39 protein-coding genes and 1 pseudogene (1 of these 40 only partly in view) are annotated in these 43766 nt (G+C 73.1%); 21 read left to right on the top strand and 19 right to left on the bottom strand.

Annotated features, from left to right (window positions below; translation table 11 throughout):
• The coding region (locus Asi03nite_RS04235) for a tetratricopeptide repeat protein (RefSeq protein WP_507762556.1) at positions 1-1779 on the top strand (1779 nt) is incomplete at its 5' end.
• 30 nt (positions 1780-1809) lie between these two features.
• On the opposite strand, the gene Asi03nite_RS04230 is transcribed toward Asi03nite_RS04235, so the two are convergent.
• From Asi03nite_RS04230 to Asi03nite_RS04205, 6 genes and pseudogenes are all read right to left on the bottom strand, one after another.
• Positions 1810-2670: an EamA family transporter gene (locus tag Asi03nite_RS04230; RefSeq protein WP_203677059.1), complete on the bottom strand. Its 861-nt coding sequence runs from the start codon at positions 2668-2670 to the stop codon at positions 1810-1812.
• A gap of 3 nt (positions 2671-2673) precedes the next feature.
• The gene (locus Asi03nite_RS04225) at positions 2674-3858 is read right to left on the bottom strand and encodes an ABC transporter permease (protein WP_203677058.1); all 1185 of its coding nucleotides are present in this window, start codon (positions 3856-3858) and stop codon (positions 2674-2676) included.
• A pseudogene (locus tag Asi03nite_RS04220) lies at positions 3858-4517 on the bottom strand (ABC transporter ATP-binding protein); the annotation flags it as partial. The gene Asi03nite_RS04225 and the pseudogene Asi03nite_RS04220, both read right to left, overlap by 1 nt.
• The gene (locus tag Asi03nite_RS04215; protein WP_203677056.1) at positions 4514-5812 is read right to left on the bottom strand and encodes an efflux RND transporter periplasmic adaptor subunit; all 1299 of its coding nucleotides are present in this window, start codon (positions 5810-5812) and stop codon (positions 4514-4516) included. The pseudogene Asi03nite_RS04220 and the gene Asi03nite_RS04215, both read right to left, overlap by 4 nt.
• Positions 5813-5890: 78 nt before the next feature.
• Entirely contained in the window at positions 5891-6637 is a 747-nt protein-coding gene (locus Asi03nite_RS04210) for a L,D-transpeptidase family protein (protein WP_239102370.1), read from the bottom strand.
• A 150-nt stretch (positions 6638-6787) separates the two neighbouring features.
• Positions 6788-7609 carry a CAP domain-containing protein gene (locus tag Asi03nite_RS04205; protein ID WP_203677054.1) on the bottom strand — a complete coding sequence of 274 codons (822 nt, stop codon included), beginning with the start codon at positions 7607-7609 and terminating at the stop codon, positions 6788-6790.
• Positions 7610-7910: 301 nt separating this feature from the next.
• Here Asi03nite_RS04205 and Asi03nite_RS04200 point away from each other — a divergent pair, with 301 nt between their 5' ends.
• The 8 genes from Asi03nite_RS04200 (at position 7911) to Asi03nite_RS04165 (ending at position 18607) form a co-directional block, all read left to right on the top strand.
• On the top strand, positions 7911-9293 hold the full coding sequence (locus tag Asi03nite_RS04200) for an acyltransferase family protein (RefSeq protein WP_203677053.1): 1383 nt from the start codon (positions 7911-7913) through the stop codon (positions 9291-9293).
• Between the two features lie 393 nt (positions 9294-9686).
• Positions 9687-10160, top strand: coding sequence for a chemotaxis protein CheW (locus Asi03nite_RS04195; protein WP_203677052.1), 474 nt, complete (start codon positions 9687-9689; stop codon positions 10158-10160).
• Positions 10157-11524 carry a CheR family methyltransferase gene (locus tag Asi03nite_RS04190; protein ID WP_203677051.1) on the top strand — a complete coding sequence of 456 codons (1368 nt, stop codon included), beginning with the start codon at positions 10157-10159 and terminating at the stop codon, positions 11522-11524. The genes Asi03nite_RS04195 and Asi03nite_RS04190 overlap by 4 nt, the downstream gene beginning before the upstream one ends.
• Positions 11521-12057 carry a chemotaxis protein CheW gene (locus Asi03nite_RS04185; protein ID WP_203677050.1) on the top strand — a complete coding sequence of 179 codons (537 nt, stop codon included), beginning with the start codon at positions 11521-11523 and terminating at the stop codon, positions 12055-12057. Before Asi03nite_RS04190 ends, Asi03nite_RS04185 begins: the two co-directional genes overlap by 4 nt.
• Positions 12054-13520 (top strand): methyl-accepting chemotaxis protein, encoded by a 1467-nt coding sequence (locus tag Asi03nite_RS04180; protein ID WP_203677049.1) that lies wholly within the window; start codon positions 12054-12056, stop codon positions 13518-13520. Before Asi03nite_RS04185 ends, Asi03nite_RS04180 begins: the two co-directional genes overlap by 4 nt.
• Position 13521: 1 nt before the next feature.
• The gene (locus tag Asi03nite_RS38415; protein ID WP_203677048.1) at positions 13522-15549 is read left to right on the top strand and encodes a hybrid sensor histidine kinase/response regulator; all 2028 of its coding nucleotides are present in this window, start codon (positions 13522-13524) and stop codon (positions 15547-15549) included.
• A complete protein-coding gene (gene cheB, locus Asi03nite_RS04170) occupies positions 15546-16613 on the top strand; it encodes a chemotaxis-specific protein-glutamate methyltransferase CheB (RefSeq protein WP_203677047.1) in 1068 nt (355 codons plus the stop codon). The genes Asi03nite_RS38415 and cheB overlap by 4 nt, the downstream gene beginning before the upstream one ends.
• A gap of 8 nt (positions 16614-16621) precedes the next feature.
• The gene (locus tag Asi03nite_RS04165; protein ID WP_239102369.1) at positions 16622-18607 is read left to right on the top strand and encodes a response regulator; all 1986 of its coding nucleotides are present in this window, start codon (positions 16622-16624) and stop codon (positions 18605-18607) included.
• A gap of 4 nt (positions 18608-18611) precedes the next feature.
• On the opposite strand, the gene Asi03nite_RS04160 is transcribed toward Asi03nite_RS04165, so the two are convergent.
• Entirely contained in the window at positions 18612-21119 is a 2508-nt protein-coding gene (locus Asi03nite_RS04160) for an FtsX-like permease family protein (RefSeq protein ID WP_203677045.1), read from the bottom strand.
• Entirely contained in the window at positions 21116-21883 is a 768-nt protein-coding gene (locus tag Asi03nite_RS04155) for an ABC transporter ATP-binding protein (protein WP_203677044.1), read from the bottom strand. Before Asi03nite_RS04155 ends, Asi03nite_RS04160 begins: the two co-directional genes overlap by 4 nt.
• A 150-nt stretch (positions 21884-22033) precedes the next feature.
• Between Asi03nite_RS04155 and Asi03nite_RS04150 the strand changes: the two genes are divergently transcribed.
• Positions 22034-23167 (top strand): sensor histidine kinase, encoded by a 1134-nt coding sequence (locus Asi03nite_RS04150; RefSeq protein ID WP_203677043.1) that lies wholly within the window; start codon positions 22034-22036, stop codon positions 23165-23167.
• Between the two features lie 15 nt (positions 23168-23182).
• Positions 23183-23821, top strand: a complete 639-nt coding sequence (locus tag Asi03nite_RS04145; protein ID WP_203677042.1) for a response regulator — start codon at positions 23183-23185, stop codon at positions 23819-23821.
• A gap of 284 nt (positions 23822-24105) precedes the next feature.
• Here the strand turns inward: Asi03nite_RS04145 and Asi03nite_RS04140 are convergent, their stop codons facing one another.
• Entirely contained in the window at positions 24106-24990 is an 885-nt protein-coding gene (locus tag Asi03nite_RS04140; protein ID WP_203677041.1) for a DMT family transporter, read from the bottom strand.
• 70 nt (positions 24991-25060) lie between these two features.
• Between Asi03nite_RS04140 and Asi03nite_RS04135 the strand changes: the two genes are divergently transcribed.
• On the top strand, positions 25061-26041 hold the full coding sequence (locus Asi03nite_RS04135; RefSeq protein ID WP_203677040.1) for a LysR family transcriptional regulator: 981 nt from the start codon (positions 25061-25063) through the stop codon (positions 26039-26041).
• On the opposite strand, the gene Asi03nite_RS04130 is transcribed toward Asi03nite_RS04135, so the two are convergent.
• From Asi03nite_RS04130 to Asi03nite_RS04120, 3 genes are all read right to left on the bottom strand, one after another.
• Positions 26038-26628, bottom strand: coding sequence for a DUF305 domain-containing protein (locus tag Asi03nite_RS04130; protein WP_203677039.1), 591 nt, complete (start codon positions 26626-26628; stop codon positions 26038-26040). The two genes, Asi03nite_RS04135 and Asi03nite_RS04130, sit on opposite strands and share 4 nt — an antisense overlap.
• Positions 26629-26630: 2 nt before the next feature.
• Positions 26631-27374 (bottom strand): lytic polysaccharide monooxygenase, encoded by a 744-nt coding sequence (locus Asi03nite_RS04125; RefSeq protein WP_203677038.1) that lies wholly within the window; start codon positions 27372-27374, stop codon positions 26631-26633.
• 243 nt (positions 27375-27617) lie between these two features.
• A complete protein-coding gene (locus Asi03nite_RS04120; RefSeq protein ID WP_203677037.1) occupies positions 27618-29063 on the bottom strand; it encodes a helix-turn-helix domain-containing protein in 1446 nt (481 codons plus the stop codon).
• A 137-nt stretch (positions 29064-29200) separates the two neighbouring features.
• Here Asi03nite_RS04120 and aceA point away from each other — a divergent pair, with 137 nt between their 5' ends.
• Together aceA and aceB are read left to right on the top strand one after the other, a co-directional pair.
• On the top strand, positions 29201-30484 hold the full coding sequence (aceA, locus tag Asi03nite_RS04115; RefSeq protein ID WP_203677036.1) for an isocitrate lyase: 1284 nt from the start codon (positions 29201-29203) through the stop codon (positions 30482-30484).
• Positions 30484-32106: a malate synthase A gene (gene aceB, locus Asi03nite_RS04110; protein ID WP_203677035.1), complete on the top strand. Its 1623-nt coding sequence runs from the start codon at positions 30484-30486 to the stop codon at positions 32104-32106. The genes aceA and aceB overlap by 1 nt, the downstream gene beginning before the upstream one ends.
• A 143-nt stretch (positions 32107-32249) precedes the next feature.
• Here the strand turns inward: aceB and Asi03nite_RS04105 are convergent, their stop codons facing one another.
• The 4 genes from Asi03nite_RS04105 to Asi03nite_RS04090 form a co-directional block, all read right to left on the bottom strand.
• Complete coding sequence (locus Asi03nite_RS04105) at positions 32250-32630, bottom strand: RidA family protein (RefSeq protein WP_203677034.1); 381 nt, start codon at positions 32628-32630, stop codon at positions 32250-32252.
• A complete protein-coding gene (locus Asi03nite_RS04100) occupies positions 32573-33301 on the bottom strand; it encodes a phosphatase PAP2 family protein (RefSeq protein WP_203677033.1) in 729 nt (242 codons plus the stop codon). The genes Asi03nite_RS04105 and Asi03nite_RS04100 overlap by 58 nt, the downstream gene beginning before the upstream one ends.
• Positions 33285-33974 (bottom strand): phosphatase PAP2 family protein, encoded by a 690-nt coding sequence (locus Asi03nite_RS04095; RefSeq protein ID WP_203677032.1) that lies wholly within the window; start codon positions 33972-33974, stop codon positions 33285-33287. The genes Asi03nite_RS04100 and Asi03nite_RS04095 overlap by 17 nt, the downstream gene beginning before the upstream one ends.
• A 67-nt stretch (positions 33975-34041) precedes the next feature.
• Positions 34042-34674 (bottom strand): FMN-dependent NADH-azoreductase, encoded by a 633-nt coding sequence (locus Asi03nite_RS04090; protein ID WP_203677031.1) that lies wholly within the window; start codon positions 34672-34674, stop codon positions 34042-34044.
• 142 nt (positions 34675-34816) lie between these two features.
• Between Asi03nite_RS04090 and Asi03nite_RS04085 the strand changes: the two genes are divergently transcribed.
• Positions 34817-35311, top strand: a complete 495-nt coding sequence (locus Asi03nite_RS04085) for a MarR family winged helix-turn-helix transcriptional regulator (protein ID WP_203677030.1) — start codon at positions 34817-34819, stop codon at positions 35309-35311.
• 74 nt (positions 35312-35385) lie between these two features.
• The gene (locus Asi03nite_RS04080; protein WP_203677029.1) at positions 35386-36996 is read left to right on the top strand and encodes an isovaleryl-CoA dehydrogenase; all 1611 of its coding nucleotides are present in this window, start codon (positions 35386-35388) and stop codon (positions 36994-36996) included.
• Here Asi03nite_RS04080 and Asi03nite_RS04075 read toward each other — a convergent pair.
• Positions 36993-38438 carry an ATP-binding protein gene (locus Asi03nite_RS04075; RefSeq protein WP_203677028.1) on the bottom strand — a complete coding sequence of 482 codons (1446 nt, stop codon included), beginning with the start codon at positions 38436-38438 and terminating at the stop codon, positions 36993-36995. The two genes, Asi03nite_RS04080 and Asi03nite_RS04075, sit on opposite strands and share 4 nt — an antisense overlap.
• A gap of 169 nt (positions 38439-38607) precedes the next feature.
• Between Asi03nite_RS04075 and Asi03nite_RS04070 the strand changes: the two genes are divergently transcribed.
• Entirely contained in the window at positions 38608-40134 is a 1527-nt protein-coding gene (locus Asi03nite_RS04070; RefSeq protein ID WP_203677027.1) for a M28 family metallopeptidase, read from the top strand.
• Positions 40135-40154: 20 nt separating this feature from the next.
• Here the strand turns inward: Asi03nite_RS04070 and Asi03nite_RS04065 are convergent, their stop codons facing one another.
• Both Asi03nite_RS04065 and Asi03nite_RS04060 read right to left on the bottom strand, forming a co-directional pair.
• Complete coding sequence (locus Asi03nite_RS04065; protein ID WP_203677026.1) at positions 40155-41204, bottom strand: FUSC family protein; 1050 nt, start codon at positions 41202-41204, stop codon at positions 40155-40157.
• 216 nt (positions 41205-41420) lie between these two features.
• Complete coding sequence (locus Asi03nite_RS04060) at positions 41421-41954, bottom strand: GNAT family N-acetyltransferase (protein ID WP_203677025.1); 534 nt, start codon at positions 41952-41954, stop codon at positions 41421-41423.
• Positions 41955-42255: 301 nt separating this feature from the next.
• On the opposite strand from Asi03nite_RS04060, the gene Asi03nite_RS04055 reads away from it, so the two are divergent.
• The 4 genes from Asi03nite_RS04055 to Asi03nite_RS04040 form a co-directional block, all read left to right on the top strand.
• Positions 42256-42702, top strand: coding sequence for a hypothetical protein (locus Asi03nite_RS04055; RefSeq protein WP_203677024.1), 447 nt, complete (start codon positions 42256-42258; stop codon positions 42700-42702).
• Positions 42703-42799: 97 nt separating this feature from the next.
• Positions 42800-42976 carry a hypothetical protein gene (locus tag Asi03nite_RS04050; RefSeq protein ID WP_203677023.1) on the top strand — a complete coding sequence of 59 codons (177 nt, stop codon included), beginning with the start codon at positions 42800-42802 and terminating at the stop codon, positions 42974-42976.
• Positions 42977-43105: 129 nt separating this feature from the next.
• On the top strand, positions 43106-43465 hold the full coding sequence (locus tag Asi03nite_RS04045) for an ArsR/SmtB family transcription factor (RefSeq protein ID WP_203677022.1): 360 nt from the start codon (positions 43106-43108) through the stop codon (positions 43463-43465).
• Positions 43462-43766: the start of an SRPBCC family protein gene (locus Asi03nite_RS04040; RefSeq protein WP_203677021.1), read on the top strand. It continues 328 nt past the right edge of the window; the window shows 305 of its 633 coding nt (coding positions 1-305); the start codon lies at positions 43462-43464; its stop codon lies off the right edge, out of view. The genes Asi03nite_RS04045 and Asi03nite_RS04040 overlap by 4 nt, the downstream gene beginning before the upstream one ends.

Below are 43766 nucleotides of genomic sequence, written 5' to 3'. Positions count from 1 at the left end.
CACGCGGTTCCCGGGCCCGCCGTGCCCGGACAGGCGATTCCGGGCAACGCCGTTCCGGGGGATGTGGTTCCGGGCTGGGCGGTGTCCGGGCAGGCGCACGAGGCGGCGCATTCGGTGTCGCCCGCGACGCAGTGGACACCGGGTCAGCCGGGTCCGGCGCGGCCGGTCTCGCTTGCCGGATGGGCCACGGCGGAGCAGCCCGCGGCGACCCCGGTCAGCGGCTTCAGCCACCCCGCGGCGCATCCGGTGAGCGGCTTCGGCCACCCCGCCGCGGATCCGGTCAGCGGGCCGGCCAATCCGGCCGGCGGATCCGGTTTCGCGGCGGAGGTCCCGGTCGGCGGCCCCGGCCAGCTGGCGCCCGGCGCGCCCTACGGCCCGGACCGGACGCCGGACGGCGGCCATGTCGCCGCCGACGAGCCCACCGGCGAGTTGCCCCTGGTGCCGGCGCCCGAGGAGGACGCCTGGGGGCCGCGTGCCGGGCAGCGGCCCGTGTCCCCCGCCCCGGGTAAGGCCTGGCTGCCGGCCCCACGGCCCGACAACGACCCGGCATCCGACGGGAATGCTCCTGCGGCCGGTGGCGGCCGGCCGCAGGACGACAACCAGTCGCCACCGGCGGCCCGGGCCGTCCCGCAGCCGGTGACCCCGGCCGTGGCGTCGCCCGCCCCGACCCCTGCCGGAGCACCCCCCGCTCCGGCATCCGCACCGCCCGACGCCGCCCCCGGCAACCCGCCGCAGGGCGCAGGGGCACCCGCACCCCAGGCCGCCCCCACCGGCGGACCGGCCCGGCAACAGCCGCCCACCGCGCCCGGCCACGGGCAACCGGTCAGCACACCCGGCCAAGAGCAGCCGGGCGCCGAGCCCGCGCCGTACATGGACCCGGACGGCACCCTGCACAACCTCAAGCCGATAGCCCGCCTCGCCGTCTCCGGCCCGGATCAGGAACCGCGCCGGTACGCGGAGGACGCGTTCGGCAGCGGCTGGTTCGTCACCAAGAACCCGGTGCCCGAGGTGGACGAGCCGGGCGGCGACGACAGCCCGGGGGCGGCGCCGGACAGCGCCGGGGCGGCCGACGGCCGTACCGGTAAGGAGTCGGGCGACCTCGGGAAACACCTCCCGCTCTCGGCGGCGGACCTGGACGCCATCCGCTGGCGGCTGGACGGCGGCACCCTACGGGAGGTCGTCGACGACCGGGAGGCGCTGCGCGAGCTGGGTGAACGCCTGGACGGGCCGCTCACCGACGAGGCCGACAACATCGTCAAGGCGGGACTGCTGAGCGTACGCGCGGAGGTCTACCGCCTGCTCGGCGAGCTGGGCATGGCCGCGGCCGCGAGCCGGCTGGCGCTGGCGCACGCCGAGTCCGCGCAGGACGAGCAGTCGATGGTGATCGCACAGGCGGAGCTGGCGCACGTGTTGCGGCTGCGCGGGGACTGGATGGAGGCGGACCGGCTCTTCCAGCGGGCGGTGGACTCCGAGGTCTCCGCGGCGGTGCGGAGCGTGGTGCACGAGAACGCCGGGCGCAGCGCGTTCGACCAGGGCCGGCTGATGGAGGCGCTGGACCACTTCGCGCGGGCGGTCCGGCTGGGCGCGGCGGACGACAACGATCTCGTGGAGCGGATCGGGGTCTGCCTGGAGGCGGTCTACATCCACGTGTTGCGGGACGGCTGGGGTCCGTACCCCCGCAGCCCGGAGGAGATCCTGGCGCCGCTGAGCGGCCGCAGGGACGAGGAGACGGCCGGGGATGTCACAACGGAGCAGCCGGCGGTCGGGAAGCGGACGTGACGACGACCCGGCCCGGCCGCGGCCGGCCGCTCAGACCGGCACGACCTCGCGCTCCACGGCGGCCCGGCGGCCCAGCGTGACGCCGACGCTGGCCAGCGTGACCAGGACCAGCGCGACCACCTCGACCCGACCGAGCCGCTGGCCGAGGACGAGCAGCCCGGCGAGCGCGGCGGCGGCCGGTTCCAGGCTCATCAGGATGCCGAAGACCCGGGTGGGGACGCGGCGCAGGGCGTTCAGCTCCAGGCCGTACGAGATCACCGAGGAGAGCAGGGCCACCGCCGTCCCGCCGAGTAGCAGGTGCGGGTGGCCCAGGACGGCGCTCGCCCCGCCCAGGCCGAACGGGGCGACCAGCAGCGCGCCGACGGCCAGCGACACGGCCAGGCCGCCGGTGCCCGGGATCAGCGCGCCGACCCGCGCGCTGAACACGATGTACCCGGCCCAGCAGAGTCCGGCGACCAGCGCCAGCACCAGGCCGCCGAGCGGGGCGGAGCCTCCGGAGTGCAGGCCCAGCAGCACCACTCCGGCGCCGGCCAGCAGCGCCCAGACCAGGTCGGGCAGCCGGCGGGTCTGCACCAGCGCGAGCAGCAGCGGGCCGAGGAACTCGACGGTCACCGCGGTGCCCAGCGGGACGGTCTGGATGGCCAGGTAGAAGACCAGGTTCATGCTGCCCATGGCGATGCCGAGCAGGGCGGCGGCCCGCCACTGCGCGAGCGACCAGGACCGCACGTCCGGCCGGGTGAGCACGCCGAGGAGGACGGCGGCGACGGCCAGCCGCAGGAACGTGACGCCGGACGCGCCGAGGTCGTCGAAGAGGGTCCGGGCCACCGCGCTGCCGAGCTGGACCGAGGCGATCGCGGCCAGGACCAGCAGCGGCGCGGGTACCCGTTTCATCTGTTACTCCGTTCGTAGGGCCACCACCGGATCGAGCCGGCCGGCCCGCTGTGCCGGGACGACGCCGAAGATGATGCCAACGCCCGCGGACACGGAGAACGCCAGGGCCATGGACCACCAGGTCAGCGCGGCCGGCACCGGGCTGAGCGCGTCGACCAGCACGGCGGCGGCCGCGCCGAGCAACATGCCGAGCACTCCCCCGGTGGTGGTCAGCAGGACCGCTTCCAGGAGGAACTGGACACCGATGTCGCGCGGGTGCGCGCCGACCGCCTTGCGCAGCCCGATCTCCCTGGTCCGCTCGCGTACCGAGACCAGCATGATGTTCGACACGCCGACGCCGCCGACCAGCAGGCTGATCCCGGCGATCGCGGCGAGCACCCCGGTCAGCACGCCGAGGATGTCGCCGAGCACGCCGAGGATCTGCTCCTGGGTGACAGTGCTGAACCTGGTGTCCGGGTGCCGGCTCACCAGGGCCGCGACCACGTCCCGGCCGAGCCGGCCGACGCGTTCCCGGTCGGGGGCCCGGATGGCGAGGCCGTCGACGCGGTCGGTGCCGAGGAGCCGCTGCGCGGCGGTCACCGGTACGTGCACCTCGTTGTCCCGGTCCACGCCGAGGCTCTGCCCGAGCGGCCGGAACGTGCCGATCACCCGGAACCGCACGCCGCCGATGGTGATCTGCCGCCCGACCGGGTCCCGTTCGCCGAACAGCGTCCGGGCCACCCCCGCGCCGAGCACCGCCACCCGCCGGCCGGTGCTGACGTCGGTGCGGGTCAGGTAGGCGCCCCGGTCCAGGCCGCGGGCGAAGACCGCCGGTGTGGTCTCCAGGACGCCCTGCATGCTGGCGAACCGGGAGCGCCGCCCGGCGCGGACGGTCTCCCCGGACGCGATGGTCACGGCGACGCGCCAGCGGTCGCCGACCACCCGGGTGACCGTTTCCACGTCGTCCAGGGTCAGCGGCGAGCTGGCCGGGGCGCTGCCGGCGTCGAGCCGGCCCGGCACGACGATCAGCAGGTTGCTGCCCAGTCCTTCGACCTGGCGTTCGATCTGCTGTTTGGTCCCGGTGCCGATGGCGACGAGCGCGACGACCGCCGCCACGCCGATGACCACGCCGAGCATGGTGAGCAGGCTCCGTAGGCGGTTGGCCCGCAGCGCGTCCAGCGCCACCCGCCAGGCCTCGGCGAGCCTCATAAGATCCGGCCGTCACGCATCAGGATCTGCCGGCGGGCCCGGGCCGCCACGTCCCGGTCATGGGTGACCAGGACGACGGCGACACCTTCGGCGTTGAGCGACTCCAGCAGCGTCAGGATGGCCTGCCCGGTCGCCGAGTCCAGGTTTCCGGTGGGCTCGTCGGCCAGCAACAGGGACGGGCCGGTGACCAGCGCCCGCGCGATCGCGACCCGCTGCTGCTCGCCGCCGGAGAGCTGGCTGGGCCGGTGCGTCATGCGGTGGGCCAGCCCGACGCGGTCCAGCATCGCGGCGGCTCGGGCCCGGCGTTCCCGGCGGCCGGCGCCGCGGTAGACCAGTGGCAGCGCCACATTGTCCTGGGCGGTGGTGCGGGGCAGCAGGTGGAACGACTGGAAGACGAAGCCGATGGTGGTGTTGCGCAGCTCGGCGAGCTCGTTCGGGGTGAGCCCGGCGACGTCCCGGCCGCCGATCAGCAGGGTGCCGCCGGTCGGCCGGTCCAGCCCGCCGATCAGGTGCATCAGGGTGGATTTGCCGGAGCCGGAGGCGCCGACGACGGCCAGGTAGTCGCCGGCCTCGACGGTGAGCGACACCCCGCGCAGCGCCGGGACGGAGACGCCGTCCAGGTGGTAGACGCGGCTCACGTCGGTGGCGACGACGCTCACGGGGCCTCGCCGCCCGGCTTCACCCGGTCGGCGCCGGCCACGACGATCTTCTGGCCGGCGACGACACCGGAGATTATCTGTACGGACTCCTCGCCCTCGATCCCGATCCGGACGGGCACCCGCTGGTAGTGGCCGTCCCGCACCGCCCAGACGGTGTCCCGCCCGTCGGCGCTGACCACCGCCGAGGCCGGCACGGTGACCGCGTCGTCGACCCGGCGGACCCGCAGGCGCACGACCGCGCTCATCCCGGGGCGGGGCGCCGGCGCCGCTCCCCGGCCGTCGGTGTACCTGCCCTCGCCCAGGTCGAGCCGGACCCGGTAGGAGACGCCACCCGCGGTGGAGGCGGTCGGCAGCAGGTCGACCGAGCGGACCGTCGCCGGGTAGGTGGCGCCGGTCGCCGCGTCGAGTTCGGCGTCCGCCGCCACGCCGGGTTGGACCAGCAGGACGTCTGTCTCGTCGACCTCCGCGGCGAGTCCGGGGCGTCCCGCGTCCACCACTGTCGCCACCGGCGTGCCGGGGGCCACGTACGCGCCTTCGGAGATCGGCGGGTCGGCGCCTTCGCCGCCGTTCGCCACCAGGGCCGGCAGATTGCCCGAGCGTGGCGACGGCCGGCCGCCGAGCTGCACCAGTCCGGCTATCGGAGCTCTCAGGGTCAGCGCGTCGACGGCGGCGTCGGCCAGGTCGTACGCCTGCCGGGCCTGCAGCTGTTGCGCCGCGGACAGTGCGGAGACCGCCTCCCCGAGCGCGGCGACCCCGCGCTGGACCGCGCGGAAGGCGGCGTCAACGGCGGCCGACGCCGACCGGTACTGCGCCCGCGCCGCATCGACCTGCTGCCGCAACGCTTCCCGGAGAGCCGGGTCGGCGATCCGGTCAGCGGCCGCGAAGGCCTGCTCGAACGCCAACCCGGCCCGCTCGTCGGTGCGTCTGCGGACCTCGGTGAAGTCGCCCACGGGCCCGCCTGCGCGGGGCGGGAGCCGGTCCAGCGTCGTGAGCGCGGCGTCGCGCCGCTGCCGCAGTTCCGGCGAGTCGATCACGGCCAGCACGTCCCCTTCGGCCACCCGGTCGCCGGGCTCCACCCGCAGGTCGCCGACGGTCCCGGCGGCCGGCGCGGTGACGGTCGCCGTGGCCCGCGCGGTCACCGATCCCGGCGCCTCCACGACCTCTTCCACGGTGCCCACGATGGCGGCGCCGACGCGTACCCCCGGATCGCCTTCTTCGCAGCTGGCAGCGGTCAGCAGTAGCAGCACCAGGGTTCCGCCGGCGAGGAGCGCGCCCCGGGAGTGGGTGCCAGACACAAGAGGCCACTCTATGCCAGGGAAAGCGGAACGGGCCGCCCCTTTGGTGTTGGGGCGGCCCGAGCTCGCGCGATCGGATCAGGTGCCGGGACGGCGCCCGAACACCTTCACCACCGAGCCGATCTTGCCGATGCCGTAGTACTGCTTGGCGTCCTGCGGCAGCAGGTTGACGCAACCGTGCGAACCACGCCACTTGTCGTGGATGTACGTGGTGGTCTGGTGGAACCCGCGCCCGCCGATGAAGCGCTGCCAGTAGGGCAGCCAGACGTGGTACGGGTCGGACCACTCCTTCTTCGTCCGCTTGTTGATCTTGAAGGTGCCGGCCGGTGTCCGGTAGCCCTTCATACCGGTGCGCGTGACGGTGGGCTTGACGTAGACCTTCGCGTCCTTCATCACCCACGTCGTCTGGTGGGTGAGATCGATGCAGAAGGTGATGCCCTTCTTGTTGGCTTTGCAGGCCGACGTCTTCGTCGACGCCAGGCGCTTGGCGACGTCGAAGGTGGTCGGGCCGGCCAGGCCCGCGGCCGGCTGGATGCCGAACCGCTTCTGGAACTTGACGATCGCGGCGCAGTCCGCCTTCGACTGCTTGCCGTCGACCGTGATCGTGCCGTACCCACCCAGCTTCTTCAGGTAGGTCTCGACCTGCTTCTGGTACTTGCCGGTGGCGCACGAGGAGGCGGCCGCCCTGGTGACCACCGTGGTGGCCACCGGCGCGGTCCGCACCGCGGCCCCGGCGCCGGCCGGGGTCAGGGCGAACGCGCCGAGACCGCCGCCCACCACGACGGCTGTCGCGGCCGTCGCGAGACGTGCGGTAACACGTTTCACTGTCAAATCACATCCTCCCCAGGAGTGTCGTGCGCACATCGAAGCACACCTGTCCCCCGACGACGATCGGGGCACAGACCGTGACATGAATCCGGGATGCCATACGGCATCCCGGGCGTGCGGTTGACTTCCTGGGGAGTTGCGTTGCGGTTACCTGGGGCTGGCGAGGTCCTGGACCCAGTACGGGGTCTTGTCGCGGGCGATGGCCAGTCCGACGCCCATCTGGTCCAGGCGGCAGTCGAGGATGTTCTGCCGGTGACCCGGGCTGCGCATCCAGCCGGCCATCGCCTCCCACGGGCTGACCTGCCCACGGGCGATGTTCTCCCCGTACCGGCTCCACCGGTAGCCGGCCTCGCTGACCCGGTCGCCGGGTCGCCCGCCGTCCGGGGACTCGTGCTCGAAGTAGTGCCGGCGGGCCATGTCGGCGGCGTGCCGGTTGGCCGCGTCGATCAGCCGGCGGTCGACGGTCACCGGGTCGCAGCCGGCCCTCCCGCGATAGCGGTTGACCAGAGCGAGAACCTGTTGCTGGACCGGGGAGACCGGGCTGGACGAGATGCTCTCCGGGGTGACCGGGGTGTGCGAGGCGGCGATCGGGTCGGCGGCCGCGGCGAACCCGTAGTTCTTCCGCGGGACGACGGCCTTGATCCGCGCGGGCGGCGCCTGCCGCACGGTCTCGCCGGAAGCTTCCGCCGCCGGGCCGCTCGCCGGCGACCGCGGGCCGGGCGGGACCGGCTCGGACGGCTCGGAGGGCTCGGACGGCTCGGACGGCTCGGTCTCCGGCAGGTCCGGCGGATCGTCGCCGACGGCGGGCTCCTCCTGGTAGCCGTCGTCCACGACCACCACCGGCATCCCGAAGACGCCGAGCCCCGCGAACGCGTCCGGCGGCTCCTGCGCCATCGCGCGTGTCGTGACGACCCCACCCGCGATCAGGGCGGTGGCGGCCACGCCGAGCACAACCAGAGACTTGCGCATAACGTCGTCGATCCCATTCCGTCAGGCGCCCCGCCTTTTCCGGGGCGCTCACGGAGTTGACCAACGTCACAGACGCGGGGCGGTCACTTCGCCGCCGGGTCCGCCGTTGCCCCAGGCCGTTCGCAAAACCATTTGCCCGTACGACCTGAGCAGCGCAAAGTCCGGAAACGGCCACGCACGCGCGTCGCACAATCGCACTGGATTCCGGCACAGTTCCCGCTATCGGGGTAATCCGGTGAGGCGCTCTTGCCGACCGGCCGGATGTCCCGATTCCCGCCGGGCCCTGACTACGGTTCCCCAGGTGCGCAACCGATACCTGGATCTGCTTCGTGCCGCGGCAATCCTCCGGGTGATCGTCTACCACCTCTTCGGCTGGTCCTGGCTGTCGATCGTGATGCCCGCGATGGGGGTCATGTTCGCCCTGGCCGGATCACTGACCGCGGCGTCCCTGGAGCGGCGGCCCGCCACCGGGGTGGTGACGTCCCGGCTGCGCCGGCTGCTTCCGCCGCTGTGGCTGCTCGGGCTCCTCGCCGTGCCGGTGATGATCGCCGCGGGCTGGGCGCGGGAGGAGGACGGCGAGCACCCGTTCACGTGGTGGAAGCTCGCCTTCTGGGTCCTGCCGCTCGGCGACCCGCCCGGCAGCGAGCTGGCCATCGACGCCTGGGAGCCGCTCTGGTACATCCGGGCGTACGTCTGGTTCATCGCCCTCTCGCCGGCCCTGTGGTTGCTCTGGAAGAAACTCGGCCCGGCATGCTGGCTACTGGTGATCGTCCCGTTCGCCGCCATCGCGATGATCGACCGCAGCGGCTTGGAGCTGCCGGAGACCGCGGACGTGGTGATGTGGGACTTCGTCACCTACGCCGCGTGCTGGATCACCGGCTTCGCCCACCGCGACGGCCGGCTGCGCAGGCTCGCGCCGGCGACCGTGGTCTTCCTGGCCGCGGTGCTGGCCGGCGCCGCGCTCTACTACCAGCAGGGTCACCAGGGCGAGGACGCCTGGGACCTGAACGACGTCTCCGAGTCGCAGTCGCTGTACTCGCTCGCCTTCGTGCTGCTCTTCCTCCGCTGGCAGCCCGGCATGGCCTGGCTCGCCAGACTCCGCCCGCTGGACCGCGCGGTCACCCTGCTCAACGCCCGCGCGGTGACCGTCTACCTCTGGCACAACCTGGCCATCGCCGCGATCTGGCCGATTCTCACCTTCCTCACCGTCGACGACCTGGGCCACCTGGAGAAACCTGTCACGCTGACGGTCGCGCTGGCGCTGACCGCGGTGGCCGTCGTGCTCTTCGGCTGGGTCGAGGACCTGGCCGCCCAGCGCCGGCCCCGGCTCTGGCCGGACACCTCTCCCCCGGCGGCTGCCCGCCCGGAGCGGTCCGTACCGCCGGTGGCCACCTTCTCCGGGCCGGTGCCGGCCGGGTGGCCCGAGGTGGATCGCGACGGCCATCCGCACGCCGGCTGGTCCGAGGTCGGTCGCGAAGGTTCGCCACGGGCCGGCCGCCCTCCCGCGACGCTCGACCTCCCGGCCGCCTCGGCCACCGGCGCGGCAGCGTCTCCCTCGGACGTCGCGGAGACCAAGTCGCCGGACCTGCCGGTGGCCGGCCGCCGGCCGAGGTCCGGCAAGGCCCGCAAGGCCCGCAAGCAGGAGGAATCCCTGATCCCCACGTGGTGGGCGTCGAAGGACTGACGTCGCACCTCCCGGGGGCACGGTGAGCCGGCCGGCTCCGGCGCGCGGAAGGGCGGCCGCCCTCCGGAGCCGGCCCATCCGCCAGCCGCCCGGGCTCGAACCCGGCGCCGGGTCCCGCACAGCGCGCCCCACGCCGGTCAGCGGTCCGCGAGGCTGCGGCCCACGCACGCCCACCACGCGGCTCGCGCTCCTCGGCTGGTCCTCACGGTTGTCTCGGGACGCTCGAGACAACCGTGAGGACCAGCCGGCTACCGCCGGCCGCGCTGCCCGGTGGACCCGGCGCGACGCCGCGCCTGGCCGGTCAGGCGGCAACGCGGGCCGGGGTGGTGTATTTGTCAGGCCAAAGCGAGCAAAGTTCGCGAATTCCACGGGCGCCCTGGCTAGCCTGAGACCGTGGAGCAGCAAGAGGCTGGGGTCGCCGCGCTGGTCTTTCGGGCCGGGCCGCTGTTCTGCGCGCTGCCCCTCGCCGAGGTCGTCGAGACCATGCGCCCGCTGCCGACGCGCCCGCTGGCCGGCACCCCACCCTACGTCCGGGGCCTGACGATCCTGCGCGGCGAACCCTCCCCGGTGGTCGATGTGCCCCGTCTGCTGACAGGGGTGACGTCCGAGATCGATCGGTACGTGGCGGTGCGCGCCGGGCGCGGACCGGTGGTCTGCGCGACCGGGCCGGTGCTCGGGGTGCAGACCGTGCGGGCGGCGCCGCCGGAGGGCCCCGGCACGATGTTCACCGGCGCGTCGACATCGCTTGTCGCGGCGGTCGGACGGGTCGGCACCGAACCCCTGTTGCTGCTGCACGGCATCCGCACCGTCCCGGACGAGGTCTGGGAGACCGCCGCGCAGGAGACCGCCACGGGGGCGGCGGCGTGAGGCAGGCCCTGCCCGTGGCCCGGTTCCGGGGAATCCTGGAGCAGCGGCTGGGCTGGTCCACCGCCGACACCGAGGCGGTACCGATCTTCCCGGTGCTGGCCGAGCGGGCCGCGGCCCGTCGGCTGTCCGAGGACGACTACCTGAACCGGCTGGCCGGGCGGGACTGGCCGGAGGAGATCGCGATCCTCGCCGAGCGGCTGAGCATCACCGAGACCTACTTCTTCCGGCACGGCTCGCAGTTCCGCGCGCTCGCCGAGCGGGTGCTGCCGGAGCGGATCGAGGCCCGGTCCGGGCAGCGGGTGCTGCGGCTGCTGTCGGTCGGCTGCTCCTCCGGCGAGGAGGCGTACTCGCTGGCCATCGCGGCGCACCGGGCACGGCCGGGCCCGGAGTGGATCGTGTCGGTGCTGGGGCTCGACGCGAACGCGGAGATGCTGCGGCGGGCCGGCCGGGCGGTGTACTCCGAGTGGTCGCTGCGGGAGACCCCGCAGGACGTACGGCAACGGTGGTTCCGCCGAACCAAGGAGGGTTTCGAGGTTGTGCCTGATGTCGTCGGCTCGGTGCGCTTCGCCGGGCACAACGTGGCCGGGCCGGACGATCCGGGGATCTGGCAGCCGGAGCGGTACGACGTGATCTTCTGCCGCAACCTGCTGATGTACCTGACCGAGGCGACAGCCACCCGCCTGGTGGAGCGGATGACCGGCTCGCTGGCGCCGGGCGGGGCGCTGTTCCTGGGCCACACCGACACGCTGGGCAGCCGTCCCGCCGGTTTCCGCGTGGAGGACGCCGGCGACACGGTGTACTACCGCCGGGTCGTGCCGGCGCCGGCCCCGCCCGACCCGGCCCCGCGGATCGTCGTCGCGCGCAGGCCACCGCGGCGCCGGGCCGACCCTCGCGAGGCGGCCCTGCGGTTGCTGCGTGACGAGCGCTTCGCCGAGGCGCTCGACCTGGCCCCGACGCACGACCTGTTGCTGCGCGGCGTCCTGCTGGCCCAGGTCGGGAGGATCCCGGAGGCCCGGGACGCCGCCCGGGAGCTGATCGACTCGGGTGGCCCCGACCCGGACGCGCACCAGCTGCTCGGCACCTGCGACGAGGCGGACCAGCCGGATCAGGCGTACGGGCAGTACCGGCTCGCGGCGTACCTGGACCCGGGCTTCGCCATGCCCCGGCTGCGGATGGGCGTGCTCGCCCGGCGCCGCGGCGACGGGCGGGCGGCGGCCGCCGAGCTGGCCACCGCGCTGGAGCTGCTGCCGCGGGAGTCGCAGGAGCGGATCACGCTGTTCGGTGGCGGATTCGGGCGGCTGACGCTCAGCTCGCTGTGCCGCACCGAGCTGGACGCGGCCATGTCCCGGGAAACCCGGCGATGACCGATTCCATCCGCACCCGTGTCGAGCGGCTGCGGGCCGACTTCGACCACTCCTTCTCGGTGCCGCTGCGCACCCTGGACGACGAGACGGTGGAGCTGCTGGCGATCGGGGTGGGCGGCCGATCCTACGCCCTGCGGCTGTCCCAGACCTCCGGCCTGCACCCGGACCGGCCGGTCACGCCGCTGCCCACGGCGGTGCGCGCGCTGCGTGGCCTGGCCGGCTTCGCCGGTGTCGCCGTCCCGGTGTACGACCTGGCCACCCTGCTCGGCCATCCGATCGGCGACGAGCCGCGCTGGCTGGTGCTGGCCGGCGGCGCGCCCCCGCTGGCGCTCGCGTTCCACCGGCTCGACCACCACGTCCGGGTGCGGTCCGCGGACGTGGTGGACGGTTCCGCGGCGGCCGCCGTACCCCAGGGCTGCCTGCGCGGCATGGTCCGGTTGCCGGACGGCAACCGGCCGATCGTCGACGTGGCGGCCACCCGCGCCCTGGCCCACCGGATGGCCGGACACGAACACTCGGAGGTGACCACATGATGGCTGGACACACGTACGGCCGGAAACTCGGCTTCGGCGTAGGGATCACCGGTGTGCTGACGCTGCTCTCGGTGGTCGTGGCCGCGCTCTGCCTGCTCTTCGTGGTGCACGCCAAGGACCGCGTGGTCACCGCTGCCACCCGGGAGCTGAGCGGGGCGGAGAACCTCAACCGGCTGATGGAGAAGCGGCTGGCCGACTACCGGGCGTACCTGCTCTACGGCACGCAGGAGTACGCCGGCGCCACCGCGCAGGACCGCACCGAGTTCCGCGCGCAGTTGCGCGACCTGCAGAACGGCGCCGGCGCCACGGTCCAGAACCTGCTGCGACGGGTGGCGGACGCCGAGGACAAGCACGCGGCGTGGGTGGACACGGCGATGGCCGAGCGGGCCCGGACCAATGACCCGTTGGCCGCCGCGAAGCTCAACAACACCCAGGCGGTGCCGCTGCGCAGGGACGTGCAGGCCGCGCTGAGCGCGCTGATCGACCAGGTTCGCGCGGACGTGGCGGCCGACCAGAGGCGCTCGACCCGGCAGGCGAACATCGCGATCACGGTGATCGTCGTCCTGGGTGTGCTGACCACCGGCAGCGCGATCCTGGTGGCCTGGCGGCTGAGCCGGGACCTGCGCCGCGAGGTGGGCGCCGCGGTCGGGCACATCCAGAGCTCGTCGGCGCAGCTGGAGGCGGCGGCCGCCCAGCAGGTCGACGGCGGCCGGGACCAGGCCAGCGCGATGAACGAGATCACCACCACGATCAACGAGCTGCTGATCACGTCCCGGCAGATCGCCGACAGCGCCCAGCGGGTCTCCAAGATCGCCGAGGAGACCGAGTCGGCGGCGCGCAACGGCGACCAGACCATCGACCAGACCCGCGCGTCGATCAGCGCGATCCGCACCCAGGTCGATCAGATCGTGGGGCACATGCTGGCGCTGGGCGAGAAGTCGCAGCAGATCGGCGTGGTCGTGGACCTGGTCTCGGAGCTGGCCGAGCAGACGAACATCCTGGCCATCAACGCCACCATCGAGGCGAGCGGGGCCGGTGAGTGGGGCCGCCGGTTCGCCGTGGTGGCCGAGGAGATCCGCAAGCTGGCCGACCGTACGGCGGCGTCGGCCAAGGAGATCCGGGCGCTGATCGAGGACGTCCGTGGCGCGGTGAACACCACGGTGATGGCCACCGAGATCGGGGCCAAGGCGGTGGACGCCGGGGCCCGGCAGTTCGACGACGCCACCAACTCGTTCCGGGAGATCGTCGAGCTGGTCGCCACCACGAACGACGCCACCCGGGAGATCGAGCTCTCCACCAAGCAGCAGACCACAGCGGTCGAGCAGGTGAACGTCGCCGTCTCGGACACCGCCCGGGTGTCGCGGGAGACCGAGAGCAGCGCGGTGCAGACCAAACAGACCGCGGCGCACCTGAGCACGCTCTCCGGCGAGCTGCTGGAGCTGGTCGGAACCCGGAGCCACTGAGATGCCGGAGAACCGGGACCCCCTGCGCTACTTCCGGGTCGAGGCGCGGGAACTGGTCGAGCAGATCAGCTCCGGCGTGCTGGACCTGGACCAGCGGCCCGGGCCGGAGCCGGTGGCGAAGCTGCTGCGGGTGGCGCACACGCTCAAGGGCGCGGCCCGGGTGGTGAGGCAGAAGGAGATCGCCGACCGGGCGCACGAGTTCGAGGAGATCCTGATCCCGCACCGGGACGATCCGGCCGGGCTGGCCGCCGACCAGATGCGCGAGCTGTTGCGGCTCAACGACGAGATCAGCGCCCAGGTGGCGGCTCTGACCAGGCCGGCGGCGCCGGTGGAGAGAAAACCGGAACCCGAGGAGCCGGCCGAGCCGGTGGCGCACCGCGCCTCGTCCGGGGATCTGGACGAGCTGCTGGACTCGATCGGCGAGGCCAGCTCCCGGATGGCGCCGTTGCGCGCCGGCTGCCGGACCGTCGAGAACCTGCACCGGTCGGCCGAGGTGCTGGCCGACCAGCTGCGCGGCGGCCGGGCGGCGACCGCGGTGACCCGGGCCTCGGCCCAGCGCCTCGCCGGTGACCTGGGCGCCGCCGGCCGCCGTTTCATCGACGCGGTGGACCAGATCGAGCGGGAGCTGGCGGAGGTGCGGGCGAAGGCGGAAGGGCTGCGGCTGGTGCCGGCCGGCAGCATCTTCACCGTGCTGCACCGGGCGGCGCGCGACGCCGCGGACGCCGAGGACAAGCGGGTGCGCTTCACCGCGCACGGCGCCGACGTACGGATGGGCTCGCACCTGCTCGGCCCGGTCAGCGCGGCCTTTCAGCACGTGGTGCGCAACGCCGTGGTGCACGGCCTGGAACCGCAGGCGGAGCGGATCGCGGCCGGCAAGGCCCCGGAGGGCTCGGTCACCTTCGAGGTGGAGCGGGACGGCCGGTTCGCGGTGTTCCGCTGCACCGACGACGGGCGCGGGTTCGACGTGGCCGCGCTGCGGGCCAAGGCGCAGGCCCGCGGTCTGCTGGCGGCCGGCGAGGCGGAGGTCCTGGACCTGGTGCTGCACGGCGGGCTGAGCACCTCCGAGACGGTCACCGAGGTGGCCGGCCGGGCGATCGGGATGGACGTGCTGCGTGACGTGGCGGCGCAGTTGCACGGCGAGGTGAAGATCCGCAGCACGCCGGGCGCCGGGGCGACGGTCCAGCTGTCCGTGCCGCTCGCGCTGCTCAGCATGACCGGGCTGCTGGTCGAGGCGGGTGGCACGGTCGTCTCGCTGCCGCTGGACTCGGTCCGGGCCTGCGTGCGCCTGAGCGTGGCGGAGGCGGCCACCGCCGCGGCCACCGGCAAGCTGGTCTTCGAGGGCACCGCCGCGCCGTTCCGGCCGCTCGTCGAGATGCTCTACACCGGGCGGACGGTGCCGGACGCCGCCGGGCCGGGCGCGGCCGTGATGGTGGACGCCGGCCAGGGTGTCGTGGCGGTCGGCGTGGACGGGCTCTGCGGCACCCACGCGCTGGTCGCCCGCCCGCTGCCGGGCCTGGCCCCGTCCACCCCGGTGATCGGCAGCGTCTCGCTCGACGCGGATGGCAACCCGCGGCTGGTGCTCGACCCCGCCGGGCTGGCGAGCGCGCTGCTGCGCGACGACAGCGGTCCCCGCGCGGCGTCCGCGCCGGCCGCTCCGCCGCTGCCGATCCTGGTGGTGGACGACTCGCTGACCACCCGGATGCTGGAGCGCAGCATTCTGGAATCGGCCGGCTACCAGGTCGATCTGGCCGCCTCCGGCGAGGAGGGCCTGGACAGGGCGAGGTCCCGGCGGTACGGGCTGTTCCTCACCGACATCGACATGCCGGGCATCGACGGCTTCAGCTTCGTCGAACGCACCCGCGCCGATCCCGAGCTGGCCGGGGTGCCGGCGATCCTGGTCAGCTCGCGGGCCAGCGCCGAGGACCGGGATCGCGGGACGGCCGCCGGGGCCAGCGCGTACATCGTCAAGGGCGAGTTCGACCAGGAGGAGTTGCTCGCCCACATCCGTCGGCTGGTGGTGCGGGCATGATCCGGGTGCTTGTGGTGGAGGACTCGCCGACCATGCGCAACTACCTGCGCGAGGCGCTGGCCGAGGACCCGGAGCTGCAGGTGGTCGGCGAGGCGGTGACCGGGGAGCAGGCCGTCGCGCTGACCGGCCGGCTGCGCCCGGACGTGATCACGATGGACATGATGCTGCCCGGGATCAGCGGACTGCAGGCGACCGAGCACATCATGGCCGAGCACCCGACCCCGATCCTGGTGGTCTCCTCGGCGGACCGGCGGGAGCTGTTCAGCACGTACAACGCGCTGGCCGCGGGCGCGGTGGACGTGCTGGAGAAACCGCGCGGCGACGACTCGGACGCCGACTGGTCGCCACGGCTGCGCCGGACGCTGCGGATGGTGTCCCGGATCCGGGTGATCACCCATCCACGGGCCCGGCTGAACGGGCGGTCCACGGCGCCCGCGCCGCTCATCGGGCCACCGGCGGCCACTCCCCCGGCGGCGAACGAGCTGGCCGTGGTCGCGGTCGGGGCGTCCACCGGCGGACCGGCCGCGCTCACCGAGCTGCTCCGGGGGCTGCCGCCGAAGTTCCGCACCCCGGTGCTGTGTGTGCAGCACATCGCGGCCAGCGAGCAGTTCGCGGTGGCGTTCTCCGACTGGCTGGCCGGGCAGAGCGGGCGCAACGTCAGGTACGCCAGCGACGGCCTGCCGGTGCGCTCGCTGGGCGGCCAGGTCCTGCTCGCCCCGCCGGACCGGCACCTGTACGTCCGCGACCGCGTCCTGCGGCTGTCCGACGGCCCGCCGCGGCACTCCTGCCGCCCGTCGGTGGACGTGCTGTTCGAGTCGGTGGCCACCGAGTACGGCGGGTCGGCGGCCGGCTGCCTGCTCACCGGGATGGGCCGGGACGGCGCGGCCGGGCTGCTGCAGATGCGCAACCGGGGCGCTGTCACGTTCGCCCAGGACGAGCACAGTTGCACGGTCTACGGGATGCCCCGGGAGGCGGCGCTGCTCGGCGCGGCCGTGCACGTGCTGCCGCCGGGCCGGATCTCGGCGCGCCTGGCCGAACTGCAGCCGGTGGCGGGTCGCCGATGATCCCGACCGTGCTGATCGTCGATGACAGCCTGACCGTCCGGATGGACCTCAACGACGCGTTCACCGACGACGGCTTCGCCACGATCCTCTGCGCCACCGGCGCGGAGGCCCGCAAGGCGTTCGCGTCCGCCCGGTTCGACGCCGCGATCCTGGACGTGCTGCTGCCCGACGCGGACGGCCTGGAGCTGCTCACCGAGCTGCGCGGCTCGGCCGCCCACGAGCGGGTGGTGACCATGCTGCTGTCGGTGGAGAGCGAGGTCGCCGACCGGCTGGCCGGGCTGCGGATCGGCGCCGACGAGTACATCGGCAAGCCGTACGACGCGGGTTACGTGGTGGCCCGTACCCGGCAGCTGCTCGGCACGCAGCCGGGCGCCCGGTCCGGCGACGGCGCCCCGGTGATCCTCGTGATCGACGACAGCGTGACCTTCCGCGAGCAGCTGCGCGACCTGCTGGAGCCGGAGGGGTACGCGGTGCTGACCGCGGCCAGCGGCGAGGAGGGCCTGCGGACGGCCGCCGACCGCCGGCCGCACGCGGTGATCGTGGACGGGGTGATGCCGGGCATCGACGGGGCCACGGTGATCCGCCGGATCCGCCTCGACCCGGCCCTGCGCGACACCCCCTGCCTGCTGATGACCGCCGCCGACGACTACGCCACCGAGATGCAGATGCTGGACGCCGGGGCCGACGCGTTCGTCCGCAAGCAGCAGGACATGGCGGTGGTGCTGGCGAAGCTGGCCGCGGTGCTGCGGCACGCCGCCGAGCAGCTGCCGATCGAGGCGATCGCCAGCCTGCACGGGCCCGGCAAGGTGCTCGTCGTCAGCCCGTCCCGCGACGATCTGGACGTCTGGGCCGAGGCGCTGGGCACCGAGGGGTACGACATCATCCCGTGCACGAGCGTCGACGACGCCCTGGACCTGCTCGGCGAGCAGGCCGCCGACTGCCTCGTGCTGGGCACCGGCGACGACGTGCCGGGCGCCCGCGAGGCGTGCCGCCGGATCCGCGCGGTACCGCAGGTCGGCGACCTGCCGCTGGTGATGACCGGCCGGGAGGACGCGATGCTTTCGTGCCTGGCCGCCGGGGCCGACGACTACGTGCGGCACGCCGACGTCCCGGAGGGTTTGCGGGTGCACGTGCGGGCGCAGATCCGGCGCAAGCAGGCGCACGACGAGGCCCGCTGGATCCGCGAGGAGCTGATGCGCCGGGAGCTGGACGCCGCCGAGGAGCGGGCGGCCCGGCGGCTGGCCGAGACCCGCGCCGCCATGGTGGAGGAGCTGGAGTGGCGCAACCGGGAGCTGGAGGCGTTCTCCGGCTCGGTCTCCCACGACCTGCGCGGCCCGCTGCAGGTGATCAGCAGTTTCGCCGAACACATGCTGGACGAGGCGGACGACGAGGAGCTGGGCGAGCTGACCCGGCACCGCATCACCCGGATCCACGCGGCCGCGCTGCGGATGGCGGACCTGGTCGAGTCGCTGCTGATCCTGGCCCGGGCCAGCCGCGGGGAGCTGCGCCGGGCCACCTTCGACCTGACCGTGACGGCCCAGCAGGTGTGCGTCGAGGTGGCCGCCCGGGACCCGGCGCACCGGGTGGAGTTCCAGGTGCAGGAGGGCATGTCGGCGGACGGGGACGAGGGCCTGGTCCGGGTGATCCTGGAGAACCTGATCAACAACGCGGTGAAGTTCACCCACCGGGTCGAGCATCCGGTGATCGGCGTGGGCTGCGTGGGCGGCGAGTACTTCGTCCGGGACAACGGGGCCGGTTTCCCGGCCGGCAAGGCGGGCGAGCTGTTCCGCCCGTTCGCCCGGCTGCACGACGCGCGGGACTTCCCGGGCACCGGGATCGGCCTGACCACTGTGCACCGGGCGGTGGAGCGGCACGGCGGGGAGATCCGCGCGGAGGGTGAGGAGGGGCAGGGCGCCACGTTCTGGTTCACCCTGCCCTCCGCCGACCCGCACTCCGGCCCGGAGCGGCGCGGTCAGGCGCGCCGCTCGGGCTGACCGGTCAGTCGGTGCCCAGCGCGTTCACCGGGCTCACCCGCGCGGCCCGGCGCGCGGGCAGCACCCCGGCCAGCGCGGTCAGCGTGACCAGCACCAGGAACGCGACGGCCAGCTGCCACACCGGCACCGACAGCGGCGCGTTCGCCCCGGTGGCCTGCAGAGCCAGCCAGGCGTACGGGACACCGAGCAGCAGCCCGAGCACCGCGCCGATCACCCCGTACAGAGCGGACTCGGCGGTGAGCATGGTGCGCAGCCCGGCCCGGGACATCCCGATCGCCCGCAGCAGCCCGGACTCGCGGACCCGCTCGACCACCGACAGCGCCGTGGTGGCGCCCACCCCGACCACGGCGATCAGCACGGTCAGCCCGATCAGGCCGAGCGCGATGCCGAGCAGCGTGGCCAGGTCGGCGTTGAGGTTGTCGCGCTGGTCGGCGAGCACGTTCACGGTGAACTCCGGATTGCCGGCGCCGGCCGCGCGCATCGCCCGCAGCGCCTCGGTCCGCGCCCGTTCCCCGTCCCCGGCCTGGTCGGCGAGCATTCCGGACCACTGCGGGCCCATCCCCATCGCGGTCAGGTCGGCCGGCGTCACCAGCAGGCCGGTGTGCAGCGGCGCGTCGTCGCCGAGCACCGCCACCACCTTCAGGCCGACGGTCTTCCTGCCGTTGTGCACCTGCACGGTGTCGCCGAGGCCGAGGCCGGCCATCTCGGCGAGGTAGTGCGCGAGCACCGCGGCGCCCGGCTTCAGGTCCCCCACCGAACCGGACCGGACGTCCAGGTCACGCAGCCGGGGCAGCGCGCCGACGTCCAGGTCGGTGATCGCGATTTGCTCGAACTGGGCCACCTTCGCGGTGTCCAGCCGCCGGTACGGGGTGACCCGGGTCAGTTCCCGGCTGGCCCTGGCCCGGTCGACGAACGCGCTGGGCAGGGTGCTGCCCGCGCCGCCGGTCATCTCGAAGTCCGCCGGGGCGGCCGCGGCCAGTTCCCGGTCACCGAGCGCCCGGATGGACGCGACGCCGACCAGCACCCCGGCGGTCAGCGTGACGCCGAGCGCCACCACCACCGACACCGCGGCGGCCCGGCGCGCGCTGCCGCCCACCCCGCCGACCGCGAGCCGGCCGACCGGCCCGAGCCGGCGCAGCGGCCAGCCGGCCACCACCAGGACCGGCCGGACCAGGACCGGGCCCAGCGCGATCAGGGCCACGAAGGCGAGCGCCCCGGAGGCGACCACGGCCAGCAGCATCCGCAGCGCGTCGTAGTTCTCCTCGTCCGGGCCGGGCAGGTTGGCGTGGACGTAGGCGGCCACGGCCAGCGCAGCGGCCAGCGGCACCAGCCCGGCGATCCAGCGGAGCACGCCGATCCCGGTGCGGGCGCCGGTGCCGGCCGCGGCGCGCAGGGCTTCGAGCGGTGCCACCCGGGACGCGGAGACCGCCGGCGCGAGCACCGCCACCACCGAGATCACCACGGCCAGTAGCACCGTGCCGAGCCCCGGGAGCAGCGGGACGCCGGGGCCGAGCACGTGCCAGCCGAGCCCCCGCAGCGCGGCCGGCACCAGGTGCCCGGCGGCGAGCGCGGCGAGCACCCCGGTGACGCCGGTGACCAGGCCGGTCAGGGCTCCTTCGGTGGCCAGGGCGCGGAACGTCGCGCCGCGGCCGGCGCCGACCGCGCGGAGCAGGGCGAGCTGCCGCATCCGCTGGGCGAAGACGATCCGGAACGTGCTGGCGGCGATCAGGCCGGCCGCCGCGACGGCGATCCCGACGAACATCCCGACCACGGCGAACACCTGGTCGATCTGGTCGGCGGCGTCGCGCGCCTCGGCGAGCCGGACGTCGGCCCCCGTGGCCACGTTCGCCCGATCCTCCGGCTTGGCGCCGGCGAACAACGCCTCGATCCGGTCGCGTACCGGGCCGGCGTCGGTCCCGGCGTCCACGTCGACGTCGATCTGCTGCAGGTACGGCAGGTCGGTGAGCCGCATGACGGTGCTCGCCGGGGCGTACGCGTCGTACCCGAAGTCCTGCGGCGGATCGACCACGCCGACCACCTTGAGCGGCACCTTCCGGCCGGTGCCCGGATCGATGGTCGCGGTCGAGCCGACGGTCAGGCCGAGCAGCTGGACCGTGCGCGGCGTGACAGCGATCTCGCCGGCCGCGCCCGGATACCGCCCCTGTCTCACCGTGACCAGGGCCAGCGGGCCGCTGCCCGGATCGGCGGTGACGTTGAGGTACTGCCCGCCCAGGCCGGCGCCGATGCCCAGCCGCGCGGCGGTCCGGGAGACCCCGGGGATGGCGTTGATCGCGGCGAGCTGCTTGTCGCTGATGCTGCCGTCCCGGACGACCAGATCGACAGCCTCCGGGGTGCCGCTCAGGCCGTCCAGCACGCTGCGCTCGGTGATCTGCTGGGCCAGCACGGTGGCGTAGACGACGAACGAGGCGACCAGCACGGCCAGGCCGGTGAGAAGCATCCGCGCCGGGCGCCGGACGACGCCCGCCAGCTGGGTGCGCAGGATCGTGTTCATCGGGCACTCGCCAGCTGCTGCAGGGCGTCGGTCACCGAGGCGATGTCCGGCTGGTGGATCTCCCCGGCCAGTTGCCCGTCGGCGAGCAGCACCACCCGGTCGGCGTAGGCGGCCGCGCCCGGGTCGTGGGTGACCATCACGATCGTCTGGCCCAACTGCCGGGCCGAGTCGCGGAGCAGGCCCAGCACCTCGGCGCCGGACCGGGAGTCCAGGTTGCCGGTCGGCTCGTCGGCGAAGAGCACCTCGGGCCGCGACACCAGCGCCCGGGCCAGCGCGACCCGCTGCTGCTGGCCGCCGGAGAGCTCGCTGGGCAGGTGCCCGAGGCGGCCGACCAGGCCGAGCGTGGTGACCAGCCGGTCCAGCAGTTCGGCGTCCGGTTTCCGGCCGCTCAGGTCCAGCGGCAGCGTGATGTTGCGGGCCGCGGTGAGCTGCGGCAGCAGGTTGAACGACTGGAAGACGAAGCCGATCCGCTCCCGGCGCACCTTGGTGAGCACCTTGTCGGACTGCTTGGTCAGGTCGCTGCCGCCGAGCAGCACCTGGCCGGAGCTGGCCGTGTCCAGCCCGGCCAGGCAGTGCATCAGCGTGGACTTGCCGGACCCGGACGGTCCCATGATCGCGGTGAACCGGGCGCGCTCGAAGCCGACAGTGACCCCGTCGAGGGCGCGTACCGCGGTGTCACCGGTGCCGTACACCTTCACCAGGTCGACGGCCGCGACCGCCGCCAGGGCGTCCCGGGCGGCCGGAGGTGAGGACTGCGTCTGCATGAAAGCTCCAGGAAAGCTGGGAACCGGACGGGAGGAATCCTGATCGATCGGCAGCGGCCGGCACATCGGCTCCCGGTCGGGCTTCAGGGCGCGGCGACTCTTACTTTCGGCCGATGGGGACCCGGGGTCGTCCACCTACGCTGGGTCACGATGAACCGCATTCTCGTTGGTGTCCTGCAGGTGGCCGGGCTGGGCGCGATGGCCCTGATCGGCCTGGTGGACGTGACCGCCAGCATGAGCGTGAGCCGGCTCTTCGGCGGCCAGGTGCTGCTCGCGGTGGCGGCCGCCGCGGTCTGGCTGCCGCACTACCGGCCCGGCTCGCGGATGCTGCCGGCCGCCGCGATCGCTGTCTCCCTGGTGTCCCTGACGGTCACCGCGATGCTCGCGCTCGCCGATCCCTACGGCGGGCTGTGGGGCCTGGCCGAGTCGGCCGCGCTGCTGGTCGTGCTCGCCCTGGTGGCCCGCACCGCGCAGCCCGGCCCGGCGGTCGTCGCGCTGGTGATCACCGGCGCCGCGGTCAGCGTGATGCCGCTGCGCGCCGGGCACACCACCATCTACGGCACGTTCTGCCTGATCCAGGCGCTCGGCGCGGCCGCCGCCATCGGGCTGGGCGTCACGCTGCGCATGATGGCCGGCAACCGGCAGCGCGCGCTCGATTCGGTCCGCTCCGAGCAGCGCGCCGAGTTCGCCCGCGACCTGCACGACTTCATCGCCCACCACGTGACAGGGATCGTCGTGCAGGCGCAGGGCGCGCGGTTCGTCGCCGAGCAGGACCCGAAGCGGGTCCTGCTGGCCCTGGAACAGATCGAACAGGCCGGCACGGAGACCATGGCGTCGATGCGCCGGATGGTCGGCGTGCTGCGCGATCCGGAATCACGACCGGACGCGCCGCTGGCCCCGGTGGCCGGCGTCCCGGAGCTGGCGGCCCTCGCCGAGCAGTTCACCGCGGCCGGCGGCCCACCGGGCCGGCTGCACCTGGAGGGCGACCCGCACGGCCTGCCGGTCGAGGTGTCCACCTCGGTGTACCGGGTCGTGATGGAGGCCCTGACCAACGTGCGCCAGCACGCGCCGCAGGCCACCGCTGTCGACATCTGGGTCCGGCGGGCCAAGGACCAGTTGCTGGTCCGGGTCGCGAACGACGGTCCGGCGCCGCGGCCCTCGCTGGACCGGCCGGGGTACGGTCTGGTCGGCCTGACCGAGCGGGTCCGCGCCGCGGGCGGCCGGATCGCGTCCGGCCCGGGGGTCGACGGCGGCTGGGTCGTCGACGCGGTCTTTCCGCTCTGAGGTGAGGATGCACTGGTGATACGGGTACTGGTAGCCGACGACCAGGCGATGGTCCGGACCGGCTTCGGCATGATCATCGGCGCGCAGCCGGACATGGAGGTGGTCGGCGAGGCCTCCGACGGCGTCGAGGCGGTCGAGGCGGCCCGCCGGCTCCGCCCGGACGTGGCGCTCTTCGACATCCGCATGCCCCGGATGGACGGCCTGCAGGCGTTGCGGCTGCTCGCCGGCCCGGGCGTGGCCGACCCGATCAAGGTGGTCGTGGTCACCACGTTCGACCTCGACGAGTACGTGCACTCGGCGCTGCGCAACGGGGCGGCCGGCTTCCTGCTCAAGGACTCCGGCCCGGCGCTGCTGGTCGAGGCGGTCCGCGCGGCGGTCTCCGGGGACGCGCTGATCAGCCCGTCGATCACGGTCCGTCTGCTGCAGCACCTGACCGCGCCGCAGCCGCGCGCCGACGACGGGGGGCTCTCGCCGCGGGAGTTGGAGGTGGTTCGGCTGATCGCTCGCGGACAGACCAACGCGGAGATCGCCAAGGAGCTGTTCATCTCGATCGGCACCGTGAAGACGCATCTGGGGAGCGTCCATCAGAAGCTGGGCACCCGGAACCGGGTGGAGATCGCGGCCTGGGTCTGGGAGCGTCGCCTGGTGAGCTGACCGGTTCCGTACCTGGAGGACACACCTTCGACGCCCGGCCGGCACGCTTGCGGCTGGCGCCCAGAGTCACCTCGCGGCCTGACACACCTCTCAGGACCAGGCGAACAGCCGGGGCCGGCGTCCAGAGGTGTCTCCGGACGCCAGCCGGGCAGGTCCGGCGCGGCCGCGCGGCGCGGACCGGACAGGCGGACCGGGCGGCGCGGACCGGGCGGCGCGGACCGGGCGGCGCGGACCGGGCGGCGCGGACCGGGTGGGGTCGGGCCGGCAGGGCCGTGGGTGGGCGGTCAGACGGCGTTCACGGGGATCTCGGCGGGGCTCCGGGCCGGGCGGGTGGAGAGCCAGCAACCCGCGACGATCAGCAGGAAGCCCGCCACCGTCCCCACCCCGACCGGCTCGTGCAGGAGAGCGACACCGAGGAGCGCCGCCACCACCGGGTTGACATACGTCACCAGGCCCGCTTTGTTGGAACCGGCCAGCCCGATCAACCGGTAGAACGCGAGCATCGCCAGCGCGGTGCACAGCACCCCCAGCCCGCCCAGGGCCAGCCAGGAGTCCGCGCCCACGCTGCCCGCCGGCGGCAGGTGGAACAGCGCGAACGGGATCAGCACCAGCGTGCTGATCGTGGTGGTGGCCGCCGTCAGCGCGTCCGGCGGGACGTCGGCGACGTGCTGCTGGACCAGCTTGGTGGCGTAGGCGTAGCTGAGGGCGGCGAGCAGGACCATCCCGGCGCCGATCAGGCCCCACCGGTCGCCGGACACGTCGAGCCCGACCAGGATGACCACCCCGGCGAAGCCGGCGACCAGGCCGGCCAGGCGCAGGTTGGTGATCGGCTCGGAGCCGGCCATCAGGAGCGCGATGACGACCGGCTCGATCGCGATCAGGATGCCTGTCAGCGAGGAGCTGATGTGCTGCTCGCCGTACGTGATGAGCAGGAACGGACCCACGATGTGGACCAGCGCGAGCAGGCCGGTCACCGGGAGCCGACCGCGCAGCGCGGGCAGGCTGCCGCGCAGCGCGGCGACCGGGAGCAGGGCCGCCGCGGCGATGGCGCAGCGGCCGGCGACCACCAGCATCGGCGAGAGGTCGTCGATGGCGATCTTGATCAGGAAGTACGGGATGCCCCACAGCACGGAGACGAGGACGAACAGGAGCCAGGCACGACGATTCACCCCCACAGGATTCCTTTGTACGGTAGTAAGCGGTAGTGCTGACTTACTGATGTCGTACTAAGGAAAACTGATGATCGACTCCCGGCGGCTGCAGGTGCTCTCCGAGGTCGCCCGGCAGGGCAGCTTCAACCGGGCGGCGGCCGAGCTGCGGCTCACCCCGTCCGCGGTGTCCCAGCAGATCAGCGCCCTGGAGCGGGGCCTGGGCACAGCCGTCGTGCGGCGCAGCACCCGCGGCGTGGAGCTGACCGAGGCCGGCCTGGTGCTGATCGACGCCGCCGAGGCGATCACCGCCGAGCTGGTCACCGCGCAGCGCGAGATCGACCGGCTGGCGACCGCGCGCACCGGGAAGCTGACCGTGGCGACGTTCACCAGCGGCGGGCAGCGGCTGCTGCCGTCCGCGCTGATCCGGTTCGCGACGGCGCACCCGGGCGTCGAGCTCACCGTGATCGAGAGCGAGCCGGAGGACAGCCTGCCGCTGGTCCGGTCCGGCGCCGCCGAGCTGGCGCTGGCCTACCACTTCGACGGCCCGCCGCCGGTCGTCGACGGCGACAGGTCCGGGCTGGTCTGGACGCCGGTGCTGGACGACCCGATGTGGATCGTGATGGCGGCGGACCATCCGCTGGCCGGCGCACGGAGCCTGGCGATCGCCGACCTGGCCGAGGAGCGCTGGGTCTCCGGCTGCATCTGGCAGAGCGACCTGCTGCAGCACTACGCGGCGCTGGCCGGGTTCGAGATGCGGACGGCGTGCCGCGGGACGGACTACCAGTTCGCGCAGTCGCTGGTGCGGGCCGGCGTGGGGATCAGCGCGGTCCCGGAGGTGGCGTTGACCATGGATCCGGCCGGCCTGGTGGCGGTGCCGCTGCGGCCGCCCGCGCCGTGCCGGTTCGTCGGGGTGGCGACGCCGAGGAGGCGCCCCTCCGCGCTGGCGGCGGCGCTGCTGCAGACGCTGCGGGAGGCGGTCCGGTCGCTGCCGCCGAATCCGCTCACCGCTGGTGGCGGCGGCGCGGTGGGCACGATCAGCTCCGGCACGCCGCCGACCGTACTCGCCTAGCCGGACGCCGCGAGCTGCAGCAACCGCTGGATCTGGGACTGACGGGTGGCGGTCATCGTCGTGGCGAGGTTCCTCGCCGGCGGATAGCCGCCGGACGCCGACTCCATCCGCAGCGTCTCCATACCGTTGTGCAGATTGCCGAGCAGGAGGCTGACCGCCGTACGATCGAAATCCGCCCCTCGCATGGCCGCGAGTTGCGCGAAGTCGGACTCGCGCAGCGCGTGCAGGTCCCCATGTCCCGCGTGCGCGCCGGCCGACGGGTCGGCGGTGACCGATGCCGACCAGCCCAGCAGCCAGCGCCGCATGGTGCCGCTCTCGTCCTTCCACTGCCCGCGCAGCTCCCCCGCGATCGCCCTGATCTCCGGGTTGTCGGCGCGTTCCGCGGCGAGCGCGGCCACCCGGTCCCCTTCGGCGATCTGCGCCAGCCCCATCTGCAGGAACATCACGTCGGTGTCGGTGGCCGCGGCGGACGCGACCGGGGCCGGCGCGGGAGCCGGCGCCGACGAGCACCCGGCGAGCAGGACCGCCGCGGTCGAGGCCGAGACGGCCCGGCGAACCGGGCCGCTCGACTGTCCGAGAAGAACCATGACTACAGCGCGGTCCACAAAGCCGGCACGTTGGGCGGCTCCCAGCCGCTGATCGCGGTGTGCGGCTGCCGGCACTGGTAGGACCGGCCCGCGTAGGTGACCTTGTCCCCGGCCTTGTAGGTGGTCCCGGCCGCCCAGGTGGTGCTGCCCGGGTTGCCCGGCGGGGTGGTCGCGGTGGGTGCCGGGGTGGGCGTCGCCGTCGGGGCCGGCGTGGGGGTCGGGTTCGACGCCCCGCCGCCGATGTTCAGGTCCACGCAGGAGTAGAACGCGTTCACCGTGTCCGCGATGTTCCACCGCGCGAGCACGGTCTGCCGGCCGGTGAAGCCCCTCATGCTGACCGTGTGCGACTTGGTGGCGCCGGGCTGCGCGCCGCCGTCGTTGAACGACGCGAGCAGCGTGTTGCCGATGAAGTATTCCCAGGTCGAGGTCGAGTGCCGGGCGGTCAGGGTCCAGTTGAAGGTGACCGTCTGGCCGACGCTGGCGGCCGGCCAGTTCTTGCTGTTGTCGTTGAGCACGGCGAACCGGCTGCCGCCACCGTTGCACTGGGTGGAGCCCTTCGGCGCCTCGACGCTCTGCGGCTCGTAGATGATGTCGCCGCAGTTGGCGACCTTGCCGCTGGCGCAGTTGGCCTGGCGGCTGGGCGGGGAGGAGATGTAGCCGTGCGCGAACGCCGGGGAGGCGGCTACCAACAGGGAACCGGTGACCGCCGCGACGGTCAGGGCGGGCAGGGTGAATCGGCGTCTCATCAGGAGCTCCTTGCCTGAAGAGGAGGGACGACGTGTTCATCAACGTAAATGAAATGTAGTTAACAGTAAACACTGTTAAGGAATCTTTAGGGCAACACCCACAAGCCTCGCCAGGTACGCACCGAGCGGGCCCCGGGTCGCCGGTCCGCTCGATCACCACCGAGGGCACCGGCGGTCGGGCCGCTCAGCGGAGAAGGACGTCGGCGGCGCCGGACGGCCGGCGATGCCGCGCCCGCGGCTGGTTCAGGCCCGGCGGTCCAGGAAGTCGTACACATCCCGGTTGTCGACGCCCGGGAACGTCCCCGGCGGCAGGGCCGCGAGCAGGTGCGAGTGCACCCGCGCCGACGGCCAGGCGTTCCCGGCCCAGCGGTCCACCAGCGGCGCCGGCGGCCGCCGGCAGCAGTCCGGATCGGGACAGGTGGAGACGGTGCGCCCGGACACGTCCCCGCCCCGGAACCAGCGCGCGTGCTCGTACGGTGTCCCGACCGTCACCGAGAACTCCCCGGACCGCGTGGACTCCACGTGCACGGTGCACCAGTAGGTCCCCGCCACGGTGTCGGTGAACTGATAGAACGACGAATACGGATCGTCGGCCTCGAACACCGTCCGGGACGCCCACTTCCGGCACACCGGCTGGCCCTCGATCGCGCCCGTCACATCGGACGGGAAACGCACGTTGTCGTTCTCGTACGCCTTGTAGACGATCCCGCTCTCGTGCACCCGCGCGAAGTGCACCGGGATCCCGAAGTGCTGGGTCGCCAGGTTGGTGAACCGGTGCGCCGCCGTCTCGTACGACACCCCGAACGCGTCACGGAAGTCGTCGATGGCCAGCGCCCGGTCGGCCTTGGCCGCGGTGAGGAAGTCCACCGCGAACCGTTCCGGCATCAGCAGCGCCGCCGCGAAGTAGTTCACCTCGACCCGCTGGCGCAGGAAGTCCCCGTAGTCGGCCGGGTCGTTGTGGCCGAGCACGAAGTGCCCGAGCGTCTGCAGCACCACCCCGCGCGGGTCGTGGCCGCGGCCGCTCGCCACCTGCGGCAGATAGATCCGGCGGTTCTTCAGGTCGGTCACCGAGCGGGTGGAGCTGGGCAGGTCGTTCACGTAGTGCAGGGTGAACCCGACCTGCGCGGCGATGTCCAGGATGCCGCGCTGGGACAGCGGGCCGGTCGGATGCCGTACCGACCGGAGGATGTCGTTCGCGGCGGCCTCGATCTCGGCGAAGTAGTTGTTGCGCCGGCGCATCTCCACCCGCAGTTGCGCGTTCGCCCGCCGGGCCACCTCCGGGGTGGCGCTCTGCTCGGTGAGCACCCGGTTGAGCTCGCGGTGCAGCCCGATCAGGGCCTCCAGGGCATCCGCGGGCAGCCGCCGGCCGCCCTTGACGACCGGCAGGCCGAGAGCGGAATAAGCGGGGTTCTTCTGCAGATGCGTCAGCTCGATCTCCAGGGCGGCCCGCCGGCTCGGCGCCTCGGCGCGCAGCAGGTCCTGCAGGGTCACCCCGAGCGCGGCGGCGAGCGCCTGCAGCACGGAGAGCTTCGGCTCGCGCTTGCCGTTCTCGATCAGCGACAGCTGCGACGGCGCCCGGCCGGCCGCCGCGCTGAGCTGCTCCAGCGTCAGGCCCTTGGACCGTCGCAGATGCCGCAGACGCTGCCCGAGCGTGACCAGATCGACGTCCGGTGAAGGTGAAGCGCTCACGGGTTTCAACTTAGCAGAAATTCCGCGATTCTTCTGTTGGAAAAGGCCTTCAGAGTGGCGGGTGGGATCCCTGAGAGTGAAGTTCTTCCACGCGGCAGAACGCGGAGGAACGCGACAGAGCAGGGAAGGGATCTTCGATGACTGAGCTTGCCACCAGGGGCGGTACCGCTGCGGACCTCACTCGGGCGTGGGCCGGCGACCCCCGTTGGACCGGCGTCAAGCGCGACTACACCGCGCAGGATGTCGTGCGGCTGCGGGGCACGCTGCAGGAACGGCACACCCTCGCCGAGCGGGGCGCGGCGCGGCTGTGGGAGCTGCTGCACACCGAGGACTACATCAACGCGCTCGGCGCGCTGACCGGCGGCCAGGCGACGCAGATGGTGCGGGCCGGGCTGAAGGCGATCTACCTGTCCGGCTGGCAGGTCGCGGCGGACGCGAACCTCTCCGGGCACACCTACCCGGACCAGTCGCTCTACCCGGCGAACTCGGTGCCCGCGGTGGTCCGGCGGATCAACAACGCGCTGCTGCGCGCCGACCAGATCGACACCGCCGCCGGCCGGCACGAGCGGGACTGGTTCGCCCCGATCGTCGCCGACGCGGAGGCCGGTTTCGGCGGCCCGCTGAACGCGTTCGAGCTGATGAAGGCCATGATCGCGGCCGGCGCCGCGGGCGTGCACTGGGAGGATCAGCTGGCCAGCGAGAAGAAGTGCGGCCACCTGGGCGGCAAGGTGCTCGTCCCGACCCAGCAGCACATCCGCACGCTCAACGCGGCCCGCCTGGCGGCCGACGTGGCGGGTGTCCCGTCGGTGGTGGTCGCCCGCACCGACGCCCTGGCCGCGGACCTGCTCACCTCCGACGTGGACGACCGGGACAAGCCGTTCACCACCGGCGAGCGCACCTCCGAGGGCTTCTACCGGGTCCGGCCCGGCGACGACGCGGCGATCGCCCGCGGCATCGCCTACGCCGACTACGCCGACCTGCTCTGGGTCGAGACCGGCAAGCCGGACCTGGCGTTCGCCCGCAAGTTCGCCGAGGCGGTGCACGCCGTGCACCCGGGCAAGCTGCTGGCGTACAACTGCTCGCCGTCGTTCAACTGGAAGAAGAACCTGGACGACGCCGACATCGCGCGGTTCCAGAAGGAGCTCGGCGCGATGGGCTACAAGTTCCAGTTCGTCACGCTGGCCGGCTTCCACGCGCTGAACCACTCGATGTTCGAGCTGGCCCGCGGCTACGCGCAGAGCGGCATGAGCGCCTACGTGAAGCTGCAGGAGGCGGAGTTCGCCGCCGAGGCCGACGGCTACACCGCGACCAAGCACCAGGCCGAGGTCGGCACCGGGTACTTCGACGCCGTCTCCACCGCGCTGAACCCGGAGAGCTCGACCACCGCGCTGTCCGGCTCGACCGAGGCGGAGCAGTTCTGATGGGCGGCGAAGAGGTCACCCTCACCGGCGCCACGACCGGCCGGTACGCCGAGATCCTCACCCCCGGGGCGGTGGCGTTCGTCGTCGCGCTGGACCGCGAGTTCGGCGCCCGCCGGGTGCAGCTGCTGGAGCGCCGCCGGCGCCGCCGGGCCACCCGCACCACCGAACTGGACTTCCTCGGCTCCACCCGGCACATCCGCGACGACGCCACGTGGCGGGTCGCTCCCCCGCGTCCCGACCTGATGGACCGCCGGGTGGAGATCACCGGACCGCCCGAGCGGAAGATGACCATCAACGCGCTCAACTCCGGCGCCCGGGTGTGGATGGCCGACTTCGAGGACGCCACCTCGCCCACCTGGGAGAACGTCGTCCTCGGCCAGCTCAACCTGAAGGACGCGCTGGACGGCACGCTGGACTGGACGGCCGCCGACGGCCGCCGCTACCAGGTCGGCGACACCCTGCCGACGATCATGGTGCGCCCGCGCGGCTGGCACCTGCCGGAATGTCACCTGCGGATCGGCGGCCGCGCGGTCTCGGCGTCGCTGTTCGATTTCGGTCTCTACCTGTTCCACTGCGGGCGCAAGCAGCTCGAGCGCGGCTCCGGCCCCTACTTCTACCTGCCGAAACTGGAGTCGCATCTGGAGGCCCGTCTCTGGAACGACGTCTTCGTGTTCGCCCAGGACCTGCTCGGCATCCCGCGTGGCACGATCCGGGCCACGGTGCTGATCGAGACCATCAACGCGGCGTTCGAAATGGACGAGATCCTCTACGAGCTGCGGGAGCACTCGGCCGGGCTGAACGCGGGCCGCTGGGACTACCTGTTCAGCATGATCAAGAACCGGCCGGACGTGGTCCTGCCCGAACGCTCCCAGGTCACCATGACCGCGCCGTTCCTGCGGGCGTACACCGAGTTGCTGGTCAAGACCTGCCACCGGCGCGGCGCGCACGCCATCGGCGGGATGGCGGCGGTGGTGCCCAGCCGCGACCCGGTGGCCGCGAAGCGCGCGCTCAACCAGGTCCGCCAGGACAAGCGGCGCGAGGTCGGCGACGGCTTCGACGGCTCCTGGGTGGCGCACCCCGGACTGGTCGCCACCTGCCGCGAGGTCTTCGACCAGTGGCTCGGCGACGAGCCGCACCAGATCGTCCGCAAGCGCGACGACGTGCGGGTCGGCGCCGCCGAACTGCTCGGCGTCAGAGGTCCCGCGGTGACGGTGAGCGAGGTGGCGCTGCGCAACAACGTCAGCGTCGCGCTCCGGTACGTCGCCGCCTGGCTCGGCGGACGCGGCGCCGTCGCGCTCGGCGGCCTGATGGAGGACGCCGCCACGGCGGAGATCTGCCGGGCCCAGCTCTGGCAGTGGATCTCCACGGGCACGCCCACCGACTACGGGGTGCCGGTCACGGCCGCCCTGGTCACCCGGATGCTCCGCGAGGAGCTGGACGTGCTCAGCGAGACCGGTGCGCTGGACGAGGAGACGGCCCGGCTGTTCGGCCAGGCGCGGACGCTGCTGACGGTCCTGCTCACAGAGAGAACGTGCCCGGAGTTCCTGACCCTGCCGGCATATCTACGGCACCTGTCGGGCGGGTCGGCTCCGGTCACCGCTCAGGCTCCTGTCGCGGCCTGAGCGGTGAGGCGAAGCCGGGGCAGCCCTCCGACCTGCCCCGGCTTCGCCGCCTCCGATCACCAGCACAGTCAAGATCCCGATGCGGTACGCCCCGGGGCGCTCCCGGCGTCCGGCGCGGCCGGGGGTCACCGGCCCGCCGACCGCTAGAGGGCGGCGACCGCCTCCACCTCGACGAGGAACTCCGGGCGGAACAGCCCGGCCACCTTGACCAGGGTGCTGGTCGGCGGGGCGGCCACGTTGACGAACTCGTCGCGCACCGCCCGGACCGTCGGCAGCTCGTCGGTGTCCACCACGTAGAACGTCAACTTGACCACGTCGGCCCAGGTCGCGCCGGCCTGTTCGAGCGCAGCGCCGAGGTTGCGGAACACCTGGCGGGTCTGTTCCGCCCAGCCGGACGGCACCACGCCGTCCGGCCCGGCCGCGACCTGTCCGGACGTCCACACCAGACGGCTGCCCGGGTGGATGGTCACGACGTTGCTGTACCCGTTCGGCGACGGTTCGCCGGGGAAGTCGAAGGGGACCATGACCTCACCTTAGATATCTTCCAGGGGACGTGGGGGGACAGCACCGCGCGGGTCATCACCAGCAGGCAGAGCGAGGCGTTCAGGAACGACGACAGCACGTCGCTGGGGTGGTGCATGCCCCGGTAGAGCCGGCCCAGCGCGACCGCGACCGGCAGCAACGCGAGCACCCAGCACAGCGCCTTGAGCCAGCCGGGCCGGGCCAGCGACGCCAGCAGCAAGGCCAGCCCGACGTAGAGGGCGAACGCCGCCGAGGTGTGCCCGGACGGGAAGCTGGAGGTGGGCGGGGACGCGTCGAGGCGCTGCACGTCCGGCCGCGGCCGGTCGATGGCCAACGTGGTGAAGAAGAAGACCAGCGCCTGGGCGCTGACCACGAGGCACAGGAAGATCGACTCCCGCCACCGGTGCAGGGTGAGCCGCAGGACGATCGCCATGATCGCGGTCAGCCCGATCACCGTCGACGTGTTGCCGAGGAAGCTGAACCACCAGGAGACCTCGGTCTCGTCGTGCGTGCGGTGGGTGGCGAAGTACCGGTTGACCCCGTCCTCCACGGTGAACGGCCAGTGATGCGCCAGCACGTGCGTGACCAGCAGCCCCAGACCGATCATCAGAATGAGGATCGCGGCGACGGGCAGCACGATCCTCTTCAGCGCCTGACTAACGTATGTGGACACCGCCGCTTTCTACCCGGACGCGGCGTCCTTGGAACACGGCCACGGTGACCGCCGGCACCGCCACCCCGAGCAGCATCCCGGCCAGCACGTCACTGGTCCAGTGCACGCCGAGCGCCACCCGGGCGTACGCGGTGATCAACGGCAGGACGACGGCCGCGACGACCAGCGCCGCCCGCTTCGTCCGGCCCGCCGTCCGGGGCAGCAGGACCAGCAGGAACACCGCCGCGCCCAGAGCCGCGTTGAGCGCGTGCCCGGACGGGAACGAGTATCCGGTGGCGCGGGCGACCGGATCGAGCAGATCCGGCCGATGCCTGCCGAACAACAATTTGAGTACGCCGCCGAGCACTCCCCCGGCGGCCATCGTCGCCACCACCCACCAGACGAGCACGGTCTCCCGGCGCCGGGCGAGCCAGATCGCGAGCAGGACCGCCGCCACCCGCCAGGTGTTCGGATGCAGGATCAGGCTCCACCACAGCATCGCGTCGACCAGCGCCGGATGCTCGAGCGCCGAGGCGTGCAGCCGGTCGGCGACCCGCATGTCCAGGTCGTGCAACGCGCCGGCCCGGGCCGCCACGAGTGCCGCGATCATCCCGAACGGCACGAGCAGCGCCACGGCCAGCCCGGCCGCCTGAGTGGTCCGTACCCCTAGGGCGATCTCCCGCTGATGCCGCATCAGCGGCTTATACCCAGCGTCCCCGCCGCGAAGCACGGCGGGGACGAGCTCGGGCTGCCGGGGGGCGTCAGCGGGCGGCCAGGGTGCGGCCGGCCTCGTCGGCTGCCTGGTGCGCGGCCTCCTTCATGGCGGTCGCGGTCTCCAGGAAGGCGTCCAGCGCCGGGTTCACGCCGACCAGGGTGAACTCGCGCTCGATCAGGGTGAGGTCGGCGCCCCAGATGTCGGCGACGACGCGGCGCAGGTAGTCGGTGTTGTGGTCCCAGCCCTCGCGCGGGGTGCCCGGGCCGTAGGCGCCGCCGCGGCTGGTGACCACGATGACCGGCTTGCCGTCGAGGTACTTCTCGCCGTTCTCCCCGCCGGCCATGGCCAGGTCGAACCAAGTCTTGACGTGCTGCGAGACGCCGTAGTTGTAGAACGGCAGCGCCAGGATGGCGCCCTGGGCGTCGCGCAGCTCGTTGGCCAGCTCACGGGCCAGGTCGACGGCGCGGTTCTGGGCGGCGCTGCGGTCGGCCTCGGACACGTAGGCGGCCGAGACGGCGAGCTGCCAGGCGTCGGACGGCAGCGGCTCGTTGCCGACGTGCCGGCGCACGACCTTGGTGTCCGGCGCGGTCTCGAGCCAGGCGGCCTCGGCGATATCGGCGAGCGCACTGCTCGCGGAGTTCGGGCCGAGGATGCTGGCGTCGACGCGAAGAATGCTCATCGGTACTGCTCCCGTTGCTGTCAGGCTTGAACCGTCAACTCAAGTTAGGCCGACAGGACTTGAAGCGTCAAGTCGAATGAGTTGATGGTTCAAGTCGCGTGGATCACCGGCGAGATCGACGCGTCAAGCTAAAGTGGTGCCCATGAGCACCGAGGAGCCACGCTGGCTCGACGCCGAGGAGCAGGACACCTGGCTGGCCATGGTGAAGATGCTCACGCGCCTGCCGGCCGCCCTCGACGCCGATCTGCAACACACCTCCGGCGTCTCCTTCTTCGAGTATCAGGTGCTCGCCGGCCTCTCGATGAAGTCCGATCGCCGGGCCCGGATGAGCGAACTGGCCGAGTTCAGCGCCTGCTCGCTGTCCCGGCTCTCGCACACCGCCCGCCGGCTGGAGTCCAAGGGCTGGCTCTACCGCACGCCCGACCCGACCGACGGCAGGTACACGCTGGCCGTGCTCACCGACGCCGGCTGGGAGAAGGTGGTGGCCACCGCTCCAGGGCACGTCGCCGAGGTGCGCCGGCTGCTCATCGACGCGCTCACCAAGGCGCAGTACAAGCAGCTCAGGCAGATCAGCGAGCGGGTCAACGACGCGATCGGCAACGAGCCATGCCTGGGCGCGCACAACGCGCCCTGCTGATTCCGGCCCGGCACGGGACCTTACCCCTGATGGTTACCGTACCCCTGATGGTTACCGTCGAGTAGGGTGCGGTCGTGACGCACGAGGTGTTCAACCAGCCGCCCCCGCTGACCGGCTACGACGTCGCCGCCGACGCCGCGCTGACCGCGGCGGTCGAGCGTGAGGGCGCCGGGTGGGCCACCGGCGATCTGCACAAGCTCGGCCTGCGCGCGGGCGCCGAGGAGGTCCAGCGGTGGGCCGACGAGGCGAACCGGAACGAGCCGCGCCTGCTCACCCACGACCGGTACGGCCACCGCCTGGACGAGGTCGACTTCCACCCGTCCTGGCACCGGCTGATGGACACCGCCGTGGCCCACGGCCTGGCCGGCGCCGCGTGGGCCGACCCGCGGCCGGGCGCGCACGTGGCCCGCGCGGCCGGCTTCTTCGTCTGGTCGCAGGCCGAGGCCGGGCACGCCTGCCCCGTCTCGATGACCTACGCGGTGGTCCCGGCCCTGCGCCACGACGCCGGCCTCGCGGCGCTCTACGAACCATTGCTGACCAGCCGGTCGTACGACCCCGGCCTGCGCGCCCCGGCCACGAAGAGCGGCCTGCTGGCCGGCATGGGGATGACCGAGAAGCAAGGCGGATCGGACGTCCGGGCCAACACCACCTCGGCCCGCCCGGGTGCGGACGGCACCTGGCGCCTGACCGGCCACAAGTGGTTCACCAGCGCCCCGATGTGCGACCTGTTCCTGGTCCTGGCGCAGGCCCCGGGCGGCCTGTCCTGCTTCCTGGTCCCGCGCGTGCTGCCGGACGGCGCCCGCAACACGTTCCGCATCCAGCGCCTCAAGGACAAGCTGGGCAACCGCAGCAACGCCTCCAGCGAGCCGGAGTTCGACGACACGGTGGCCTGGCTGGTCGGCGAGGAGGGCCAGGGCGTGCGCACGATCATCGAGATGGTGTCGATGACCCGGCTGGACTGCGTGATCGGCTCCGCGTCCGGGATGCGTGCCGCGCTGGTGCAGGCGATCCACCACGCGCGGCACCGGTCGGCGTTCGGCAGCCCGCTGATCGGCAAGCCGGCCATGCGCAACGTGCTCGCCGACCTGGCGCTCGAGTCCGAGGCGGCGACGGTGCTGGCGATGCGGCTGGCCGGGTCCGTCGACCGGGCGGTCCGCGGCGACGCGCAGGAGCAGGCGTTCCGCCGGCTGGCCATCCCGGTCGGTAAGTTCTGGGTGTGCAAGCGGCAGCCGGCGGTGGTCGGCGAGGCCCTGGAGTGCCTGGGCGGCAACGGCTACGTGGAGGACTCCGGCCTGCCCCGGCTCTACCGGGACGCGCCGCTCAACTCGATCTGGGAGGGGTCGGGCAACGTGCAGGCCCTCGACGTGCTGCGGGCGATCGGCCGCTCGCCGGAGAGCCTGGAGGCGTTCTTCGCCGAGGTGGGCGGCGGCGACCGCCACCTCGACGAGGCGGTGCGGGACCTGCGGTCCCAGCTCGCCGACGGAACCGATCCGGAGGTACGGGCACGGCGCCTCGTCGAACGGATGGCGCTGGTCCTGCAGGCGTCGCTGCTGTTGCGGTACGCCCCCGGCCCGGTCGCCGACGCGTTCTGCGCCAGCCGGCTGGGCGGAGACTGGGGTCACACGTTCGGCACGCTCCCCGCCGGGGCCGACATCGCCGCGATCGTGGAACGGGCCGCGGCCTAGACGTGGTCGCGCAGGTCCCGGATCGCGGTCAGCAGCTCCTGCTGGGAGATCGGGTCGGCCGCGCCGGTCCGGGCGTCCTGCATCGCCTTGGTCATCTGGACGCGGCGCAGCACCTCCTTGATGTCCGCGCCGGTCATCCCGGTGGCCGCCACCCCGAGCCCGGCCAGGTCGAGATCGTCGGCGAACATCCGGAAACCGCCGCGCTCGTGCGCCGCGACGAGGCCCTGGATCATCTTGCGGAAGATCTCGGCACGGCTCGCCTCGTCCGGCTTCGGGACACTGATCTTGATGTCGAAGCGCCCGGAACGGATCAGTGACTCGTCGACCCGTTGCGGGAAGTTCGTGGTGGCCACGACGATCACGTTGGGGTTCGCCTCGATCAGGTCGTTCATCTCCTGCTTGAAGATCCCGGCGACCGCGTTGAGCGCCTGGCTGGCCGCGTCCCCGCCGGCCCCGGCGTAGCTGACGATCGAGTCGAACTCGTCGAACAGCATCAGCGTGGGCGCCCGGTAGCGCCGCGCGTCGCGGAAGATCTGCTTGATGTTGCGCTCCGAGCCGCCCAGCCACTTGTCCAGGATCTCCGGGGTGCGGATCTCCCGGAAGTCGGCGCCGATCTCGTTGGCCAGCGCACGGGACAGCATCGTCTTGCCGGTGCCCGGCGGGCCGTACATCAGGATTCCCTGCGGGCGCCGCGCGCCCCACCGCGCCATCGCCTCCGGATGCCGGAACGACACCGCGATCTGCCGCAGCTCGGCCACCACGCCGGTCAGCCCGCCGACCATGTCGAGGGTGACCTCCGCGGTGCCGGCCGGAGCCGGCGGCGGCGGCGCCTCGCGGCTGAACACGTAGCGCCGGCCGCGCAGCGCGTCGGGCTCCGACAGCTCGGTGACGGCCTGCAGGGTGAGCGTGACGAACGCACGCAGGTGGTTCGCGGTCACCTCGTCGCGCGGCACCTCCGACCGCAGCCGGACCACGTCGCCGCCGTCCTCCCGGTCGACCTGCGCCTGCAGGCCGACGCCGGCGTCCGCGAAGGCGCCCGGCCGCCGGTTCGCCGCGGGGCCGCTCGGCTTGTCCAGACCCAGCTTGCGGTACGCCGCGGCGGCCGCCGACCCCACCCCGTCCACGATCCGGGTCGCCACCGGGTCGCCCTCCGCGATCCGCTTGGACAGCAGCACGCCGATCGGGTCCCGGCCGAGCACCATGGCACGCATCCGCTCGGTGGTCATCGGCTCGGCGCCGGCGTGGATGCGGGCGACGAACACGTGCATCGGGCCGCTCGTGGTGTCCGCGCTCGAGACGGTGACCTCGACGCGGTGGACTCCGGCCGGCCACTGGGCGCGGTGTACCAGTTCGACCGGATTGACGCGGGCCGCCGCCAGAATCGTGGAGGCGTCGACCAGTTCGACGGTGGCTCCGGCGTACTCGAAAATCTCGCCGCTCATGGCTTTTCCTCCGCTTTCCGACTTTCCCCAGAGTGACACGGCGGCGCTTCCCCGCCACATTCACGTCAGCTAATCTGCGGACGCTGATCACCCTCGATGCCGTGGGCGCGGCCGACGACACCGGCGGCGGCGCACGGCCGCCGAGATCGCCGAATGTGGAGGAAGCACGTTGCATAAACGCATCATCGCCGTCCCGCTCGCCGCCGCTCTGGTCGTGACCCTGGCTCCGCAGCAGGCGTCCGCGGTGGACGAGATCAGCACCAGGAAGCTGCGCGACGCGGTCACCGTGGCCGGGATCCTCGGTCACGAGCGCGTGCTGCAGCGGATCGCGAACCAGAACGACGGGACCCGGGCCTCCGGCACGCCAGGTTTCGCGGCCGGCGCCGCGTACGTATCCGGCGTGCTCAAGCAGGCCGGATACCGAGTGACCGAGCAGAAGTTCACCTTCCCCTTCTACCGGGAGCTGGCCCCGGCGCGGCTCACCCGCGTCTCCCCGGCCGGCCCGGCCTACGAGACCGTCACCTACGACTACTCGGCCAGCGGCGACGTCACCGGCCGGGTGGTGCCGGCGCTGAACAACGTCCTGCCGCCGACCGCCGAGCCCAGCTCCACGGCCGGCTGCGCCGCGTCGGACTTCGCGCCGGCCTCGGCGTCCGCGCCGGAGATCGCGCTGATCCAGCGAGGTGGCTGCGACTTCGCGGTGAAGGCCGCGAACGCCGCGGCCGCCGGGTACGACGCCGCGATCATCTTCAACGAGGGCCAGGAGGGGCGGACCGAACTCTTCCAGGGCACGCTGGGCGGGCCGGCCGCGATCCCGGTGGTCGGGCTGAGCTTCGCCGACGGCAGCGCGCTGGACGCCGCCGCGTCCGCCGGGAGCGTGACGGTCCGGGTGCAGACCAGCACCCAGGTCGACGCGAACGCGGTCACCAGCAACATCATCGCCGACAGCCCGGGCGGCGATGCCGACCGGGTGCTGGTGGTCGGCGCCCACCTGGACTCGGTGGTCGCCGGGCCCGGCATCAACGACAACGGCAGCGGCACGGCCACCAACCTGGAGATCGCCGTCCAGCTGGCCAAGCTGAAGGTCAAGCCGCGGCAGAAGGTGCGCTTCGCCTTCTGGGGCGCCGAGGAGTCGGGTCTGCTCGGCTCGGAGCACTACGTGGCGAACCTGAGCGACGCCGAGCTCGCCAAGATCTTCGCGAACCTGAACTTCGACATGGTCGGCTCGCCGAACTACGTCCGCTTCGTCTACGACGGCGACGGCTCGGACACCGGCGCGTCCGGCCCGGCCGGCTCCGAGCAGATCGAAGGGCTGTTCACCGAGTACTTCGCCGACCAGGGCCTGGCCACCGACCCGACCGCGTTCGACGGCCGCAGCGACTACGGGCCGTTCATCGAGGTCGGCATCCCGGCCGGCGGCCTGTTCAGCGGTGCCGAGGGCGAGAAGACGGCGGAGCAGGCGACGGTGTACGGCGGTACGGCCGGCGCGCCGTACGACGCCTGCTACCACCAGGCCTGCGACGACATCAACAACCTGAGCACCAAGGCCCTCGCCGAGCTGGGCGACGGCGCGGCGCACGCCGTGCTGACCCTGGCGCTCACCAGGTCCGGCTTCTACCCGGACGGCAGCCTGCGCGCCGCGGCCCGCGCCGCCGCGCCGAAGCTGCCCTACCAGGGCGACCACCTCGCCCGCTGATTCCCTCCGATCCGGCGGTCCTACCTCGAGCCCGGCCCCTCGCCCACCCGGCGAGGGGCCGGCCCCCGGGCCCGCGGCGCCGCGAGCAGGATCACCGCGCAGGCCACCGCGGCTCCGACAGCGGTCTCGACGCCCCGGTCCCAGAGCAGCTCGCTGATCGCCCGCGGCGCGGCCATCTGGTTCATCAGCAGCGCCAGCGGCGTGATGAATACCATGGCCAGGCCGTAGTGCCGCCCGACCACCAGTTCGGCGCCGATCTGCAGCACAGCGAGGGCCAGGATCGCGGGGTACGGCCCGAGGCCCAGCGCCAGCACGCCGGCCGCGGCCACCAGGCCGACGAGGGTCCCGCCGATCCGGTGCCCGGCCCGCAGCAACCGCGCCGACCGGCCGGCCACGCTCAGCGGAGCCACCGCGGCGACGGTCGCCCAGTACGGGTGGCCGATGCCCAGGCCGGTGGCCACGATCCCGGCGACCGAGGCGGCCACGCCGCACCAGACCGCCTCGCGCACGTCCACCGCGCGCAGCCGGTGCCAGACCCGGCCCGGTTCCGCGTCACCCCGTTCCACCGGCGGCCGCCCGGTCCGGCCGCCGGCTGGCCGCCTCCCGCGTAGACTGCCCACCAGCAGCGAGAACGCGGCACTGGCCGAGGCCACGCCGGCGGCGGCCGGCACGTCGGCGAGGTGATGCGGTGCCGAGGCCACCGCCCCGAAGGCGAATGTCAGGAACAGCGCGCCGGGCGGATGCCACTGCTCGGCGGTGGCGATCGCCGTCCCGGCGGCGGCCACCAGCCCGACCACCGCGACCGCCGGCCAGTTCCGCTCGGCGAGCGAGCCCACCAGCACGCCGAGCAGCACCGCGGTGATCAGCGCGGCGGCCGCGCCGGCCTGCATGATCAGCCGGGGGCGGCCGGACCGGGTCCGCCCGTAGAGCGAGGTGAACGCGCCGAAAGCGGCGTACATCGACCACTCCGGCCGGTCGGCCACCAGCACCACCAGCAACGGGACGGCCACGCTGACCCCGGCCCGCAACGCCGCCGGCATCGGGTGCGACACCTTCCTGAAGATCTTCATCGCGGAGCACGATATGCCCGGCCCGGACCGCCTCGACCACCTGTCCCGCCGCCTGTGACCTGCGACAACGTTCCGCGGCGAGGTAAAATCGCCGGCTCGCCGGCGCGCTGCAGCTGGCCCGGATCTACTCCGCCGAACCGGAACTGGCCGCCACCAGCGCGCACCTGCTGGCGATCGGCACCGCGCCGGGGCGCTGACCGCCCGCCCGGCCGGGTGTCAGCCCAGACGCTGCTCCAGCACCTGGGCGGGCCACCGCTTGTCGCCCTGGGGCACGGTGAACCGCTGGGTCGCGGTGAAGCCCTGACTCTCGTAGTAACGGACCAGGGCCTGGTCGTCCCCGGCGTAGCAGTCGACGCGGAGCAGGCGGGCGCCGGCGGCGACGGCGAGCCGGCGGGCGTGCGCCAGCAGGTGCCGGCCGATGCCCCGGCCGGGGTGGTCCCGGTCGGCCACCAGCAGCACGATGTAGATCTCGGGCTCGGGCGCCGGCGACACGTGGGCCGGGGGTTTCCCGATGCCGAGGGCGCCCACCACGACGCCGCCGCGGACCGCGAGGTGGAGATCGCCGGCGGCGGCGATCCCGGCGATGAGCGTGGTGAGCCGACGGCTCCCGGAGAGCGGCTCGGTGCCCCACTGGCCGGGGCGGCCCCGCGCGGTGAGCCAGCGCACCGCACCGTCGAGCAGCGCCATCACGGCCGGGACGTCGTCCGCGTCGCCGGACCTGATGTCCGTCCACTCTGTACCGTCACTCATCTTTCCCATTCTGCCGCAGCCGCCGGGAGAGAAAGACCGACCCCTGTCGATGGCGGGGCCCGGTCGCCCAGGGCGGCGCCGTCGAGGGCGTCGACTTCTTCGGGCAGTTGCAGAGGGCCGGCGACCTCTCCCCGGCCGACCCGACCGGCGCCACCATCCGGTCCGGACAGATCCCTGTCCTCTTCGGCCGGGACTGCCTGAACGCCGCGCAGTCATCCCCACGCCGGCGGTGGCGCCGGTTGCCCCGGAATAAATCTACATAGGGCTTGACCCGCGCGTATCCACGTCTACCGTTTGGTGTATGGACGGCGAGGAGTTCATCCACACGGCCCTCGTCGTGGCGTTCACGGTGGACGCGGAGCACCCCCGCGGCCTCGAGCACGCCATTGACGAGATCTACCGGCTGTTGCACGGGGCCCCGGCGGGCCACCCCGATCTCGTCATCGGATGGGGAGTTCTCTTCGACCTGCTGCAGGAGCGGGCCGAGCGGTCCGGCGACGTCGGCGACTGGGACGCGCTGGTGGACGCGGCCGGCTGCATGGTCCTGGTCGCCGACCCCGGCACCGAACTGGCCGTGCGCGCCTGGCGGCGGCAGTGGCAGTCGCTGCTGCTGCGCCACCAGGTGACCCGTGACCCGGCCGACCTGAAGGACGCCAAGGTGGCCGCGGCGGCGCTGGCCGCCGCGGCCACCGCCGTTCCGCCCTCGTCGCATCAGCCGCGGCCGCGCCGGCCGTGGCGATGCGATTGATCCCGGGGCGATCTTTACACGTATCCAGAGGCGGGTTACAGTCGTCACCCAGATTTGGGAGCGCTCCCAAATTTCCCTCCCCTAAGGTGACGCAGCGTTGAAGCGTAGCTTGAAAGTCATTCCGGCCTCGGCGTTCGCCGTGGCCACCGCCTCGGCCGTGGCGTTCTTCGCGCTGCCGGCCAGCGCGGAGGCCGCCTCCTTCTCCGGGGCGAGCACGCTGACCGCCTCCGGCCAGTTGATCCGCTCCCGGATCCGGACGGCCGACGACTTCTGACCCGCCCTCCCCTGCGCGGGCCAGGAGCGGAAGCGGGCCGGGACCCTACTCCCCCGGCCCGCTTCCCCGCTTTCCGGCTCCGGGCTCTAAGGTGCTTCTTATATAAGTCTCGTCTGATAGGGTGCCCGCGTGCATGCGTTCGACGTGCTCGGCGATCCGGTCCGGCGCCGCATCCTGGAGCTGCTCGCCGACGGCGAGCAGACCTCCGGCGCGGTGACCGCGGTGATCCGCGCCGAGTTCGGCATCTCCCAGCCGGCCGTCTCGCAGCACCTGAAGGTGCTGCGGGACAACGGCTTCGCCACCGTCCGGCCGGACGGCGCGCGGCGGCTCTACGCGGTCGACGACACCGCGCTGCGCCAGGCGGACGAGTGGCTGAGCCGGTTCCGGCGGTTCTGGACGCCGCGCCTCGCCGCGATGGCCACCGAGGTCGCCCGCGGAAAACGACAGCGGCGGCTGGCCGCTTCCGACAGCTTGGAGGAGACCCGATGATCGACGTGACCGAGCAGATCAGCAGCGTTCGCCGCACGCTGGGCGACCGGACCCTGGAGGCCGGCGAGGCCCGGGTTCTGACGATCAGCCAGGTCTACGACACCGACCTGGACGATCTGTGGGACGTGGTGACCACCGCGGAGCGCATCGAGCGCTGGTTCCTGCCGGTCTCCGGGGAGCTGCGCGAGGGCGGGAAGTACCAGTTCGAGGGCAACGCCGGCGGCACGATCACCAGCTGCGACAAGCCGCGCTCGTTCGCCGCCACCTGGGAGTTCGGCGGCGGCATCAGCTGGATCGAGGT

Origin of the sequence: Actinoplanes siamensis, from assembly GCF_016862395.1 — a bacterium.
In the GTDB taxonomy this organism is placed as follows: domain Bacteria; phylum Actinomycetota; class Actinomycetes; order Mycobacteriales; family Micromonosporaceae; genus Actinoplanes; species Actinoplanes siamensis.
Note: the sequence above shows the minus strand (reverse complement) of the source record. Positions and strands in the feature narration are given on the sequence as shown.

What these genes read in the sequence shown, in the direction of transcription:
- Asi03nite_RS04230 (WP_203677059.1), bottom strand. Translation starts at nt 2,670, where the DNA reads ATGAAACGGGTACCCGCGCCGCTGCTGGTCCTGGCCGCGATCGCCTCG.
- Asi03nite_RS04225 (WP_203677058.1), bottom strand. Translation starts at nt 3,858, where the DNA reads ATGAGGCTCGCCGAGGCCTGGCGGGTGGCGCTGGACGCGCTGCGGGCC.
- Asi03nite_RS04205 (WP_203677054.1), bottom strand. Translation starts at nt 7,609, where the DNA reads ATGCGCAAGTCTCTGGTTGTGCTCGGCGTGGCCGCCACCGCCCTGATC.
- Asi03nite_RS04185 (WP_203677050.1), top strand. Translation starts at nt 11,521, where the DNA reads ATGACCGATTCCATCCGCACCCGTGTCGAGCGGCTGCGGGCCGACTTC.
- Asi03nite_RS04180 (WP_203677049.1), top strand. Translation starts at nt 12,054, where the DNA reads ATGATGGCTGGACACACGTACGGCCGGAAACTCGGCTTCGGCGTAGGG.
- Asi03nite_RS38415 (WP_203677048.1), top strand. Translation starts at nt 13,522, where the DNA reads ATGCCGGAGAACCGGGACCCCCTGCGCTACTTCCGGGTCGAGGCGCGG.
- cheB (WP_203677047.1), top strand. Translation starts at nt 15,546, where the DNA reads ATGATCCGGGTGCTTGTGGTGGAGGACTCGCCGACCATGCGCAACTAC.
- Asi03nite_RS04160 (WP_203677045.1), bottom strand. Translation starts at nt 21,119, where the DNA reads ATGAACACGATCCTGCGCACCCAGCTGGCGGGCGTCGTCCGGCGCCCG.
- Asi03nite_RS04155 (WP_203677044.1), bottom strand. Translation starts at nt 21,883, where the DNA reads ATGCAGACGCAGTCCTCACCTCCGGCCGCCCGGGACGCCCTGGCGGCG.
- Asi03nite_RS04150 (WP_203677043.1), top strand. Translation starts at nt 22,034, where the DNA reads ATGAACCGCATTCTCGTTGGTGTCCTGCAGGTGGCCGGGCTGGGCGCG.
- Asi03nite_RS04135 (WP_203677040.1), top strand. Translation starts at nt 25,061, where the DNA reads ATGATCGACTCCCGGCGGCTGCAGGTGCTCTCCGAGGTCGCCCGGCAG.
- Asi03nite_RS04130 (WP_203677039.1), bottom strand. Translation starts at nt 26,628, where the DNA reads ATGGTTCTTCTCGGACAGTCGAGCGGCCCGGTTCGCCGGGCCGTCTCG.
- Asi03nite_RS04125 (WP_203677038.1), bottom strand. Translation starts at nt 27,374, where the DNA reads ATGAGACGCCGATTCACCCTGCCCGCCCTGACCGTCGCGGCGGTCACC.
- aceA (WP_203677036.1), top strand. Translation starts at nt 29,201, where the DNA reads ATGACTGAGCTTGCCACCAGGGGCGGTACCGCTGCGGACCTCACTCGG.
- aceB (WP_203677035.1), top strand. Translation starts at nt 30,484, where the DNA reads ATGGGCGGCGAAGAGGTCACCCTCACCGGCGCCACGACCGGCCGGTAC.
- Asi03nite_RS04105 (WP_203677034.1), bottom strand. Translation starts at nt 32,630, where the DNA reads ATGGTCCCCTTCGACTTCCCCGGCGAACCGTCGCCGAACGGGTACAGC.
- Asi03nite_RS04095 (WP_203677032.1), bottom strand. Translation starts at nt 33,974, where the DNA reads ATGCGGCATCAGCGGGAGATCGCCCTAGGGGTACGGACCACTCAGGCG.
- Asi03nite_RS04090 (WP_203677031.1), bottom strand. Translation starts at nt 34,674, where the DNA reads ATGAGCATTCTTCGCGTCGACGCCAGCATCCTCGGCCCGAACTCCGCG.
- Asi03nite_RS04085 (WP_203677030.1), top strand. Translation starts at nt 34,817, where the DNA reads ATGAGCACCGAGGAGCCACGCTGGCTCGACGCCGAGGAGCAGGACACC.
- Asi03nite_RS04075 (WP_203677028.1), bottom strand. Translation starts at nt 38,438, where the DNA reads ATGAGCGGCGAGATTTTCGAGTACGCCGGAGCCACCGTCGAACTGGTC.
- Asi03nite_RS04065 (WP_203677026.1), bottom strand. Translation starts at nt 41,204, where the DNA reads ATGAAGATCTTCAGGAAGGTGTCGCACCCGATGCCGGCGGCGTTGCGG.
- Asi03nite_RS04060 (WP_203677025.1), bottom strand. Translation starts at nt 41,954, where the DNA reads ATGAGTGACGGTACAGAGTGGACGGACATCAGGTCCGGCGACGCGGAC.
- Asi03nite_RS04055 (WP_203677024.1), top strand. Translation starts at nt 42,256, where the DNA reads ATGGACGGCGAGGAGTTCATCCACACGGCCCTCGTCGTGGCGTTCACG.